The organism is Bacillus sp. ATD (genome assembly GCF_050585765.1).
In the GTDB taxonomy this organism is placed as follows: Bacteria; Bacillota; Bacilli; order Bacillales; family Bacillaceae; genus Bacillus; species Bacillus stercoris.
In genome coordinates this window covers 57672-114675 of the sequence record NZ_JBOBQH010000012.1, presented here as the reverse complement: position 1 = coordinate 114675, position 57004 = coordinate 57672, and the positions used below count along the sequence as shown (strand labels likewise).

General features: G+C 42.2%; 54 protein-coding genes, 10 tRNA genes, 4 pseudogenes and 1 riboswitch (1 of these 69 running past the window's edge). Of the genes and pseudogenes, 53 read left to right on the top strand and 15 right to left on the bottom strand.

What is annotated here, in order from left to right; all coding sequences use genetic code 11:
- The first annotated feature begins 5 nt into the window (after window positions 1-5).
- The 9 genes from ACQXR1_RS20515 (at window position 6) to ACQXR1_RS20475 (ending at window position 1077) form a co-directional block, all read left to right on the top strand.
- A tRNA-Thr gene (locus ACQXR1_RS20515) sits at window positions 6-78 on the top strand.
- 21 nt (window positions 79-99) lie between these two features.
- Window positions 100-184: transfer RNA gene (locus tag ACQXR1_RS20510), tRNA-Tyr, on the top strand.
- Between the two features lie 5 nt (window positions 185-189).
- Window positions 190-263: transfer RNA gene (locus ACQXR1_RS20505), tRNA-Trp, on the top strand.
- Between the two features lie 24 nt (window positions 264-287).
- Window positions 288-363, top strand: a tRNA-His gene (locus ACQXR1_RS20500).
- 9 nt (window positions 364-372) lie between these two features.
- A tRNA-Gln gene (locus ACQXR1_RS20495) sits at window positions 373-444 on the top strand.
- 48 nt (window positions 445-492) lie between these two features.
- A tRNA-Gly gene (locus tag ACQXR1_RS20490) sits at window positions 493-567 on the top strand.
- Between the two features lie 5 nt (window positions 568-572).
- Window positions 573-643 (top strand) — tRNA-Cys (locus tag ACQXR1_RS20485).
- A 7-nt stretch (window positions 644-650) separates the two neighbouring features.
- Window positions 651-739, top strand: a tRNA-Leu gene (locus ACQXR1_RS20480).
- Window positions 740-995: 256 nt separating this feature from the next.
- Window positions 996-1077: transfer RNA gene (locus tag ACQXR1_RS20475), tRNA-Leu, on the top strand.
- Window positions 1078-1155: 78 nt separating this feature from the next.
- Here ACQXR1_RS20475 and spo0M read toward each other — a convergent pair.
- The gene (gene spo0M / locus ACQXR1_RS20470; RefSeq protein WP_430772783.1) at window positions 1156-1932 is read right to left on the bottom strand and encodes a sporulation control protein Spo0M; all 777 of its coding nucleotides are present in this window, start codon (window positions 1930-1932) and stop codon (window positions 1156-1158) included.
- A 139-nt stretch (window positions 1933-2071) separates the two neighbouring features.
- Here spo0M and ACQXR1_RS20465 point away from each other — a divergent pair, with 139 nt between their 5' ends.
- On the top strand, window positions 2072-2275 hold the full coding sequence (locus tag ACQXR1_RS20465; RefSeq protein ID WP_147771670.1) for a hypothetical protein: 204 nt from the start codon (window positions 2072-2074) through the stop codon (window positions 2273-2275).
- An 83-nt stretch (window positions 2276-2358) separates the two neighbouring features.
- Here the strand turns inward: ACQXR1_RS20465 and ACQXR1_RS20460 are convergent.
- Window positions 2359-2628: pseudogene (locus ACQXR1_RS20460) on the bottom strand (spore coat protein).
- 41 nt (window positions 2629-2669) lie between these two features.
- Here ACQXR1_RS20460 and ACQXR1_RS20455 point away from each other — a divergent pair.
- Together ACQXR1_RS20455 and thiC are read left to right on the top strand one after the other, a co-directional pair.
- The gene (locus tag ACQXR1_RS20455; RefSeq protein ID WP_430772782.1) at window positions 2670-3371 is read left to right on the top strand and encodes a Type 1 glutamine amidotransferase-like domain-containing protein; all 702 of its coding nucleotides are present in this window, start codon (window positions 2670-2672) and stop codon (window positions 3369-3371) included.
- 59 nt (window positions 3372-3430) lie between these two features.
- A riboswitch (TPP riboswitch) is annotated at window positions 3431-3538 on the top strand.
- Window positions 3539-3670: 132 nt separating this feature from the next.
- Entirely contained in the window at window positions 3671-5443 is a 1773-nt protein-coding gene (gene thiC, locus ACQXR1_RS20450) for a phosphomethylpyrimidine synthase ThiC (RefSeq protein WP_069839156.1), read from the top strand.
- Between the two features lie 37 nt (window positions 5444-5480).
- Here thiC and ACQXR1_RS20445 read toward each other — a convergent pair whose 3' ends face one another.
- Window positions 5481-6836 carry an FAD-binding oxidoreductase gene (locus tag ACQXR1_RS20445; RefSeq protein ID WP_306289968.1) on the bottom strand — a complete coding sequence of 452 codons (1356 nt, stop codon included), beginning with the start codon at window positions 6834-6836 and terminating at the stop codon, window positions 5481-5483.
- Window positions 6837-7084: 248 nt separating this feature from the next.
- Between ACQXR1_RS20445 and senS the strand changes: the two genes are divergently transcribed.
- The gene (gene senS, locus ACQXR1_RS20440) at window positions 7085-7282 is read left to right on the top strand and encodes a transcriptional regulator SenS (protein WP_003245192.1); all 198 of its coding nucleotides are present in this window, start codon (window positions 7085-7087) and stop codon (window positions 7280-7282) included.
- A 24-nt stretch (window positions 7283-7306) separates the two neighbouring features.
- Here senS and katA read toward each other — a convergent pair whose 3' ends face one another.
- Window positions 7307-8758, bottom strand: a complete 1452-nt coding sequence (gene katA, locus ACQXR1_RS20435; protein WP_430772781.1) for a catalase KatA — start codon at window positions 8756-8758, stop codon at window positions 7307-7309.
- Between the two features lie 404 nt (window positions 8759-9162).
- Here katA and ACQXR1_RS20430 point away from each other — a divergent pair, with 404 nt between their 5' ends.
- The 6 genes from ACQXR1_RS20430 (at window position 9163) to rpsN (ending at window position 13944) form a co-directional block, all read left to right on the top strand.
- Complete coding sequence (locus ACQXR1_RS20430; protein WP_430772780.1) at window positions 9163-9930, top strand: ABC transporter ATP-binding protein; 768 nt, start codon at window positions 9163-9165, stop codon at window positions 9928-9930.
- Between the two features lie 17 nt (window positions 9931-9947).
- On the top strand, window positions 9948-10946 hold the full coding sequence (locus ACQXR1_RS20425; protein WP_430772779.1) for an aliphatic sulfonate ABC transporter substrate-binding protein: 999 nt from the start codon (window positions 9948-9950) through the stop codon (window positions 10944-10946).
- Window positions 10943-11773, top strand: coding sequence for an ABC transporter permease (locus ACQXR1_RS20420; protein ID WP_430772778.1), 831 nt, complete (start codon window positions 10943-10945; stop codon window positions 11771-11773). Before ACQXR1_RS20425 ends, ACQXR1_RS20420 begins: the two co-directional genes overlap by 4 nt.
- A gap of 20 nt (window positions 11774-11793) precedes the next feature.
- Window positions 11794-12924, top strand: a complete 1131-nt coding sequence (gene ssuD / locus ACQXR1_RS20415; RefSeq protein ID WP_430772777.1) for an FMNH2-dependent alkanesulfonate monooxygenase — start codon at window positions 11794-11796, stop codon at window positions 12922-12924.
- Between the two features lie 100 nt (window positions 12925-13024).
- The gene (locus tag ACQXR1_RS20410) at window positions 13025-13561 is read left to right on the top strand and encodes a hypothetical protein (RefSeq protein WP_304592888.1); all 537 of its coding nucleotides are present in this window, start codon (window positions 13025-13027) and stop codon (window positions 13559-13561) included.
- A gap of 113 nt (window positions 13562-13674) precedes the next feature.
- Window positions 13675-13944: a 30S ribosomal protein S14 gene (rpsN, locus tag ACQXR1_RS20405; protein ID WP_014663297.1), complete on the top strand. Its 270-nt coding sequence runs from the start codon at window positions 13675-13677 to the stop codon at window positions 13942-13944.
- A gap of 17 nt (window positions 13945-13961) precedes the next feature.
- Here rpsN and ACQXR1_RS20400 read toward each other — a convergent pair whose 3' ends face one another.
- Both ACQXR1_RS20400 and ACQXR1_RS20395 read right to left on the bottom strand, forming a co-directional pair.
- Window positions 13962-14435, bottom strand: coding sequence for a hypothetical protein (locus ACQXR1_RS20400; RefSeq protein ID WP_304592870.1), 474 nt, complete (start codon window positions 14433-14435; stop codon window positions 13962-13964).
- Window position 14436: 1 nt separating this feature from the next.
- Window positions 14437-14637 (bottom strand): helix-turn-helix transcriptional regulator, encoded by a 201-nt coding sequence (locus ACQXR1_RS20395; protein ID WP_009966860.1) that lies wholly within the window; start codon window positions 14635-14637, stop codon window positions 14437-14439.
- Between the two features lie 193 nt (window positions 14638-14830).
- Here ACQXR1_RS20395 and ACQXR1_RS20390 point away from each other — a divergent pair.
- Window positions 14831-14904, top strand: a tRNA-Gly gene (locus ACQXR1_RS20390).
- Between the two features lie 90 nt (window positions 14905-14994).
- On the opposite strand, the gene ACQXR1_RS20385 is transcribed toward ACQXR1_RS20390, so the two are convergent.
- Complete coding sequence (locus tag ACQXR1_RS20385) at window positions 14995-15618, bottom strand: B3/B4 domain-containing protein (RefSeq protein WP_040083647.1); 624 nt, start codon at window positions 15616-15618, stop codon at window positions 14995-14997.
- An 82-nt stretch (window positions 15619-15700) separates the two neighbouring features.
- Between ACQXR1_RS20385 and queG the strand changes: the two genes are divergently transcribed.
- From queG to ACQXR1_RS20345, 8 genes are all read left to right on the top strand, one after another.
- Window positions 15701-16861 (top strand): tRNA epoxyqueuosine(34) reductase QueG, encoded by a 1161-nt coding sequence (queG, locus tag ACQXR1_RS20380; RefSeq protein ID WP_134975653.1) that lies wholly within the window; start codon window positions 15701-15703, stop codon window positions 16859-16861.
- A gap of 66 nt (window positions 16862-16927) precedes the next feature.
- Window positions 16928-17857 (top strand): amidase domain-containing protein, encoded by a 930-nt coding sequence (locus ACQXR1_RS20375; protein ID WP_430772776.1) that lies wholly within the window; start codon window positions 16928-16930, stop codon window positions 17855-17857.
- Between the two features lie 37 nt (window positions 17858-17894).
- Complete coding sequence (trmL, locus tag ACQXR1_RS20370) at window positions 17895-18377, top strand: tRNA (uridine(34)/cytosine(34)/5-carboxymethylaminomethyluridine(34)-2'-O)-methyltransferase TrmL (protein WP_003233442.1); 483 nt, start codon at window positions 17895-17897, stop codon at window positions 18375-18377.
- A gap of 275 nt (window positions 18378-18652) precedes the next feature.
- On the top strand, window positions 18653-19816 hold the full coding sequence (locus ACQXR1_RS20365) for a radical SAM protein (protein WP_052245544.1): 1164 nt from the start codon (window positions 18653-18655) through the stop codon (window positions 19814-19816).
- A gap of 61 nt (window positions 19817-19877) precedes the next feature.
- On the top strand, window positions 19878-21113 hold the full coding sequence (locus tag ACQXR1_RS20360) for an MFS transporter (protein WP_069839147.1): 1236 nt from the start codon (window positions 19878-19880) through the stop codon (window positions 21111-21113).
- The gene (locus tag ACQXR1_RS20355; protein ID WP_069839146.1) at window positions 21106-22350 is read left to right on the top strand and encodes an ATP-grasp domain-containing protein; all 1245 of its coding nucleotides are present in this window, start codon (window positions 21106-21108) and stop codon (window positions 22348-22350) included. Before ACQXR1_RS20360 ends, ACQXR1_RS20355 begins: the two co-directional genes overlap by 8 nt.
- Before the next feature lie 12 nt (window positions 22351-22362).
- Window positions 22363-24651: a hypothetical protein gene (locus ACQXR1_RS20350; protein ID WP_430772775.1), complete on the top strand. Its 2289-nt coding sequence runs from the start codon at window positions 22363-22365 to the stop codon at window positions 24649-24651.
- A 4-nt stretch (window positions 24652-24655) separates the two neighbouring features.
- Window positions 24656-25588 (top strand): agmatinase family protein, encoded by a 933-nt coding sequence (locus tag ACQXR1_RS20345; RefSeq protein WP_069839144.1) that lies wholly within the window; start codon window positions 24656-24658, stop codon window positions 25586-25588.
- 381 nt (window positions 25589-25969) lie between these two features.
- Here ACQXR1_RS20345 and ACQXR1_RS20340 read toward each other — a convergent pair whose 3' ends face one another.
- Complete coding sequence (locus ACQXR1_RS20340) at window positions 25970-26209, bottom strand: hypothetical protein (RefSeq protein WP_430772774.1); 240 nt, start codon at window positions 26207-26209, stop codon at window positions 25970-25972.
- A gap of 980 nt (window positions 26210-27189) precedes the next feature.
- Between ACQXR1_RS20340 and prkA the strand changes: the two genes are divergently transcribed.
- From prkA to ACQXR1_RS20275, 13 genes and pseudogenes are all read left to right on the top strand, one after another.
- Window positions 27190-29085 carry a serine/threonine protein kinase PrkA gene (gene prkA, locus ACQXR1_RS20335; protein WP_003224051.1) on the top strand — a complete coding sequence of 632 codons (1896 nt, stop codon included), beginning with the start codon at window positions 27190-27192 and terminating at the stop codon, window positions 29083-29085.
- Window positions 29086-29264: 179 nt separating this feature from the next.
- Window positions 29265-30443 carry a sporulation protein YhbH gene (yhbH, locus tag ACQXR1_RS20330; protein WP_069839143.1) on the top strand — a complete coding sequence of 393 codons (1179 nt, stop codon included), beginning with the start codon at window positions 29265-29267 and terminating at the stop codon, window positions 30441-30443.
- 159 nt (window positions 30444-30602) lie between these two features.
- The gene (locus ACQXR1_RS20325) at window positions 30603-31067 is read left to right on the top strand and encodes a MarR family transcriptional regulator (RefSeq protein WP_003233431.1); all 465 of its coding nucleotides are present in this window, start codon (window positions 30603-30605) and stop codon (window positions 31065-31067) included.
- Window positions 31068-31102: 35 nt separating this feature from the next.
- Window positions 31103-31768 carry an HlyD family efflux transporter periplasmic adaptor subunit gene (locus ACQXR1_RS20320; RefSeq protein WP_014476241.1) on the top strand — a complete coding sequence of 222 codons (666 nt, stop codon included), beginning with the start codon at window positions 31103-31105 and terminating at the stop codon, window positions 31766-31768.
- 40 nt (window positions 31769-31808) lie between these two features.
- The gene (locus ACQXR1_RS20315) at window positions 31809-33407 is read left to right on the top strand and encodes an MFS transporter (RefSeq protein WP_069839141.1); all 1599 of its coding nucleotides are present in this window, start codon (window positions 31809-31811) and stop codon (window positions 33405-33407) included.
- Between the two features lie 22 nt (window positions 33408-33429).
- Complete coding sequence (locus ACQXR1_RS20310) at window positions 33430-33960, top strand: NAD(P)H-dependent oxidoreductase (RefSeq protein WP_014663307.1); 531 nt, start codon at window positions 33430-33432, stop codon at window positions 33958-33960.
- Window positions 33961-33972: 12 nt separating this feature from the next.
- Window positions 33973-34347, top strand: coding sequence for a hypothetical protein (locus tag ACQXR1_RS20305; protein WP_014663308.1), 375 nt, complete (start codon window positions 33973-33975; stop codon window positions 34345-34347).
- Window positions 34347-34498: pseudogene (locus ACQXR1_RS20300) on the top strand (hypothetical protein); the annotation flags it as partial. The gene ACQXR1_RS20305 and the pseudogene ACQXR1_RS20300, both read left to right, overlap by 1 nt.
- Before the next feature lie 9 nt (window positions 34499-34507).
- Window positions 34508-35269 carry a hypothetical protein gene (locus ACQXR1_RS20295; RefSeq protein ID WP_430772784.1) on the top strand — a complete coding sequence of 254 codons (762 nt, stop codon included), beginning with the start codon at window positions 34508-34510 and terminating at the stop codon, window positions 35267-35269.
- Window positions 35270-35271: 2 nt separating this feature from the next.
- The gene (locus tag ACQXR1_RS20290) at window positions 35272-35637 is read left to right on the top strand and encodes a GntR family transcriptional regulator (protein ID WP_014663310.1); all 366 of its coding nucleotides are present in this window, start codon (window positions 35272-35274) and stop codon (window positions 35635-35637) included.
- A gap of 1 nt (window position 35638) precedes the next feature.
- Complete coding sequence (locus tag ACQXR1_RS20285) at window positions 35639-36337, top strand: ABC transporter ATP-binding protein (protein ID WP_134975657.1); 699 nt, start codon at window positions 35639-35641, stop codon at window positions 36335-36337.
- A 16-nt stretch (window positions 36338-36353) separates the two neighbouring features.
- The gene (locus tag ACQXR1_RS20280) at window positions 36354-37271 is read left to right on the top strand and encodes an ABC transporter ATP-binding protein (protein WP_151256745.1); all 918 of its coding nucleotides are present in this window, start codon (window positions 36354-36356) and stop codon (window positions 37269-37271) included.
- Window positions 37264-38205, top strand: coding sequence for an ABC transporter permease (locus ACQXR1_RS20275; RefSeq protein WP_014663313.1), 942 nt, complete (start codon window positions 37264-37266; stop codon window positions 38203-38205). The genes ACQXR1_RS20280 and ACQXR1_RS20275 overlap by 8 nt, the downstream gene beginning before the upstream one ends.
- 90 nt (window positions 38206-38295) lie before the next feature.
- Here the strand turns inward: ACQXR1_RS20275 and cspB are convergent, their stop codons facing one another.
- Window positions 38296-38499, bottom strand: a complete 204-nt coding sequence (gene cspB, locus ACQXR1_RS20270; RefSeq protein ID WP_003224086.1) for a cold shock-like protein CspB — start codon at window positions 38497-38499, stop codon at window positions 38296-38298.
- A gap of 436 nt (window positions 38500-38935) precedes the next feature.
- Between cspB and ACQXR1_RS20265 the strand changes: the two genes are divergently transcribed.
- Complete coding sequence (locus ACQXR1_RS20265) at window positions 38936-39766, top strand: MetQ/NlpA family ABC transporter substrate-binding protein (RefSeq protein WP_430772773.1); 831 nt, start codon at window positions 38936-38938, stop codon at window positions 39764-39766.
- A gap of 2 nt (window positions 39767-39768) precedes the next feature.
- Here the strand turns inward: ACQXR1_RS20265 and dgcK are convergent, their stop codons facing one another.
- The gene (gene dgcK / locus ACQXR1_RS20260) at window positions 39769-40848 is read right to left on the bottom strand and encodes a diguanylate cyclase DgcK (RefSeq protein WP_014663316.1); all 1080 of its coding nucleotides are present in this window, start codon (window positions 40846-40848) and stop codon (window positions 39769-39771) included.
- A 171-nt stretch (window positions 40849-41019) separates the two neighbouring features.
- Here dgcK and tcyP point away from each other — a divergent pair, with 171 nt between their 5' ends.
- Together tcyP and ACQXR1_RS20250 are read left to right on the top strand one after the other, a co-directional pair.
- Window positions 41020-42411 (top strand): L-cystine transporter TcyP, encoded by a 1392-nt coding sequence (tcyP, locus tag ACQXR1_RS20255; protein ID WP_040083629.1) that lies wholly within the window; start codon window positions 41020-41022, stop codon window positions 42409-42411.
- Window positions 42412-42504: 93 nt separating this feature from the next.
- Window positions 42505-42656, top strand: a pseudogene (locus ACQXR1_RS20250) (T7SS effector LXG polymorphic toxin); the annotation flags it as partial.
- A gap of 77 nt (window positions 42657-42733) precedes the next feature.
- Here the strand turns inward: ACQXR1_RS20250 and ACQXR1_RS20245 are convergent.
- The 3 genes from ACQXR1_RS20245 to ACQXR1_RS20235 form a co-directional block, all read right to left on the bottom strand.
- The gene (locus ACQXR1_RS20245) at window positions 42734-43303 is read right to left on the bottom strand and encodes a DUF2812 domain-containing protein (RefSeq protein WP_430772772.1); all 570 of its coding nucleotides are present in this window, start codon (window positions 43301-43303) and stop codon (window positions 42734-42736) included.
- A complete protein-coding gene (locus ACQXR1_RS20240) occupies window positions 43290-43607 on the bottom strand; it encodes a PadR family transcriptional regulator (RefSeq protein WP_014663320.1) in 318 nt (105 codons plus the stop codon). The genes ACQXR1_RS20245 and ACQXR1_RS20240 overlap by 14 nt, the downstream gene beginning before the upstream one ends.
- Before the next feature lie 371 nt (window positions 43608-43978).
- Window positions 43979-44425 carry a hypothetical protein gene (locus tag ACQXR1_RS20235; RefSeq protein ID WP_430772771.1) on the bottom strand — a complete coding sequence of 149 codons (447 nt, stop codon included), beginning with the start codon at window positions 44423-44425 and terminating at the stop codon, window positions 43979-43981.
- A 149-nt stretch (window positions 44426-44574) separates the two neighbouring features.
- Between ACQXR1_RS20235 and ACQXR1_RS20230 the strand changes: the two genes are divergently transcribed.
- Both ACQXR1_RS20230 and ACQXR1_RS20225 read left to right on the top strand, forming a co-directional pair.
- On the top strand, window positions 44575-45150 hold the full coding sequence (locus tag ACQXR1_RS20230) for a YhcN/YlaJ family sporulation lipoprotein (protein WP_014663322.1): 576 nt from the start codon (window positions 44575-44577) through the stop codon (window positions 45148-45150).
- A gap of 118 nt (window positions 45151-45268) precedes the next feature.
- Window positions 45269-46233 (top strand): annotated as a pseudogene (locus ACQXR1_RS20225) (hypothetical protein).
- Here the strand turns inward: ACQXR1_RS20225 and ACQXR1_RS20220 are convergent.
- Window positions 46165-46818: a spore coat protein gene (locus ACQXR1_RS20220; RefSeq protein ID WP_136654758.1), complete on the bottom strand. Its 654-nt coding sequence runs from the start codon at window positions 46816-46818 to the stop codon at window positions 46165-46167. The pseudogene ACQXR1_RS20225 and the gene ACQXR1_RS20220 overlap by 69 nt on opposite strands.
- An 82-nt stretch (window positions 46819-46900) precedes the next feature.
- On the opposite strand from ACQXR1_RS20220, the gene ACQXR1_RS20215 reads away from it, so the two are divergent.
- Together ACQXR1_RS20215 and srtA are read left to right on the top strand one after the other, a co-directional pair.
- Entirely contained in the window at window positions 46901-50551 is a 3651-nt protein-coding gene (locus ACQXR1_RS20215) for a 5'-nucleotidase C-terminal domain-containing protein (protein ID WP_326246017.1), read from the top strand.
- The gene (gene srtA / locus ACQXR1_RS20210; protein ID WP_430772770.1) at window positions 50548-51144 is read left to right on the top strand and encodes a sortase SrtA; all 597 of its coding nucleotides are present in this window, start codon (window positions 50548-50550) and stop codon (window positions 51142-51144) included. Before ACQXR1_RS20215 ends, srtA begins: the two co-directional genes overlap by 4 nt.
- Window positions 51145-51174: 30 nt before the next feature.
- On the opposite strand, the gene ACQXR1_RS20205 is transcribed toward srtA, so the two are convergent.
- The gene (locus ACQXR1_RS20205) at window positions 51175-52083 is read right to left on the bottom strand and encodes an RluA family pseudouridine synthase (protein WP_243572043.1); all 909 of its coding nucleotides are present in this window, start codon (window positions 52081-52083) and stop codon (window positions 51175-51177) included.
- A 110-nt stretch (window positions 52084-52193) separates the two neighbouring features.
- Between ACQXR1_RS20205 and ACQXR1_RS20200 the strand changes: the two genes are divergently transcribed.
- The 5 genes from ACQXR1_RS20200 to ACQXR1_RS20180 all read left to right on the top strand — a co-directional run.
- Complete coding sequence (locus tag ACQXR1_RS20200) at window positions 52194-52589, top strand: YhcU family protein (RefSeq protein WP_014663328.1); 396 nt, start codon at window positions 52194-52196, stop codon at window positions 52587-52589.
- Between the two features lie 137 nt (window positions 52590-52726).
- Entirely contained in the window at window positions 52727-53149 is a 423-nt protein-coding gene (locus ACQXR1_RS20195) for a CBS domain-containing protein (protein WP_014663329.1), read from the top strand.
- Between the two features lie 125 nt (window positions 53150-53274).
- Window positions 53275-53937 carry an HAD family hydrolase gene (locus ACQXR1_RS20190; protein WP_014663330.1) on the top strand — a complete coding sequence of 221 codons (663 nt, stop codon included), beginning with the start codon at window positions 53275-53277 and terminating at the stop codon, window positions 53935-53937.
- Window positions 53938-53952: 15 nt separating this feature from the next.
- Window positions 53953-55494 (top strand): bifunctional GNAT family N-acetyltransferase/carbon-nitrogen hydrolase family protein, encoded by a 1542-nt coding sequence (locus tag ACQXR1_RS20185; RefSeq protein ID WP_014663331.1) that lies wholly within the window; start codon window positions 53953-53955, stop codon window positions 55492-55494.
- A gap of 345 nt (window positions 55495-55839) precedes the next feature.
- A protein-coding gene (locus ACQXR1_RS20180; RefSeq protein ID WP_080478192.1) for an aspartate aminotransferase family protein crosses the window boundary here: on the top strand, window positions 55840-57004 show its 5' portion. It continues 188 nt past the right edge of the window; the window shows 1165 of its 1353 coding nt (coding positions 1-1165); its start codon is at window positions 55840-55842; its stop codon lies off the right edge, out of view.

Genomic DNA, 57004 nt, shown 5'->3' with positions numbered 1-57004 from the left:
CCTATGCCGGTGTAGCTCAATTGGTAGAGCAACTGACTTGTAATCAGTAGGTTGGGGGTTCAAGTCCTCTTGCCGGCACTGTTTTTCAAAATTTAATGTGGAGGGGTAGCGAAGTGGCTAAACGCGGCGGACTGTAAATCCGCTCCCTCAGGGTTCGGCAGTTCGAATCTGCCCCCCTCCACCATTTATAGGGGCATAGTTTAACGGTAGAACAGAGGTCTCCAAAACCTCCGGTGTGGGTTCGATTCCTACTGCCCCTGCCAAATTTATGACATCTTGAGATTATGGCGGTTGTGGCGAAGTGGTTAACGCACCAGATTGTGGCTCTGGCACTCGTGGGTTCGATTCCCATCAATCGCCCCATATTATCATTGGGCTATAGCCAAGCGGTAAGGCAACGGACTTTGACTCCGTCATGCGTTGGTTCGAATCCAGCTAGCCCAGTCTCACTTTTCATATCAACTGCATATGATGTATTAAGTCCCTTAAAATGCGGAAGTAGTTCAGTGGTAGAACACCACCTTGCCAAGGTGGGGGTCGCGGGTTCGAATCCCGTCTTCCGCTCCAATTACGGCGGCATAGCCAAGTGGTAAGGCAGAGGTCTGCAAAACCTTTATCCCCGGTTCGAATCCGGGTGTCGCCTTTCTTTTGCCGGGGTGGTGGAATTGGCAGACACACAGGACTTAAAATCCTGCGGTAGGTGACTACCGTGCCGGTTCAAGTCCGGCCCTCGGCACCAATTTTACTTACATGGTAAGTTGAATTGGTGTTTGTGTTTTATCATTATAACTAATCTATAAATGATCTACTTATGTAGATCATTTTTTTATTGCTTTGATTTCTCATAACTGGCTAAGTTATGAGAAATCGATGATAGAGATTCTCTTAACACTTTCTATTTTATATTTCCAAAAAAACTTTTTTGAAATACGTTGACACATTATGAGATCCATGATATATTTATATTCGTCGGTTAGATACGACGTAAAAAACTTGCCGGTGTGGCGGAATTGGCAGACGCGCACGACTCAAAATCGTGTTCCTTCTGGAGTGTCGGTTCGACCCCGACCACCGGTATACTGAAGAACCCGTTTCTTATTTAGAAACGGGTTTTTATTTTTATCGAAGAAAAGGAGCTAAGGCTCCTTTTTTTACTTACTCAGCGTATTGGTCTATGATCTCTTCTAGTACCTCTTCTAGCTCTTCTGTATCTTCAAGCTCTGATTGGCTGAAACGGACACGAACAAGCTGTTCTCCGTCATTATACATCTCTTCCAGCCATCCTCGCAGTCCTCTTGCCCTGCGGTCGACTTCGAAAATGATTTCCAAACCGTCTTCGTCTAAAAGGAAAATGAGCTCTAATTCATCAAGCATCTGACGATAATATCCGGAAGTCGGGACGAACTCGAATTCTTGAACGAACGGAAGGCGACGCTGGAAGTAGGGTGCTTGTTCGCAGTCTGCTTCGTTAAGACGGAAGCCCAGGTTTTCGATAGCTCCCAGAACATTTTCAATCCAAGGGTGCGCTTCAACGAAAATGCGGTCATGATCAGATTTGTCGATACCGCCTTGAATGTCAAGGTCTGTCACCACGGCAACCTCTACTTTTCCTACAGTGATCGGCGTATCTAGAGGCAGAGTGAATGCGAACGGAAATTGATGCTCTTCTCCAGGCTGAATGGCAAATGAACCAGTGACCCGGAAAGAATGAATTGTAGCGTATTTCCGGTGCTCTTCGTCGTCTTTTACAATGACGTACTTGGTGTTAAGCTGTAAGTCAATATAGCGGATGTCCTGAGCGATTTTTCCGCCTTTGACGTGTACAGTTCCCCGGACTTCTTCTCCTGGAAAATATGCATCTTTCTCTAAAATTGTATCGACTTTTGCAGCTCCGATTCCGGCACTTGCCGCAAGTTTCTTAAAAAATGACATGTTTGATCTTCCCCTTTTTCTTTTTTTCAACAGATATACGCAAGAAGGAGGAAAAAAGATTCATTTGATTCATACTTTTTTCCTATTATTCACTAAGCCTAGGGGCAGACTAAGAATAATATTGAAAACAAAGGAGTAGATGGAAGTGAATAAAGAACATTTGGTTGCAGATGAATTACACAGAATGTTTTTGGCTGGTGAGCTGCAAATCACAGTAGAGGAGGATATAAACCATATTTCCGAAAGGCTGAGAAACGGCGATCTCAGTTTAGACCGATTAAGCGGTGAAGACGCGTTTATAAAAGAAACGGTAAACGAGGCTTTAAGAAGAGTGGAGGAATAAAAAAGAGACGGGATCTCATCTTTGAGATCCCGTCTCTTTTTGTGGTCTTTGCTGCAAGATTAAAGTGAATCGATTGAAATTGCTCACCCAAGCCACCCTTTTTCCAACAGAAGATCTGACAGTTCATCATGGAGATGGGCAGCTGTATCTAATTGATCATGCAATGCTCTTCTGATGTGGGGATTTTCGGCTTCTGTTATTGCGACAGTGTAGTTGTTAATGCTGTTTTTTATTGTTGTTAACAAATCAAAAATGTCTTCGGGATAAAGACTCAATGAGCAAGCCACCTCCTTTGGTTTTTATAGCAGCTCCTGATAAGAAAGTATTTTGCTTTGTTTCTTGCTTCTATTCAAAATGCTATAATAAACAACAAATTTTGTTGGGGAGTGTAATGATGAAACAGATTATTGCGATGGGAGGCGGGGGTTTTTCGATGGAGCCGGAAAATTTGTCCCTCGATCAATATATCCTCAATCAATCGGAACGGGAGTCACCTCGTATTTGTTTTTTGCCGACCGCGAGTGAAGATTCCCAAAACTATATTCAGCGGTTTTATCATGCGTTTCAAACAATGGATTGTGTGCCGTCTCATTTATCCTTATTTAAGCCGCCGTCAACAGATTTAACTTCTTTTGTTATGGAAAAGGACGTGATCTATGTTGGCGGGGGAAATACGCGCAATATGCTTGTGCTGTGGAAGGAATGGGGGCTGGACTTTATTCTCAGAGAGGCATGGAAGAACGGAGTGATTTTAGCTGGATTAAGTGCAGGTGCGATATGCTGGTTTGAAGAAGGCGTGACAGATTCGACCGGGCCGCTGACAAGTATGAAAAGTTTAGGTTTTTTGCAAGGGAGCTTTTGTCCCCATTATGACGGGGAAAAGGATCGGAGACCGGCATACCACCAGCTGATAGCTAACGAATTCTTGTGCAATGGCTATGCGGCGGACGATGGAGCGGCTCTCCATTTCATAAATGATCAGCTGTTTCAGACTGTGAGTTCAAGATCGGATGCAAAGGCATATCGGGTGATGAGGGATGAACATAGGATATCTGAAATCCCGTTGCCCGTCACATATTTGGATTCAATTAGCTGAATATTTTCTATATTCCTCTTTTTTTTCGATTGGTTTTATGTTAAGATGAGTCCGAAATCAATAGTTACTGGGGGTGCCCGCTTTCGGGCTGAGAGAGAAGATAAGCTTCTTAACCCTTTGGACCTGATCTGGTTCGTACCAGCGTGGGGAAGTAGAGGAATTGTTTTTATTATTGTCGTGCTGGGCAATAATATGTTTCTTTCTGACTGTAACCGGGTTCATTTTTATGAATCCGGTTTTTTGTGCTGGTTATGGGCTTGATTTTGTCCTTTCAAACGTAGAGAGGGGAAGGATAAGTAATGCAAAACAATTCAGTGCAGCAAGCCAACATTTCTATTATGTCGAGTTTTTCGGGCAGCAAAAAGGTATACGTGGAGGGTTCTTCTTCAGACATCCAAGTGCCGATGAGGGAGATTACATTGAGTCCGACGACGGGATCGTTCGGCGAGGAGGAAAACGCACCTGTGCGTGTCTATGATACAAGCGGACCGTATACGGACCCCGAAGTTACTATTAATATTCAAGAAGGATTAAAGCCGCTCCGCCAAAAGTGGATTACAGAGCGCGGTGATGTGGAAGAATATGAAGGTCGTGCAATAAAACCAGAAGATAATGGTTATAAAAAAGCAAATCCAAACGTAAGCTACCCAGGGCTAAAGCGGAAACCGCTGAGGGCGAAGGCTGGTCATAATGTCACCCAAATGCACTATGCCAAAAAGGGAATCATTACACCTGAGATGGAGTTTATCGCTATTCGAGAGCATGTGTCTCCCGAATTTGTAAGAGACGAGGTGGCAAGTGGCCGGGCAATCATTCCTTCAAACATTAATCACCCTGAAAGTGAGCCAATGATTATCGGCCGGAATTTTCATGTGAAGATTAATGCGAATATCGGGAATTCAGCTGTTACGTCATCCATTGAAGAAGAAGTGGAAAAAATGACGTGGGCCATCCGCTGGGGAGCAGATACAATGATGGATCTCTCTACAGGAAAAGATATTCATACGACGCGTGAATGGATTATTCGCAATTGTCCTGTGCCTGTGGGAACTGTTCCGATTTATCAGGCGCTTGAAAAAGTAAACGGCGTAGCGGAGGATTTAACGTGGGAGATTTATCGTGATACGCTGATCGAGCAGGCAGAACAGGGAGTGGATTATTTTACGATTCACGCGGGTGTTTTGCTTAGGTATGTGCCGCTGACTGCCAAAAGGACAACTGGTATCGTGTCCCGCGGGGGCGCAATTATGGCACAGTGGTGTCTGGCTCACCATCAAGAAAGCTTTTTATACACTCATTTTGAAGAGATCTGTGAAATCATGAAAACATATGATATTGCGTTTTCTCTTGGGGATGGTCTGCGTCCCGGATCAATCGCCGATGCTAATGACGAAGCACAGTTTGCTGAATTAGAGACGCTTGGAGAGCTGACGCAAATCGCGTGGAAGCATGATGTTCAAGTGATGATTGAGGGTCCTGGACATGTTCCGATGCATAAAATCAAAGAGAACGTCGATAAACAAATGGACATTTGTAAAGAAGCTCCTTTTTATACATTAGGGCCGTTGACAACGGATATTGCCCCTGGATATGACCATATTACTTCAGCGATCGGGGCGGCGATGATCGGTTGGTATGGGACAGCAATGCTTTGTTATGTAACACCGAAGGAGCATTTAGGGCTGCCAAACCGTGATGATGTTCGTGAAGGAGTCATTACATATAAGATCGCTGCGCACGCTGCGGACCTTGCAAAAGGGCATCCCGGAGCGCAAATCCGCGATGATGCGTTATCGAAAGCCCGTTTTGAATTCCGCTGGCGGGATCAGTTTAATCTATCACTTGATCCGGAAAGAGCGCTTGAATATCATGATGAAACTCTGCCGGCTGAAGGAGCAAAAACCGCTCACTTCTGTTCCATGTGCGGTCCAAAGTTTTGCAGCATGAGAATTTCTCAGGATATTCGAGATTATGCGAAGAAAAACGATCTCAGTGAAGCAGAAGCCATAAATAGAGGATTAAAAGAAAAAGCAAAAGAATTTGTCGATACGGGAAGCAATTTATATCAATAAAAAAGATGAAGATGGAGAATGCTCCATCTTCATTTTTTTAGAAAAACAGAGAACGTCGAAGCGGAGGAATACTCTGTTCAAAGCGGAAAACATTTTCTGGATCATATTTCGTTTTGACACGGCGGAGTCGTTCAACATTTTCGCCGTAATATGTTCTTGGCCAGTTTCTGATTTCGATATCTGGCCAATTTACGTAGTCCCCCATCGTTTCTCTCGAAAGGGATGTTCTCAGCTCCTCAATCCAGCGGACGTTTTGTCTTTTTTCTTCAGGGGATGTCCAGTTTGTTAGGTATTCCTGGGCAATGATTGCATCACGATAATAAAATGCTGTTTGGTCTGGAGCGATCCGTCCGGCTGCTCCGCCGAGCGACTGCTGCCAGACGCTGGCGTTTTGATTCGGAGCGTGCTCCAAAAAGTGTTTAATCGTTGAAATCGCACGTTCTGATAATGGCTTTTCAATGAAAGAGCCGGAGCGTTTCATTTTTTGAGGCTGATTGCCTCCCGGGCTGTTAAAAAAGGTTACCGCTTCAATGAAGGGCATTGCGATTACCATTCCGCTTGTCGGGCTTCCTGCTTTCAATAAAGGCTTTAACAGTTTTTTTAACTCTGTTTTTGGACCGACAAATTGGCCGAGGGCCTCTATCCGGTTTACTTCTTTAGGCCAAAACTCTATTGATGAGGTAAGCCGGTCATCTGTATAGGGGGCCCAGTGCTGCCACGTGTTAAATACTTCTTTAAAATCATCCCAGCCCCATGTAATTGAAAAAATCGACACTTGAGAGATGGGCACCGCTTGAAATGTCATGGAGGTGACAATGCCGAAATTGCCGCCTCCGCCTCCCTGAGACGCCCAAAATAAGTCTGGATGGTTTGAAGAGCTGACTGTAACCAAATCAGCGCCCTCTTTTTCGTCTGCTATTATCATCTCGAGATTCACGAGGCGGTCACAAGTAAGACCGGCAGCCCTTGTTAAAAGTCCAATACCTCCTCCGAGAGTTAAACCTGTGAGCCCTACATTAGCAATGGTGCCTGCGGGAAGCGTCAGGCCGTATTGCCAGAGAGTCCGATAGACTTCTCCCAATTCAGCGCCTGCTTCAATATAGGCAAGCTTTTTATCCTGATTTACAGTTATTTTTTTCATTTCGCTTAAATCAATAACAAGACCGTTATTTAAAAGGGAGAAATTTTCATAGCTGTGCCTGCCGCCTCTAATACGGAAAGGCACATGGTTTTCACGCGCCCATTTCAGCGCATTGAGTGCATCTTGTTTGTTTTGGCAAAACACAATGATGTCAGGATACCTTTCTAAGCTCAGGTTAATATTGGTCCTTGCTTCGTTATAGTCCGGATCATCCCGTGTGACGATACGTCCGGTCAGTTTTGTCTTTTCCACACTCCCACATCTCTTTCTCACGTATTCTAGTTACTCTAGCTTATGCGTCAGGGTAAAAGAGTGTATAAGGAAAAAGCGTGGATATAATCTAATAAAGCGTCAATATCTTCAAAATATAGTTGACAGGTCAGTATTGTATGAATTAACATGGTCAGTACAAATTTTCAAAACTGTCGCGCTGATCGGAACACCGAAGGCTCTTATCTTTAGATAAGGGCCTTTTTTGTATGAAAAAGGAGGGATTATTGATGGGAGTCAAAAAAGAAAAGGGAAGAAAACGATTCAGGAAGCGAAAAACCTACGGGAATCAGATTTTGCCGCTCGAGCTGCTGATTGAAAAAAACAAACGAGAGATCATAAACAGCGCGGAGCTCATGGAGGAAATTTATATGAAGATTGATGAGAAGCATACGCAATGCGTAACTAAATATAAAAAAACCCGCTGATTCCAGCGGGTTTTTGCATTTCGATTAAGCATCTTTTTTAATCGGCAATCCAAGGCCTTCTGCAACGCGTTTTCCGTATTCAGGGTCCGCTTTATAGAAGTGCTCGATTTGACGAAGCTTGATTTCTTCTTTTTCTACCGGCTTCATAGCATTAACAATATTTTCAACAAGGCGGGCACGTTCATCTTCGCTCATTAAACGATACAGGTCACCGGCTTGTGTATAGTGATCGTTGTGATCGTAGCTTACGCTGTCAGCGATACCTTGTACCGGATATGCTGCTTGCTTATCCTCAGGTGACTCTTTCGGGCCGCCGAAGCTGTTAGGCTCGTAGTATACAGATCCGCCGCCATTATTGTCAAAGCGCATTTGTCCATCACGCTGATAATTGTTCACTTTGTTGCGTGCACGGTTGATTGGCAGCGCTTGATGGTTTGCGCCGACACGGTAGCGGTGTGCATCATGATAAGCAAACAGTCGGCCTTGAAGCATTTTATCCGGTGAAACATCAATACCAGGCACGAGTGTTCCAGGTGAGAATGTCGCTTGTTCTACTTCAGCAAAATAGTTTTCCGGATTTCTGTCTAGAACCATGCGTCCGACCTCGATTAACGGGTAGTCTTTTTGAGACCAAACTTTTGTGACATCAAACGGATCGAAACGGTACGTATTTGCATCTTCTAAAGGCATGATTTGCACATATAGTTTCCATGCAGGGTAATCACCGTTTTCGATTGCGTTGAAAAGGTCTTCTGTATGGTAATCAGGATTTTCACCGGCAATTTTTGCTGCCGTATTGACATCAAGGTTTTTCACGCCTTGTTCTGTTTTAAAGTGATATTTAATCCATACGCCTTCGCCTTCGGCATTTGTCCATTTGAATGTATGGCTTCCGAAGCCGTGCATGTGGCGAAGTGTCGCAGGAATTCCGCGGTCAGACATCAGGATTGTCACTTGGTGCAGCGACTCTGGTGAAAGTGACCAGAAATCCCATACAGCCGTAGGGTTTTTCAGGTGTGTTTTTGGATCTCTTTTTTGTGTATGGATGAAATCAGGGAACTTAATCGCATCGCGGATAAAGAATACCGGCGTATTGTTGCCGACGATGTCGTAGTTTCCTTCTTCAGTATAAAATTTAACAGCAAATCCGCGTGGGTCGCGAACTGTGTCAGCCGAGCCAAGTTCACCGGCAACTGTTGAGAAACGGATGAACAGCGGTGTGCGTTTGCCGACTTCAGAAAGGAAAGCGGCTTTCGTATATTTTGTTACGTCGTTTGTCACTTCAAAATATCCGTGTGCGCCTGCTCCTTTGGCGTGAACAACACGTTCAGGAACACGTTCTCGGTTGAAATGGGCCAATTTTTCGAGTAAATGTACATCTTGAATTAAAGTTGGTCCGCGAGAACCGGCAGTCATTGAGTTTTGGTTATCTCCAACCGGAGCGCCCCAGCTAGTTGTCAGTTTATTTGAACTCATGTTATCACCTCTTGGAATTTATAAGAACATAATATCACCTCTAATTAAAAAGTCAATATTATTTTATAATTATTATAAAATAGTTATCTATATTAAGCGATATCTAGTATTGCAAATGGTGAAAAACCTTGTTATATCAGCTATTTCATAGCATTTAATAATTTTAGAAGAAATCATTTTTTCTTCTCTACTTGCGAAACAAGCAGAGTAAGTGATAAACAAGGATCAAAAACCGCATTTTTAAAAAAGAGTTGACATATCGGAATAATTTGAATTAACATGTTATTCAAACAAAAAACAATTGGGCAGCTGATCGGACCGCCGAAGGCTCTCATCTCTACAAGAACAGAGATGGGGGCCTTTTTGTTTTTTGAAGGCGGGGTTGGCAGAAAGAGGGGATAAAAGTGGCTGTGACCATCAGCATCAAAGAAAAGGCATTTGTTCAAGAGGGCCGCAAAAACACGGTCTTAGAGAACATACAATTATCAATCGCACCAGGTGAATTTTTAACGCTTATCGGACCGAGCGGGTGCGGGAAAAGCACCTTGTTAAAGATTATTGCGGGACTTGATTCTGAATATGACGGGAGTGTTGAAATCAACGGCCGCAGCGTAACAGCTCCGGGGATTCAGCAAGGATTTATTTTTCAGGAGCACCGCCTCTTTCCTTGGCTGACAGTTGAGCAGAATATTGCCGCCGACTTGAATTTGAAGGACCCAAAAGTCAAACAGAAGGTGGATGAACTGATCGAGATTGTCAGATTGAAAGGATCGGAAAAAGCATATCCGCGCGAGCTGTCAGGCGGCATGTCACAAAGAGTTGCCATTGCCCGGGCCCTTCTGCGGGAGCCTGAGGTGCTGCTTTTAGATGAACCGTTTGGTGCACTTGACGCTTTTACAAGAAAACATCTGCAGGACGTGCTGCTGGAGATATGGAGGAGGAAAAAAACAACGATGATTCTCGTGACTCACGATATAGATGAATCTGTTTATTTAGGAAATGAGCTTGCGATCCTTAAGGCCAAACCGGGGAAAATCCATAAGCTGATGCCCATTGACCTGGCGTATCCGCGGAACCGGACGACTCCGGATTTCCAAGCGATCAGGCAGAAAGTGCTGTCGGAATTCGAGAAAACAGAAGATTTGGAGTACGCTGAAGGATCAGGGATATAGAAAGGGCGGAAGCGGAAATGAAAAAAAGGCTCATTGTAATGGTTGCCGTTATTTTTTTGCTCGCAGGCTGCGGAGCAAACGGAGCCAATGGTGATCACAAACAATTGAAGGAAATTCGTATTGGTATTCAGCAAAGCTTAAGCCCGCTTTTGATCGCGAAGGAGAAAGGCTGGTTCGAAGATGCATTTGAAAAAGAAGGCATCAAAGTGAAATGGGTGGAGTTTCAAAGCGGTCCGCCCCAATTTGAAGGCCTTGCGGCAGACAAACTTGATTTTTCTCAAGTCGGCAATTCGCCTGTGATCGCTGGACAGGCGGCAGGCATTGACTTTAAAGAAATCGGTTTGTCACAGGACGGATTGAAAGCAAACGGCATCCTTGTGAATCAAGGCAGCGGCATTCAGGAAGTCAAGGACTTAAAGGGGAAGAAAATTGCAGTCGCTAAAGGCAGCAGCGGGTTTGATTTTTTGTATAAAGCGCTTGATCAAGTCGGGTTGTCAGCTAATGATGTGACAATTATTCAGCTTCAGCCTGATGAAGCGGCTTCGGCGTTTGAAAACGGATCTGTTGATGCCTGGTCCATTTGGGAGCCGTACTTGTCATTAGAAACTATGAAACACGGAGCAAAAATCCTTGTGAATGGAGAAAGCACAGATTTATATTCACCGGGCTTTACTTTAGTAAGAACCAAGTTTTTAGAAGAGCATCCAGACGAAGTGGTCCGTTTTCTGAAGGTGTTTAATAAGGCTGTTGTATGGCAAAAGGAACATTTGGATGAAGCAGCAGAACTGTATGCAGACATTAAAGATCTCGATAAAAAGGTCGTCGAAAATGTGCTGAAGAATACTGAGCCCCTGAATGAGGTCATTAGTGACGATATTGTGAAAGCACAGCAGGAAACAGCAGATTTTCAATTTCGAACGCAGGCGATAGATAAGAAGATTGATGTGAAGGATGTTGTGGATAACACTTTTATCAAAAAAGCATTAAAGGAATATTCCTCAGGAGGTGATCAGTGATGAAAGCAGAGGCTGCGGGCTCGCTGCCCAAAACGAATGCGGAAGCAGTGCGAAAAAAGCCCGGAAGGAGAAAATATGACTGGACGAAGGGGCTTTTACTGCCCGCTGCCATCATTGCCATCTGGCAGATTATCGGCGCGCTGGGGCTTGTGTCCGCTACAGTGCTGCCTACGCCTGTGACGATTGTCCTGACCTTTAAGGAGCTTATTTTGTCCGGTGAGCTGTTCGGCCATCTGCAAATCAGCATTTATCGAGCGGCGCTTGGTTTTTTGCTTGGCGCGGGACTTGGATTGATAATCGGGATTTTGGCCGGATTCTCAAAACGAACGGAGCTGTATCTTGATCCGTCGTTGCAAATGCTTAGAACGGTACCTCATTTGGCCGTCACGCCGCTGTTTATTTTATGGTTCGGATTTGACGAAGTATCTAAAATTTTGCTGATTGCGCTCGGTGCCTTCTTTCCCGTCTATATCAATACGTTTAACGGTATCCGCGGAGTTGATGCGAAGCTGTTTGAAGTCGCTCGGGTCCTTGAATTTAAATGGCATCAGCAGATAACCAAAGTGATATTGCCGGCAGCCCTGCCCAATATATTGCTAGGCATTCGCTTATCGCTCGGCATTGCATGGCTCGGGCTCGTTGTAGCAGAGCTGATGGGCTCAAGCTCGGGAGTCGGCTATATGATTATGGATGCGAGACAATTTTCACAAACGAACAAAGTCTTTGCAGGGATTATCATTTTTGCAGTGGTTGGAAAGCTGACGGATTCCTTCGTCAGGCTGCTTGAACGAAAGCTGTTAAAGTGGAGAAACAGCTACGAAGGATAGAGTATCTAAGGGGGATGAATATGGAAATTCTTTGGTTTATACCGACTCATGGAGACGCGAGATATTTAGGATCTGAAAGTGATGGACGGACTGCGGACCATCTTTACTTTAAACAAATCGCGCAGGCGGCAGACAGGCTGGGATATACAGGGGTTCTTCTGCCGACGGGAAGATCGTGCGAGGATCCGTGGCTTACAGCGTCGGCGCTGGCAGGAGAAACAAAGGACCTGAAGTTTTTAGTCGCGGTAAGACCTGGTTTAATGCAGCCTTCTTTAGCAGCCAGAATGACATCCACCCTAGACCGCATTTCAGACGGACGGCTGCTGATCAACGTTGTGGCAGGTGGCGATCCGTATGAGTTGGCAGGTGATGGCCTGTTTATCAGTCATGATGAGCGTTATGAAGCAACAGACGAATTTTTAACCGTTTGGCGAAAACTTTTGCAGGGAGAAACGGTTTCCTATGAAGGAAAGCATATAAAAGTGGAAAACAGCAATCTGCTTTTCCCGCCGCAGCAAGCGCCGCATCCGCCTATCTATTTCGGTGGATCGTCGCAGGCAGGGATTGAAGCTGCCGCAAAGCATACAGACGTGTACTTGACATGGGGGGAGCCGCCTGAACAAGTAAAAGAAAAGATTGAGAGAGTCAAAAAGCAGGCGGAAAAAGAAGGGAGATCTGTCCGGTTTGGCATTAGGCTGCATGTCATTGCCCGTGAAACTGAACAAGAGGCGTGGGAAGCGGCTGAGCGCTTGATCAGCCGCTTGGATGATGACACCATTGCCAAAGCGCAGGCTGCTTTAAGCCGTTACGACTCTTCAGGCCAGCAGCGGATGGCCGTTCTTCATCAAGGCGATCGGACGAAGCTTGAAATCAGCCCGAATCTGTGGGCGGGGATCGGTCTGGTCAGAGGAGGGGCAGGAACAGCCCTTGTCGGTGATCCGCAGACTATTGCCGACCGGATAGCGGAGTATCAGGCACTCGGCATAGAATCATTTATATTCTCCGGCTATCCGCATCTAGAAGAAGCGTATTATTTTGCAGAACTTGTATTTCCACTTTTGCCGTTTGAAAACGATCGGACGAGAAAGCTTCAGAACAAAAGGGGAGAAGCAGTAGGAAACACTTATTTTGTCAAAGAGAAAAATGCATGAGTTTAATTAAAATACAGCCCCTGAATATGGTATAATTTTCAAAAAGGGGGCTGTTTTTCTGAAAACATTGAGAAGCGCAGCAGTCATTTGCCTGATAGCTATGCTGTCGGCATGCGGACATTCAAAACAGATGGAAATCAAAGCAGCGGACATGTCAGATCTTGAAAAAAACAGAATGGATGTTGCAGCTTCACAGGCATTCACTGCTGAAGCCGTCAATATCGGTGAAGGTATTTCCTCAGCTGACATGTACATCGAACATTACCAAAAGGGAAAGCTTGTTGAGACGGTTGGACCATTTCGTGCAGATTATTCAGAGGAAAAACCCGATATCATACAATTTGTTTATTTTGTGAATGAAGAGGGGGAAGGAAAGGATAAACACACCACCATTCATTTTGGCATTGTGGATAAACAGGGAAATATAGCAGCTGATTCATCGGTGAAACGTGACGATAGCGCAACACAGGAAATGACTCAGAATATTTCATCGCCGGAACCGATTTCTTTCGAGAAGCCTGTTTTGATCGGCAGCAGTATTAGAGGGACTGACGAGACAATGCATACCTCTGAACATAAAAAAGAGCTCATTAAGCATCAAGATGCGTTACTGTATTATGTGAAATTGCATCATTAGAAACGGGCGGCTTCAGGCCGTCTGTTTTACAAAGCGGTATGCTTGATTTTTTAAAGGGAGCATGATACATTTTAAATCGTAATAATTTCGATTTGATAAGGAGGCTATGTGACTTGGCTAAAAAATCAAAAGTGGCAAAAGAGTTAAAACGACAACAGCTTGTTGAACAATACGCTGATATTAGACGCCAGTTGAAGGAAAAAGGAGATTACGAGGCACTCAGCAAGCTGCCAAAAGATTCAGCGCCGGGAAGGCTCCACAATCGCTGCATGGTAACGGGGCGCCCGAGAGGATATATGAGAAAGTTTAAAATGTCTAGAATCGCTTTTAGGGAGCTGGCCCATAAAGGCCAGATTCCAGGTGTGAAAAAAGCAAGCTGGTAAGAAAAAACTCCGGCCGATTACAGTGCGCCGGAGTTTTTTTCGTTTTTCTTGAAAGAGATGACGTAGGAAAGGTGCTGGATGATCATGATGACAAACACAATAATAATAGGGAAAAACGGCATGCGCGATTGAAAAAGCGGATAAAAAATGAGAAGCACCGCAGCGGCAGGCAGCGAGAAGTAGACAGCGATATATGAAGCGCGGCATGCTTTTGCCGTCATCATCTGCTCTCTTTCATCCTGCTCTTCAAATTCATCAGGCAGAAGAAGCTGCTTTCTGGCAGGGCGGCTTTTTTTCTGTAAGTACAAATAAACCGCAGTCGCCGCAATAAACAGAACAAAGGGGGTGAGGTCTAATTCAAACACCGTCCCGCCGCTCTTTGTGCGGAAAAAAGATGCTATGCCTTCCGAGGCTTCAAAGTATGAAATCAGCGTCCAGCATGCAAGGCCAAATAACACCAGTTGAAAAGCTGCTTTTGTTTTCATGCTCATCTTAGTTTTCCTCCTCTAACCAAAAGACATCCTCCATTTTCATGGAGAAGGCTTTGCAGATTTTCAATGCTAACAGCAGTGAGGGAACATAATCGCCTTTTTCAATGGCTGCCACAGTCTGTCTTGTGACGCCGACCGTTTCTCCGAGTTTTTCCTGAGAATAGCCGAAGCGTGCCCTCAGCTCTTTTACTTTATTTTTCATCATGACGTCTGTCCCCTTCACTTTCTTGTTTCATTATATTGTATAGTATACTTAACATTATGTAAACGGTACTTAACAACTTTACAAAAAGATAACTTTTTTTCGACAAAATTTTTATATTCCCTTGACGAAAAATAAATAAACCTGTAATATAAGAACAGTCAAAGCGGTACTGTTACTGACATTCACAAATGCGGGTGTAGTTTAGTGGTAAAACCTCAGCCTTCCAAGCTGATGTCGTGAGTTCGATTCTCATCACCCGCTCCATACATACGTTATTAACGCAGTGTTTCGTTTCTCAGATAAACGAAGTATTGCGTTTTTTTATGTAAAAAAGAACACGTTATTCGTGTTCTTTTACGTAAGCCAATGTACTGTATGGGTGCCGCCGTGAATTTGTTCAAACATTTTCGTTAATGATGATAAGAGTTTAACAGCGCTGCTTTTCTCAATGGATGGCGGAAAAAAAATGATTTGCAGCATATTTTTGGTCTCGTTTGAAACGGGATGTTGATTGAAGCTGTTTTTAAAATCGCCAAAAATGCCGTTTTCATCAGAGAAAAGCAGGATGTTTTCTTTTTCTCCCAATGAGATCCGGACAGACTCATGAAGCTTTCCGGCATCATAAATCATAATGGGCAGAGAATATTTTAATGCGAAAAAATCGATTGTGTCATGGGCCGAGTCCTTACTTTCCATGAATTGTTCTTTGGATATGGGGATCAGCATGTCCTCCATTGGGGTTGTTTCTCCCTCAAATGAAGGGTTAAGCTGTTTAAAGAGTTCCCGCCATTCCTTGACGAAGGGTTCATCAGGTATACCGCCGTCTGCATAGTCGAAAAACAGGGACTCCTGGAATAGGCGGAGTCTGCCTTTCAGCATTTGCGGTGAGGAGCCGACTTCGATATTCTCATAAATGACAGCTGCTGCATGTAAGCCAGCCGCACGTTCAGTAATAACAGAATCAAGTTTGATATTCACTAGCATTCACTCCAGTTACGTGATATCAACCTATTATAAACGCTGTATCGTTTTATCACAAAGAAAGGAGGCTGTGCAAAACATGAACGTTTATCAGCTCAAAGAAGAATTAATTGAATACGCGAAAAGCATTGGCGTGGACAAGATTGGTTTTACGACCGCTGATACTTTTGACAGTTTAAAAGACCGTTTGATTCTTCAAGAATCACTCGGCTATCTCTCCGGCTTTGAAGAGCCGGATATTGAGAAAAGGGTGACGCCGAAGCTTCTGTTGCCGAAAGCGAAATCAATAGTGGCGATTGCTCTCGCATATCCTTCCAGAATGAAGGATGCGCCAAGAAGCACGAGAACTGAGCGCAGGGGCATTTTTTGCAGAGCCTCCTGGGGCAAAGACTATCATGATGTGCTGAGGGAAAAGCTCGATCTGCTGGAGGAATTTCTAAAAAGCAAGCATGAGGATATCAGAACGAAGTCAATGGTTGATACAGGTGAATTGTCTGATCGCGCCGTTGCGGAACGTGCCGGCATCGGATTCAGCGCGAAAAACTGTATGATCACAACGCCAGAGTATGGCTCTTATGTGTATTTGGCGGAAATGATCACAAATATCCCTTTCGAGCCTGATGTGCCGATTGAAGATATGTGCGGCTCCTGCACGAAATGTTTGGACGCCTGTCCGACGGGAGCACTGGTGAATCCGGGACAGCTTAATGCGCAGCGCTGCATCTCTTTTCTGACCCAGACAAAAGGATTTTTGCCTGATGAATTCCGGACAAAGATCGGAAACCGCCTGTATGGGTGCGATACGTGTCAAACGGTATGTCCTCTCAATAAAGGGAAGGACTTTCATCTTCATCCGGAAATGGAGCCTGATCCTGAGATTGCCAAACCGTTATTGAAGCCGCTCTTGACCATCAGCAATCGGGAATTTAAGGAGAAATTCGGACATGTCTCAGGTTCTTGGCGCGGGAAAAAACCGATTCAGCGAAACGCCATTCTCGCCCTTGCGCATTTTAAGGATACCTCCGCACTACCCGAGTTGACGGATCTGATGCATAAGGACCCGCGTCCTGTCATCAGGGGGACAGCCGCATGGGCAATCGGTAAAATCGGAGACACCGTATACATGGAAGAGCTTGAAAAAGCGCTGGAAAAAGAGAAGGATGAAGAGGCAAAGCTGGAAATTGAAAAAGGAATTGAGTTGCTAAAAGCTTCAGGCATGACTAAACAAGGCCTGTCCTGACATACGTATAGAGCAGAAGGAAAAAACACTTGAGATCATCCAAGTGTTTTTTCTCTATAAAAAAGTATGGCGGGTGGGGTGAGCTTGAAGCACATTTTAGAACAATTAGCGGAGGAGCGGCTGGGCTTTCTGGTTAACGGGCATGATATGAGACAGGAGTCTCAAGTCGGAGATCTTAAAGTCATGGAGCGTAAGAAAAAGCTTCTGGAAAAACGTAAAGTTGACATCATAAAAGCGAAAGCAAAGGCCGTGATTAATCATGTGCGGGTTGAGGATGACGGAACGACCTGCCTTTCGTATACCATCCATTACGAATACGTGTGTAAGGAACAGGACGACAGCTTGTATATAGAAGAGCACATAGAGGAGCGAAGGGCTTTCCTTTATGATCACATTTTGATTAGTGATCAGGAAATTGCGAAAAAGCCGGCTGGATTTCATGAAGGGACCAGCATTATTGACTATTCTGAAGAGGAAAGAGAAGCGTTTGGCAGGGCTTTTCAATACGATCGTCTCGGCGCTGTGCGATATGCCGAGAAATTTTGGAACAAGCGCAATCCTGCTTATAAAAATTTCAGCGATAACTGTACCAATTTTATTTCTCAGTGTCTTCATGCGGGAGGCGCGCCAATGCGCGGCCATCCGAACAGAGGATCAGGCTGGTGGATGAAACAAAGCTCATGGAGCTACAGCTGGACGGTGGCTCATTCGATGAAAATGTATTTGTCGAATTCAAAAGCTGGACTGCGTGCGGTGCGGGTGAAATCAGCGGAAGAGCTGATGCCGGGCGATGTGATTTGCTATGACTTCGAAGGAGACGGCCGGTTTAATCATACAACGATTGTCGTGGCAAAGGACAAAGGCAATATGCCGCTTGTTAACGCCCAGACCTATGACAGCCGGATGAGGTATTGGTCATATGAGGATTCAACGGCATACACGCCGTCGATACGATATGCTTTTTTTCATATCGTTGATGATACGACAAAAGAGTAATTAATGTTATAATGATGGGCGGATAAGAAAAACAGAGGTGAACATTGTGGCATTACATGTCGTTTTATATCAACCAGAAATTCCCGCTAACACAGGGAATATTGCGCGTACTTGTGCAGCAACCAATACTACGCTCCACCTGATTCGTCCGCTCGGCTTTTCAACGGATGATAAAATGCTGAAGCGTGCCGGACTCGATTATTGGGAGTTTGTTAATGTTGTGTATCATGATTCGTTAGAGGAATTGTTTGAAGCATATGAAAAAGGCCAATTTTTCTTTATTACGAAATTTGGCCAGCAGCCTCATACATCATTTGATTACACTGATCTTGACGAGGATTATTTCTTTGTGTTCGGAAGAGAAACAAGCGGTTTGCCAAAGGATTTAATTCAAAATAATATGGACCGCTGCCTGCGTCTTCCAATGACAGAGCATGTCAGATCGTTAAACCTGTCCAACACTGCCGCGATTCTCGTTTATGAAGCGCTGCGCCAGCAAAATTACCGTGACTTGAAGTAGTAGTAAATCCGCTCATGATGATGGGCGGATTTTTTTTGGCTGCAAGAAATGCTTAAGAAACAGCTAATTATCAATTCTATTGTGACTACTGTTTAACTGTTTCATTATATTTTCACAGGAGAGATGTCAAGATAACCCCAAAAAGTGTTTTCTAGAAACGTTCGGATAAGTCAAAATATTGTCACATTAATTCCGTTGAAAAAATTGTAATAAATGTATAATATATTTAAATGTATAATATATTTATGTGATTTATTTTTAAGGGGGTAGTGGAAATGCTTGAGGAAGTGTTAACTACAGACCTGCACCTTAGAGAAGCTAAAAAGAAAATTGAATCTTTATGGGCAAACGGGATTGATTTTTCTAAACAAGAGGTAGAGGAAGCGAAAAAAAACAACCGTTTATTACTTTTGGACATGGATTTTACAAGTGAATGCCAATTGCATTGTTACTACTGTGACAGAACACCAGACCGTTTTCAGCAGGAGGGGCGCACAAAATTAACAACTGAAGATCGAAAAAATCTGATTCTGCAAGCAAAAGCTCTTGGAGCACGGACTGTCGAATTCCCTGGATCTGGTGAGCCAATGATAGATGAAGGATTCTGGGAGGTAATGGAATTTGTGTATGAGAACGGTATGACGCCGGTTATCTTTACTAGCGGATGGCATCTTGATGATGCCTCTATAGACAGATTATATAACTTAGGTGCAACTATTTTTCTAAAATACAACTCGACAAGCCATGAAGTTAACGACAAAATTGTGAAAGTTAAAGGATATGGAGCATATGTAGAAACAATACTAAATAAACTTGTAAAAAAAGGATTTACCGAAAGTATACCTACAAGACTTGCTATAGATATTGTAATTGCGCCTCAAAACGAAGATATAGATGATTTAAGCCATATTTATCGATGGTGCAGAAGAAATAATGTTCATCATTATATTTCTACTTTAATACCAGAAGGGCTAGCAGATCGAAAATCCAAGCTTTATGAAAAAAACAGAGCAAAAAAATTTATTGAACATTTTTATCAGATTGATAGGGAGGAGTTTGGGTTAGATTATACTCCTTCGCTGCCAATGGCAGGCGGATATAAATGCAGACAAGTGAATGTGGGATTGTTTGTGAATTTGTATGGAGAAGTTTACGATTGTAATGGCTTAGGTCGTTTTTTAGGACACATAAGAGTGAATACACTTGAAGAAATTTGGAATGCGAAATATGCAAAGCATGTTCGAGAGGAAGAGCAAGAGGGGCACTGTGAAGTTCGCAGCAGGGTTTGGGATGAAACTGAGCTGAAAGGTTTTGACCGTAAATTAGAAGAATATAAAGAGTGGGAAATAAAAAACAATGCTGTGGATGAAGTGCTCTTAAAGGGGCTATATCATAGGGAAAATAAAAACGAACTTGTGAACAGTTCACAAGATAAGTAAATTATAGTGGGAGAAGTTTCTTACAGCTTCTCTCTCCATAGTATATTTTGGTGGTGAAGCTGTGAAATCTAACCGAGCTGCTTGGATTTTAATATGCAGTCAAAGTATATCTATAGCAGGAGACAGTTTACTACTAATTGTTTTGCCTTTATTAGTTTTTGATTTGACTGGATCTGCTTTTGAAGTAAGCGTGGTGTTTATTCTAACGGAATTGCCAAACTTCTTTGGTTTTTTCTCAGGGGTGTTACGTCGATATTTCAGTCCTAAACAATTGGTTATACTTTATGATGCAGGTCGTTTTTTTATCTTGCTATTTCTTACCTTCATGGAGATATATGGATATAATTCCACGTATCTTATCTATTGTATGTTTTTCTTAATCAATATCTTTTCTGCGTTTTTTAGGCCTACAAGAATAGAGTTAATCACTCAATTAGTTGACAAAAGTCAATTGAAGAAATTTAATTCACTTGATCAGACCTTTGAAGCCACAGCGATGGCGATTGGGTTAGGTTTAGGGGGATATGCGTACCACTACCTTTCTCTTGAGTGGATCTTTTTTTGCAACGCTTTGACTTTCTTTGTATCAGGTTTTGTAATGTTAATGATCAAATCAATAAAGTCTACTAAGGATGTATCAGAAAATAATAGTAAGTTCACTCTGTCGTATTTTTGGAAGATGAGTATTCAAGTATCCAAGCAAAAACAAACTTCCTTTTTAGTATTTGGAGAAGCATTAGCAGGAGGCGCTGTTGGGATATTTATTGCTATATTTGTAGTTTATGCTAAGCAATATCTCCAAGTCGATAGTATTACAATCGGTCATATGGAGATGATTCAGTCTATATTTGCAATATGTACAGGCATGTTAATTGCATTGAACTTTATACGTATTTCTGAACGATCATTAGGAGTATGTGGTTATCTAGGAATGGGAATATGTATGATAGTCATCGGAATAACAACTTCCATTCCTTTAGTGTATCTCTTAATGGCAATATTAGGTTTATTCAACATGATGTATAGCATTGCGGTGCGAACTCTATTGCAAACAAGTGTTCAAAAAGAGGAAGTGATTCATGTGTTTGCTCTAGAATCAATCTTATCAAGATCTGCTTCTATTGTTGGAGCATTGGTCGCTGGAAGCTTAATTAGTCTTTTCTCAATTACTGCAAACTGGGTTATTTTCTATTCGGGTCTAATTCTACTAATTGTCTCTTTATGGGGGTATAGGAACTTATTCTCAAAACAAAATGTATATCATATTGATGGGAACAGAGGTGAAAAAAATGTCTAAACATATCTTATTTATTGAAGCCAGTACGACCGGAGCAGGGGCAAAAGCAAATGATTACGCAAAAAGCCAAGGGTATACAGTAAGTTTGGCTGTTAGAAATCCCAATCAATATTCAGATGATATTTTGAACACAGCTGATAATATTATTGTCTGCAATACTAATAATTATGAAGAACTGATAAACAATGTTCTTTCCCTGAATCAAGAAAAGCAAATTGATGGAATTACCACTACTGCAGATTTCTATGTTCCTCAAGCAGCTCTTGCAGCTGAGACTTTAAAATTGCCCGGAATATCGTTTCAAGCAGCATTAAATGTTCGAAATAAATATAAAATGAGAAAAAAATTAAGTGAATGTTATCCCCACCTGAACCCTGCTTTTCAATTGGTTAAAACAAAACATGAGGCATTGAAAATAGCTAATGAATGGGGATATCCCATTATAGCCAAACCCCAGGATTTAAATGATTCTTTACATGTAAAACTAATTGGCTCAGAAAAAGAACTGCTAAATTATATGGAACATTCGACTTCTTGGATGGTGAATGAATCGGGACAGCCAATTGCGGCAGGAGTATTGTTAGAGGGATACATTACTGGAGGGGAGTACAGTGTCGAAACAATGCAGCATAAAGGAGGGGAGATTCAGTTAATAGGTATTACTAAAAATGTACTTGAAGGAGTGGAAAGAGGGCACTTTGCAGAAGTTGCTGCTTCTTTTCCATCAGATGATGAAGAAACGAAGCCTCTTTTGGATGAAGTGAAAAAAGCTCTGCAATGTCTTGAAATTGACTGTGGAGTTATCCATACGGAGTGTCGCATTGAAAATGGTAATGTGAAAATAATAGAGATAAATCCGAGGCTGATAGGTGATAAAGTAGGGAGTCATGTTATTGAATTGGCTTATGGTATCAGTCCTTTAAAATATGTTGTGGAGATAGCCCTTGGCAGTAATGTTGAATGGCGTCCAAACTTTAAAAAAGCAGGGGCTCTTTATGGATTGTGGGTGAAAGAGAGAGGGGTTTTTGGCGGCATTGAAAATCCTGAAGAAATTCTAAGAAGGAAAGGAGTCGCATTTCTTGAAATAACGGGTGAAATTGGAAGTGTTTATTCGCCTCCAACATCGAATGGAGATATCGTAGGCCATATTATCACACAAGCGAATTCTCCTGAAGAAGCATTAAAGCAGGCTTATGACGCTGCGCAGGTTGCCAAACTAATTGTTAATCACGAATAGGGGACAATACTGATGCGCCATTTTATTTTGATTACTAACGAAATCGAATACTATGCACTTTACCTTAAATCTCTTATCGAACAAAATGAATCAGAATTTTTTCCTGTGCTCACAACTCACCCTGATACAATGGGCTCCTTATTAACGATGCACGGATTCTCTTGGGATATTTATAGAGGTAAAGTTGGTCATGCATACATGGATCTATCCTTAGAACTTTATCAATATATCAAAACGAAGAAGTTCAAAGAGCTTGAATCACTTATATATAAGCTATTCAAACAATTAAAGAAATACCAACTGCCAAAGTCATATGTAGTGGGAGTAGGGAGCGGATCAGTTTTAGCTGGATTAAGGGCCCTGGCTTACGGAAGACAGTTTTTTGCTGTAGATTGTATTCATGATATATCTAATACTTCATTCCCTGAAGGTGCAGAGAGTTTTTATATTGTTTCAGAAGAAGTGGATGATAATGATATTGCTGTGTTACATGATAATTTTGAAAAGTTTCAAGGGAAAAAAAGTATTTTTCTTGATTTAGAAACAGTAAGTTTTGGTTTTTTACATGCAAGAAACTTAGAGATCATGACATTCTTGGATGCTAAACAAAGATATTATCATGCTGAAGCTGAGATATCTCCTCAAGCTCTGTTATGTGACGCTTTTTTAAATGAGCCGCTGACTGTTCCGAAGGATCTTATTGTACCGCCATATAAAGAGTTATCAAAAGAGTTTGTGGAACGCCGTAATCAAGTAGGGATACTAGCGATTACTTCCCATGGAATGAGTGATCTGGTTCATCTTAATAATGACTATATATGTGGCAAAAGTTATTTTTTAAATCATGAGCATCACTTGATAAAAGGACCACTTCCTTCCTGTATGGAAGAAGACGAAGCTTGTTTTTTTAAAAGAGACGGAATCGCATTATCGGCGTACTCCATAAAGGCTCGTCATATATTTATGAATTCGTGCGGCTCACTTAGATTTAAAAATGGTGATTTTGACTCAATTTTTAATATAGCGTATTCGATTTTGGAGGGAAAAGCCGAAAGCTTTATCGGGGCAGTAAGATGGAAAGATGGGCACGGAGTAGAGAATCTCTTGTACTTGCGGTTAATAAAAGCAGGATTTTCGCTTGGAGAAATAATCTACCTGTTGAATAAATCTTTATTTTTCAACCAATATGAACCATCCGAAGGGGTTTTTCAATTAATTGGAGATCCTGAAACACGGCCTTATTCAAAACCAGATATTTCACCAATCGAAGAACTAAATTTTGGAAGTAATATGGTGGAGATAAGATCAGGCTTTGGTGTTTTTCAATCTACTTCAGAGGAAGTTATTGAGGCTTATAAAAAGTCTTTGCTTATTGTTAAGGTGAGTGTAAAGAACTTTTTTGTTTCTGTTGTTCTTTCAGATAACTCCAAGATTCTTTATATTTTTATTTATGGATATGAAGAACAGAAAGTTGAAGCCAAGGTTCAAATTATTAATTTCAATGATATTTTTGAATTTATCTCGAGAGCTTATAGGCGAATTGAACAAAATTTATCTCCTTCTCTAGGCCTTGCTAAACTATATCCGAATAAAGTATTGCAAGGACGAAAAAAAAATTTAGATAATCGGCTATTAAATATTTCACGCCTATTTAAAGTTTCGTTTACGGATAACTCTAGTATTCACAAACTATACAAGTCTTGTCATAAGTTTTTAAAAGAAGTTGATCAAATAGACTTTGAAATAGCCGAAGAAATGAAGAACGCACTTGTAAATCATTCTTTTAGATTTTCAGAACATTATCAAAAAAGTTTTCTTCTCCGCCCTGCAGAAACAACCGGTATGTGTTATATATGCGGAGAAGTGTTAGTTGATCGATATTTAGAACATATCATAAAACCATCACTTTATCGGATTGAACGAATATGTACAAACTGTGGCGGAATAGAAGACAAGCCCAGTTCTTCATTAACTTTGCACATTTTATTGAAAGATAAGGTATGCAAAAAAAGTATTGTGAAAGTGAAAATCAAGATTGTCAATGACTCTGAATATGGATACAAGGGATATACATTATTGGCTGTACGTAGAAGTGCAAAATATAATTTCAAAATAGATCATTCTATTCAAAAAATTGATATAAAAGCACGTCAGCATATAGAAAGAGAATTTACAATGGAAATTGGAGACGTTTCTATTCATCAATACAACCTGCAGGCGGCGTTCATCTCAAATACTGATATATTTTTAGCAGCCCGATCATTTTGGATTCAACATCAGACACTAAATAGGAGTGAATAATAAAATGGAGATTCATAAAACTCGTGTTGTCAACGATCAGACTGTAAAATGGATTTCAGATCATTGGAATTTAGAGAATAAGAAAGGCAATGCTGAGTTTCAATTTTTGAGTATTCCTTTTGATTACGCTGTCAGCCATAGACCAGGTACGAGAATTGGGCCTCAGATGATTATGGATACTTTAAATAGTTACAGTTTATATTGTTCAGATAAACGAGTGTCAATTGAAAATACAAGATTTGTCGATTTAGGTTTTGTAGATATTGTTCATGACATTAAACAATCTTATCAGAATATTGAGCGGGCTGTAAGTGGCATATCAGAAATTGTGACACCGATTTTTTTGGGTGGTGATCATTCGATTACAGATCCGATTATTAGAGGAATGAAAACCAGACTGATAGATCAGAGATTTGGTGTCATTATGTTTGACACTCATTTTGATTTTCGGGAACCGGTTATAGGGAAAGAACATTCAGGACATTGGCTCAAAACCCTTGAAAATTCAATAGATTATGAATCATTAGTGTTGATCGGAATTGGAGCCCCTATTTATTCAGATTATTATATGCGTGAATTAGAAGAAAGAGGTGCTTTGATTAAAACCGTATACGATTTGCGGAGAGAAGGAAGAAGAGCGGTAATAGAGCAGGCTGTCAATCATGTTCTCAAGAAATCTGACGCGATTTATTTTACGATTGATATAGATGTTTTTGATCAAGCTTACGCTCCTGGATGCAGTGTACCTAATCCTAATGGTCTCTTTCCTTATGAGGTCATAGATAGTGTATTTGAGATTTGTTCATCTGTACCAACAGTAGGTATGGATATTGTGGAAGTAAGTCCTTGGCTTGAGGGATCTCAACAATTCACCTCACATATAGCTGCAAACATCATTATAAACTATATAGCTGGGTGTGTGAAAAAAAGTTTTTAAAAAGTTAATTGGTGTCTAATTTCGTATGCACAAAATTCTTAAACTCAGTTGTTTTGGTTAATAGGGATAAACTAGTTACAATTATGAGTGTTATACTGCTGCAGAATTTAATTTCTATGAAGCTTGTTAACTGAGATGCCATAACAGATAAAATGCTTTTAGGGAATTTTCGAAAATTGTATGATGATTATCACAGAGAAGCAGGATAGCGAAAACATTAGATGCAACAACAACTTCTAAACTCAGGAGTGGGGTGGTGTTTAATATAAGCGTTAAAAGTGAAGGAGATGGACGGCTAAAGATCGTCCGCTGTGAGATTTAGGTGAAATTTAGTACTAACTACTTGTCATCAGGCCGCTATATCAATACAAAAAATTGTTATCAGGATGCACTTCCAGCTTGTAGAAAAAATATTTTTCTACAAGCTTTTTTGTTATATAAATTTTGATACATCAATTCACCATCTTCATATTGCGGCATGCTGCTTTGGGGAGAATTTGCTTGTTCACATTCAGTTATCCCCTCAACCCGCAATATCGAAGCCGTTGCAGTTGTTTTGAATCCGCAAAGTTTTTGTGCTTTTTTATTATTATATGGGGATTTTCCTAAATCGGCAGACAAGTGATTTTGTCTGACCTTTTCTTTACGGTCTTCCCATACATGTTGAGTAATGATGTTCTCGTTTTTTTTGAGTCTATGCAGTTCTTAAGCGGGCGGGCATGAGGAACATATTTGGGGATTGATTTATTATGAACGATAGCCCTTTGCGATCAGTTGTTTTTAGTGCGTAAGTGTTAGCTAGTTTGACAAATGTATTGTCTTTTTTCACTGTTCATCTAAGGGCTATGACGCCAAAAATATAGCTTTATAGATATCCACTTTCTGGATCAGTTGTACTGTGGTGGATCTCTTTTTCTTGAGTCTTTATGCTCGATGGCAGTGGCTTTAGGCGAGTGAATCGGTAAATAGGGGGCGCGTTCCTGCCACTATGGCATGATCGAAGGCCTGAAAAGCGGTCAAGTGGGGGGCTACTTTTGTTTTTACTGTAGCCAGTTTTAACTTATTCAAATGACAAAAGGAGTTTAAGTGCTAAATAATTTGTCGAAGCAGATGATTCTCTTCGACAAGTGGGGCGAGGGGAACAAATTTGGCTGCGTTTTGATAAGTATTGCTTGTATGGGTCATGAGAAATACAGTCCTTTTGCAGTCTATCTTTATTTTAATACAGAATGGATTATAAGGTAAAGGCTGTCTAGGCTTTCTGGACAGCCTGAGGATGCTCTTATGAGGAGCACCCTTTTTTATTCTTTTCCAGGCTTGCTATCGTATCCTGCAGTAAAAATTGATACTAAAAAAGTGACAATGACCCCCATCATGATGATTGTTTTCACCGTCTCTCCCCCTCTTCAATTTTTCCGTGCTGTCCGAGTCTGGATGATTCTGTATTTTTCTTTATTATGAACGGTCGCAGTCGGCCTTGTCAACGATGTATAAGTATCTTTATTTTTAAGAAACCAAAGCATGTATCACGAGTTGGCGGCATAGATTGTAACAAAGTACCTTATTTGCATAGTGTATCAAACATGATAGAGGAGGTCCTTATGGATATATTAAAGAAAATTGAACAGTACAGAGAGGAAGAGCAGCGGCTGAAATGGGAAGGAACTTTCGCCGATTATTTGGAGATTATTAAAGAAAATCCGATGGTCGCGCAATCTGCTCATTCTCGAGTTTTTAATATGATAAAAGACAGCGGGATAGAGGAGATTGACGGACGCAAGAAGTACAGTTTTTTTGACCGTGAGCTGTTTGGGCTTGAAGAATCTCTGGAGCGTCTTGTGGAAGAGTATTTTCATCCGGCTGCCAAACGTCTAGATGTCAGAAAGCGGATTCTATTGTTGATGGGACCTGTGAGCGGCGGTAAATCCACGTTGGTCACGATGCTTAAAAAAGGTCTCGAAGCGTACACGCTGACAGATAATGGCGCTGTATATGCGATTAAAGGCTGCCCGATGCACGAGGACCCTCTACATTTAATCCCCCACCATTTACGTGATGACTTTTACAGAGAATACGGTATTAGAATAGAGGGAAGTCTTTCTCCTTTAAATGTCATGAGGCTGGAGGAAGAGTACGGAGGAAGAATTGAGGATGTGAAGGTGGAGCGCATCTTCTTTTCAGAAGATAAGCGTACGGGAATTGGAACATTCAGTCCATCTGACCCAAAATCTCAGGATATTGCTGATTTGACCGGGAGTATTGATTTCTCGACAATCGCCGAGTACGGTTCGGAATCAGATCCGCGCGCTTACCGGTTTGACGGAGAGCTGAATAAAGCGAACCGCGGGATGATGGAGTTTCAGGAGATGCTGAAATGTGATGAGAAATTTCTCTGGCATTTGCTTTCATTGACACAGGAAGGGAATTTTAAAGCGGGGCGGTTTGCGTTAATTTCTGCTGATGAGCTGATCGTGGCGCACACGAATGAAACGGAGTATCGCTCATTCATTTCTAATAAGAAGAATGAAGCCCTGCACTCGAGAATCATCGTGATGCCGGTTCCTTATAATTTAAAAGTGTCTGAGGAAGAGAGAATTTATGAAAAAATGATCGCAGAGAGCGATGTGTCGGATGTTCATATTGCCCCTCATACTTTGAAGGTCGCCGCGATGTTCTCAATCCTTACCCGGTTAAAAGAGCCAAAGCGATCGGATATTGATCTGGTCAAGAAAATGAGACTGTATGATGGAGAAAGTGTGGAAGGATATAATTCCGTCGACGTTGAGGATATGAAAAAAGAATATAATGATGAAGGAATGAGCGGCATTGATCCGCGGTACGTGATCAACCGGATTTCTTCAACGATTATCAGAAAAAATATGGAGTCAATTAATTCTCTCGATGTCCTTCGTTCCTTAAAAGAAGGTCTTGATCAGCATCCATCAATTTCAAGCGAGGACAGGGAGCGGTATTTGAATTTTATTTCTGCCGCCAGAAAGGAATATGACGACATTGCGAAAAAGGAAGTCCAAAAAGCGTTTGTGTATTCGTATGAAGAATCAGCAAAAACACTTATGGACAATTACCTCGATAACGTAGAGGCCTATTGCAATAAAAATAAGCTTCGTGATCCTTTGACAGGAGAAGAAATGAACCCTGACGAAAAGCTGATGAGATCCATCGAGGAGCAGATCGGCATTTCGGAAAACGCCAAAAAAGCGTTCCGCGAAGAAATTTTAATCCGCATCTCGGCCTATGCGAGAAAAGGCAAGCGGTTTGATTACAATTCCCATGAAAGACTGCGTGAAGCAATTCAGAAAAAGCTGTTTGCTGATCTGAAGGATGTCGTTAAAATTACGACTTCAACAAAAACGCCGGATGAGCAGCAGCTGAAAAAGGTAAATGAAGTCGTGGCCCGTTTAATTGATGAGCACGGCTACAACTCGACGAGCGCCAATGAGCTGCTGAAATATGTCGGCAGCCTGCTGAACCGATAAGCAACGTGACCCGTCCGAATAGGGCGGGTTATTTTGTCCCATTTTCTAAATAGTTTGTCAATTAAACGTGCTTTTGTGCATATGATGAATATAAATCTTTTCAAAAGACTTGTTTCATAATCTGGCACAAGCCGGAATACGTATGTATCACGACCACAAATGGTTAAGGAGGGGAATTCATGTCCCAAAATGACAGCGGCCATTTTTTGATTTCTGAGGAAAACTGGTCCCTCCATCGCAAAGGCTTCGATGACCAGCAGCGTCACCAGAAAAAGGTGCAGGAAGCGATCAAAAACAATCTTCCGGACCTCGTAACTGAGGAAAGCATTATTATGTCTAATGGAAAAGATGTAGTGAAAATCCCAATCCGTTCACTTGATGAGTATAAAATCCGTTACAACTATGATAAGAATAAACATGTAGGGCAAGGAGACGGCGACAGCCAGGTTGGTGATGTTGTGGCCCGGGATGGATCAGACAAAAAACAAGGACCAGGAAAAGGGCAGGGTGCCGGTGATCAGGCAGGCGAGGATTATTATGAAGCGGAAGTTTCATTAATGGATTTAGAAGAAGCGCTTTTTAAAGAATTAGAGCTTCCGAATCTCCAGCAAAAAGAGCGGGACAATATCATTCATACAGATATTGAGTTTAATGATATTCGTAAAACAGGGTTAACCGGTAACATTGATAAGAAAAGAACAATGATGTCAGCCTTTAAACGAAACGCAATGTCAGGAAAGCCGTCGTTCTATCCAATTTATCCGGAGGACCTAAAGTATAAGACGTGGAATGACATCACAAAGCCTGAATCAAAAGCTGTCGTTTTAGCAATGATGGATACAAGCGGCAGTATGGGGGTTTGGGAAAAATACATGGCCAGAAGCTTCTTTTTCTGGATGACCCGTTTTTTGCGGACGAAATACGAGACTGTGGAAATTGAATTTATTGCCCATCATACAGAAGCAAGAGTTGTCTCGGAGGAGGATTTTTTCTCAAAGGGAGAAAGCGGCGGAACCATTTGTTCTTCCGTATATCGGAAGTCGCTTGAGCTTATTGATGAAAAGTACAATCCCGCTCGCTATAACATTTACCCGTTTCATTTTTCTGACGGTGACAACCTGACATCTGATAACGCGCGCTGTGTGAAATTGGTTAATGATATTATGAAGAAGGCCAATCTATTCTGCTACGGCGAGGTCAATCAGTACAACAGGCATTCAACGTTAATGTCTGCATATAAAAATGTGAAAGATGAGAAATTTAAGTACTATATTTTAAAACAGAAATCTGATGTTTTTCAGGCGCTGAAGAGCTTTTTCAGAAATGAAGAGTCTGGTGTAAGCCATCAATTTTCGTAATGAAAAGCCCATTTCAGGGCTTTTTTTTATTTAATAAAAGTAAGAAAACGCTTGCGAAAAAAATACGGGAGAAAAAGAAATTTTTCCTTTGACAAATCTTCTTTCATTTATTAATATTTTATCTTGTGAACTATTATTGAGGAATGAGGTGAAAAGGAGTTGACTGAATCAGAACGTGCTTTGCTCACTTTTGAACAGCTCTTCGATACGTCTCGGGCGATTTATAAAAAACAGAAGAAGATATTGGAGATTGTGCTTGAGCCTTTTGATATTACAGTCCTTCAATATTTGCTGATGTTTAAAATTCATCAAAGCGGAAGCACCCCGCTAAGCAAGCTGGCAATGTCGCTTGATCTTAAGCCTGCTTCTGTGACGCGGATGACAGATATTCTGTATAAGCGCCAATTGATGAATCGATATGACAGTCCGGATGACCGCCGTATCGTCATGATTCAGTTAACCGAAGAGGGGGAAGAACTGATAGAAAAAGCCGCTGTGCAATATGCAAAAATGGGTGCGGGCTTGTACCAAAAGCTTGATACCTCCCAGCTGCAGTATTTGCGCAAACTTGCCGGAAGCTTAACGAAGCTTGCTGAAGGCTGTTCAGAAAAAAGCGGTAATTAAAAACTTCTCACATATTTTCACCAGCTTTCCGCAAAATGATAGAGGATGAAACGAAAGGAGAAAACAAAATGAACAGAGGACGTTTAATTCTGACCAACATTATCGGTTTGATTGTTGTTCTTGCAATTATAGCTGGAGGTGCTTACTACTATTATCAAAGCACTAACTACGTAAAAACAGATGAAGCAAAAGTAGCCGGCGATATGGCTGCTATTACTGCTCCAGCAGCAGGTAAAGTATCTGACTGGGATCTGGACGAAGGAAAAACAGTGAAAAAAGGCGACACAGTTGCAAAAATCAAAGGTGAACAAACTGTTGACGTAAAATCCATTATGGATGGAACAATTGTGAAAAACGAAGTGAAAAACGGACAAACCGTACAAGCTGGTACAACAATTGCACAAACGATTGACATGGACAACCTATACATCACAGCAAATATTAAAGAAACAGATATTGCGGATATTGAAGTAGGAAATAGTGTAGACGTAGTAGTTGACGGAGACCCTGATACAACATTTGACGGTACTGTAGAAGAAATTGGATATGCGACTAACTCAACTTTTGATATGCTTCCTTCTACAAATTCAAGCGGAAACTACACAAAAGTAACACAAAAAATTCCAGTGAAAATTTCAATCAAAAACCCATCTGATAAGGTGCTTCCTGGTATGAATGCATCTGTTAAAATTTCTGAGTAAAACAGATCAGTCATCAAACCATGAAAGGAGGTTGTCTTAGATGGCTACAGGCAAAGAAAAAAATGCAAAAAGCCCTATGTCATTGCTGATTGTGCTAATGGCGGGTTTATTTTTGGCAATTCTCAACCAAACATTGCTTAACGTTGCAATGCCGCATTTAATGACTGAATTTGGCGTAAGTGCAACGACGATTCAATGGCTGACAACAGGTTACATGCTTGTTAACGGCGTATTGATTCCGTTATCTGCCTTCCTGATTACACGGTTTGGCCAACGGAGTCTCTTTCTCGTCGCGATGTTCTGTTTTACGCTCGGTACGTTAGTCTGCGGTATTGCACCTAACTTCTCTACAATGCTGATCGGCCGTTTGATTCAGGCCGTGGGCGGAGGTATCTTGCAGCCGCTCGTTATGACAACCATTCTGTTAATTTTCCCGCCTGAAAGCAGGGGGAAAGGAATGGGGATTTTCGGGCTTGCGATGATGTTTGCTCCAGCGGTCGGCCCGACTCTGTCCGGGTGGATTATTGAGCATTATACATGGCGCATTATGTTTTACGGACTTGTGCCAGTCGGCGCAATTGTTATCATTGTGGCATTCTTCATCTTTAAAAATATGGTGGAGCCGCAAAAAATCAAACTCGATACTCTGGGAGCCATTCTCTCGATTGTCGGATTCGCCTCCTTATTATACGGAGTCAGTGAAGCCGGATCTGACGGCTGGACCGACCCGATTGTACTGTCTACAGTTATTATCGGCGTCATTGCAATTGTTGCTTTTGTTGTTCAGCAATTGCGCCATGATGATCCGATGCTTGATTTCAGAGTGTTTAAATATGACATTTTCTCACTCTCAAGTGTCATTAATATCATTATTACAGTGGCACTTTACACAGGTATGTTTCTTTTACCGATCTATCTGCAAAACCTGGTCGGCTTTACGGCACTTCAATCCGGTCTGCTTCTGCTTCCGGGTGCGATTGTCATGTTGATTATGTCACCGATCTCAGGTATTTTGTTCGATAAATTCGGACCGAGACCGCTTGCGATTATCGGGCTTCTCGTGACAGTGGTAACAACTTATCAATACACGCAATTGACAATTGATACACCATATACGCACATCATGCTGATCTATTCAATCCGTGCATTTGGTATGTCTCTCTTAATGATGCCAGTCATGACAGCCGGGATGAACCAGCTTCCTGCCCGTCTGAACAGCCACGGAACGGCGATGAGCAACACGCTTCGCCAAATCAGCGGATCAATCGGTACAAGTTTAATTACGACGATTTATACAAACCGGACGACATTCCATTATTCACAAATTGCAGATAAAACGAGCACGGCGGACCCGAACTTCCTCCATGCGTTCCAAAATGCAGTTTCGAATTTAATGGTGAATATGAATGTGTCTTATGATACAGCGAAAACGTATGTGTACTCACATATTTATAAACACGCGTCACTCGATTCCAATGTCATGGGGATAAATGATGCCTTTATGTGGGCAACCTTATTCTGTGTAGCAGGTTTGATTTTAAGTATCTTCCTGCGTGACGTCAGAAAAGATAAATTGCGTAAGAAGAAAAAAGAGGAGCTTTCATTACTTCCTGCTCCTAAAGAAGCTAAGGAATCTTAATCTGTACAGGGAGGTTTCCTGAATGAAAATTTATGTAGTGTATGATAGTGAAGGCGAACATACTAAAGTGCTTGCAGAAGCGATTGCTGACGGCGCGAGAGAAAACGACGCGGCTGAAGTGTTCATCGACCATGTAGATCAGGCGGATATCCGCAAGCTTAAAGATATGGATGCGATTATTTGGGGATGCCCAGGGCATTTCGGAACAATCAGCTCCGGTCTTAAAGCATGGATCGACAGACTTGGCTACTTGTGGGCTGAAGGCGAGCTGATCAACAAAGTCGGTGCTGTTTTCTGCACAACGGCAACGACACACGGCGGCTTGGAAATGACAATGCACAATTTAATCACGCCGATGTTCCACCAAGGCATGATCGTTGTCGGACTGCCTGGCAACGTGCCTGAAAACGCACTTTATGGCTCTTATTACGGAGCAGGCGTCACTTGTCCGGTTGACAGTGATGAGTTAATGTCAGAGGAAGGTATTCAGCTTGGACGCGCGTTGGGAAGACGTGTCAGCCAAGTCACAGGAAACCTAACAGCAGGACAGTAAGGAGAGGTTGAAATGGCCATTATTATAGCAATTATTGCTGCTGTCATTGTCATTGCGGCCCTTATTACATTTAATGTCCGCAGCGCCTCACCTGGACCTGAGAAGCAAGAAGCAACTGATAGAATCGCACCTCCAGAAGAGGAAAAAAACGAAGCGCAATACCCTGCTGAAGCAAGGGCTGCCGAGCATACGCCATCTGTTGTCGAAAATGATTCTCCAAAAGAGAAACGTAACACAATGGGTGATGATATTTACAGGCAGGCGCTGCAAAAGTTTAAGCATTCTGACGAAGATCAGGCAGAAGAAGAGGTCACTGAGGAAAGTGACAAAATGCAGGACCGCAGCTATCGTGATGCGCTGCTCTCTATGAAAAACAAGAAAAAATAATGAAAAAGGCAAATCCGTTTACTCATGGCGGGTTTGCCTTTTTTGCTGTTTACATCAATTATGTTTTTTATCAAATAAATCCATGGAATATGTTGTATTTCATTTTGATCTAGTGTACTATGTTACTCATACACCGAGGATTCTTCCGGGAGGTAAAGACATGGATTCTTTTTTAGGTTTATTAAAGAAAGATATCAACCTTTCAAGAATGTGGCTGCTAGTATGGATATGCGGAATCATTTTCTTATTGGGAACAGGCCATATTATAGCTTCTCGCACGAAAGAACCTCTAGTCGTTTTTGGTTTTTTTGTTGCAGTTGCTTTTTTTCTGCTTTTCTTATCTCCTGTTTTTGTGTTTTATCACCTTCGCAAGGAAGGGAAATCACAGCTTTGGCTGTACAATCCAAATGGCGGCTTATGGCTGTTTTCTTCTAAATTGGCAGCATCTTTGCTCTATCAATTTGTGATTCAGTTGGCATTAACAGCCTATGGGATATGGATGTATCATATGCTCTCTGTAAAAAATCTGCTGGAGCATCAAGTTGATATAACGAGTACAGTGGCTTTGCTGAATATGTATGGGCTTATTTCTTCGTTGGATATGTCAGTAACAGTCATCGTGTTTTGGACTGTTTTTCACGCTCTCAGGAATTGGCGCGGAATGCGATGGGCTGCGATGGTTCTGTTGGTCGCAGTGTGGTTATTCTACGATGAATACATCATAAGCCCTTTGGTTGAATCTCAAAAGCATTTCTGGCCGGTAACAGTCTATTGCAATTTTGATTTCCACTTCCATAACGTTTGGAAATTGGAATTAAAACCTATCCATCTGTCTGTGCTAGGGTTTCCTATTACCTTAGTCATCACGTTCTTGCTGCTCATCATGGCTTCAAAACTGCTTGATCGTAAAGTAGAGGTGTAAATATGGATAATCAATTTCAATCCTCGAAACCGATTTATCTGCAGATCGCTGATCAGATCTTTTATAGGCTGGTCAGGAAGGAGCTGCTCCCAGGAGACAAGCTTCCTTCAGTAAGAGAAATGGCGATTCAAACTAAGGTAAATCCCAATACAATTCAAAGAACTTACAGTGAAATGGAAAGGCTGGGTATTGTGGAGACAAGAAGAGGTCAAGGGACGTTTATTGCGGAAAAAGCTGAAATCGTAGACGAGTTGAAAGAAAGGCTGACACGAGAAGTCCTGGAAGGCTTTGTCAAGCAAATGAAAGAGCTGGGGCTCACGAAAGAGGAAATGGTAGAGGGGATTAAAACATTCACAGAGGGAGGTTAAAATGGAAATCAAGCTAGAACACGTATCAAAAAAATATGGCCGCCATACGGCCGTCGATGATGTCTCATTTACCCTATCATCTGGACGGATTTATGGTCTGATCGGACCGAACGGCAGCGGCAAGTCAACGACCCTGAAAATGATGGCTGGCCTTTTGTTTCCGACTTCAGGGTTTGTAAAAGTAGATGGAAAACAAGCTACGAGAGATATGGTGCGTCAAACGGCTTATCTTACTGAGCTTGATATGTTTTATCCGGATTTCACTGTCAAAGATATGGTGAATTTTTATCAGTCGCAGTTTCCTGATTTTCAAACAGAACAAGCTTATAGACTATTGAATGAGATGCAGCTGGATCCGGAAAAAAAGATCAAAAAGCTATCAAAAGGAAATCGGGGCAGGCTGAAAATCGTTCTTGCTTTAGCGAGACAGGCAGACGTCATCTTGCTTGATGAACCTTTTTCGGGGCTTGATCCGATGGTGAGGGACTCCATCGTAAACAGCCTTGTGTCGTACATTGATTTTGAGCAGCAGATCGTCGTGATCGCGACACATGAAATTGATGAAATTGAGACGTTGTTAGACGAAGTCATTATACTCGCAAATGGAGAAAAAGTGGCGCAGCGCGAAGTAGAAGATATTCGTGAACAGGAAGGCATGTCTGTTTTGCAATGGTTTAAATCAAAAATGGAAGTTTGCTAGAAAGAGGAGGAATATGATGAAAACAGTGTTGGAATTGAGAAATGTGACAAAAAACATCAGAGGCCGAACGATCATTGATGATCTCAGTTTTACGATTCGTGAAGGTGAAGTATTCGGTTTTTTGGGACCAAACGGAGCTGGGAAAACGACAACCATCCGGATGATGGTAGGCTTAATGAAGCTGTCGAAAGGTGATGTCCTCATTTGCGGTCAATCCATTACGAAAGAATATGCCAAGGCGATTAAGCATATTGGAGCGATCGTAGAAAATCCAGAGCTGTATAAATTTTTGAGCGGATATAAAAATCTCCAGCAATACGCAAGGATGGTCAAGGGTGTCACGAAGGAAAAAATTGATGAAGTTGTTGACCTGGTTGGTTTAACAGACAGAATCCACGACAAGGTGAAAACATATTCTCTAGGAATGAGACAGCGTCTTGGCTTGGCACAATGCCTTCTGCATGATCCGAAAGTGCTGATCTTGGATGAACCGACAAATGGCCTTGATCCGGCGGGAATCAGGGAAATCAGAGATCATTTAAAGAAGCTGACCCGAGAAAGAGGAATGGCTGTCATCGTTTCAAGCCACCTGCTGTCAGAGATGGAACTGATGTGTGATCGCATTGCGATTCTGCAAAAAGGAAAGCTGATCGATATTCAAAATGTAAAAGATGAAAACATTGATGAGAACGATACATATTTCTTCCAGGTTGAGCAGCCGAATGAGGCAGCTTCCGTGCTAAAACAGTACGATTTAGTGAGTAAGACAAATGGTGTAGAACTCAAACTGGCTAAAGACGAAGTCCCTGCGGTTATTGAATTGCTGGTGATGCAGCAAATCCGCATTTACGAGGTCAAGATTATAACAAAATCATTAGAGGACCGTTTCTTAGAAATGACAGGTGAAACAAAAGAGGAGGTTCAGCATGCTTAATTTGATTTATAATGAGTGGATCAAAATTTTCAGCCGTGCCGGAACATGGGTGATGATCGGAATTCTGGGGCTAACAATGGTTGGATTTGCATTTTTGGCGAATCATTTTTCTGCCGGTGAAGCAAATTCTCATTGGAAACAAGAACTTCAAGCACAAAACGCCGAATTAAAGAAAGAAATCAAAGACGATCCTTCACTGAAAGATGGATATAAAGAAATAATCACACTCAACAACTATCGCATTGAACATAACATCCCAAATGACACGGGCTATACGGTATGGTCTTATGTAACGGATTCAGCAGGTTTTACCATCCTTACCGGACTGTTTACCATTATTATCGCAGCCGGAATTGTCGCGAACGAATTTAATTGGGGAACCATTAAGCTGTTAATGATCCGCCCGCTCAGCCGTTTTCAAATTTTGATGTCAAAATATATTACAGTTCTCCTGTTTGGGTTCCTATTGCTGTTGATTTTATTTATCGGTTCTACTTTATTAGGGTTGATTTTCTTCGGGACGGGTGGTGAAACCGCCGCGAATATTCATTTAATCTATAAGGATGGCCATGTCATTGAGCAAAACATGATGAGTCATTTGGCTACAACGTATCTTTCTGAATCCGTCTCAGCCTTAATGGTGGCGACGATGGCGTTTATGCTGTCTGCAGTATTCAGAAACAGCTCTCTTGCAGTAGGGTTTTCCATCTTTTTATTGGTTGCCGGTACGACAGCCACTGCATTTATTGCAGCGAAATTTGACTGGGCAAAGTATATATTGTTTGCTAATGTCGATTTAACTCAGTATGTGGATGGCACACCGTTAATAGAAGGGATGACTATGACGTTTTCTATCGTCATGCTTGCGATTTACTTTATCATTTTCCTGCTGCTTGCTTTTGGAATCTTCATGAAACGGGATATTGCAAACTAATGAAAAAGCTGTTTTGCTTATGCAAAACAGCTTTTTTGTCAAAATAAAAACTGCAGGTGCGAACCTGCAGTTTTTCATATCAATTTATGCTTACGCTTCTTTAGTAACGTTAGCAGCTTGTGGTCCGCGGTTTCCTTCAACGATTTCAAAAGAAACAGCTTGGCCTTCTTCTAAAGTTTTGAAGCCTTCGCCTTGAATAGCAGAGAAATGAACGAATACATCGTCTTGACCTTCTACTTCGATGAATCCGAAACCTTTTTCAGAGTTGAACCATTTTACTTTACCTTCTAACATGAAATTTCCTCCTAAAGCGATCATAACGCTTAAATTCACTATTCTTGCTCTTAACAAACTTTCAAGACGAAAACTCTTACAAAACTTTCTTCTTAAAGATAGTTCGAACAAAAATAATTACCTTTACTCTACCAGTAATCTTCAGAAAAAACAACTGCTTATTGAAACTTTTTTGGGAAAATACCATATTTATTTTTCAATTTGATATTTATTTACGGAAATTCATCTGCTTTCTCGATATGTGATCATACGTTTGCCTTCGTATGCCTTCATTTTGGGAAGATAATGTCATAGGAATTGACAACCTGATTGGATATGAGTAAGGTAAAAGTTAATCAATATTACAAATGACAACGTTTATCAACTAAGAGAGCGTATGATTTTTTTGTCTGATATTGCTTGCATGCTCTAATACATAGATAGGAGTATGGTCACAATGAAAAAGTGGCTTATATGCAGTTTCGTCCTTGTTCTTTTCGTTTCATTTACTGCATGCTCACCGTCTGCAGAACATGAATCGATAAAAATCGGGATTGCTGAGTCTGACGAGGCAATATGGAACTATATTGCCCAAAAGGCTGAAGAGGCAGGGCTGGATATTCAGCTGATCCCTTTTTCTGATTATGCAGAGTCTGATATCGCACTTGCTAACAAAGAAATTGATGCCAACGCCTTTCAAACCATTTCATATTTTCAATCGTTCACTCAAAAACATAAACTTAAGCTTGCACCGCTCGGTACGACATACATAACGCCTATGGGCATTTATTCAAAACAATATGACAGGATCCAAGATATACCGAGGGGAGCTGTTGTTTCTGTTCCCGATAAAGCGTTCGATTTTGGCAGGGCGCTTACTGTGCTTCAGGAGGCGGGATTGCTAACGTTGAAAAACGGATTTAACGGAACAGGTTCAGTTGATATGATTAAAGATAATCCGAGACATCTGAAATTGAAAGCTGTCCGGCAACAGGATGCAGTGAGCGGTGGGGACGTGTTTGTCATGAAACCATCTGAAGCAAAAAAAGCGGGCCTGAACCCGAAAAAGCATACCATAAAGAGCGGCGGTCTCATGTCTGGGGAAGAGATGAATTTGATTGTTGTCAGAGCGGAGGATCAAGATCGGGAAGCGCTGCAAACCATTCTTGAGCTTTATCAAGCTGATGATACAGCGGCATTTATAGAAAAAGAATATCAGGGAGATCTTGTCCCGGCTTTTCTGCCTTTGAAACGTCTTTCAGATTGGAAGAATGAATTCGAACATTGAATTCATTCTTTTTTTTCTGAAAAACACACTTTGTTCCGTCCCGTCTCTTTCGCTTTGTAAAGCATTTGATCGGCAAGAATGGGCAAGGATCTTGGCCGTTCCGTATTATTGGGGTAATGAGCGGCCCCCAGTGATATCGTAACTGAAAGCTTTTCGCCGTTTTTTAATATAATCGGTTCATGACTGACAGCGCTCCTGATCCGTTCCGCGATTTGGGCTGCTTTATCTAGAGAACAGTTCGGCAGAAGCACGGCAAATTCTTCACCACCGATCCGAGCGGCTGGATCACTATTTCGGATGCTCTGCTTCAGACGTAAGCCCAGCTCTTTGAGCACCTGATCTCCTTCATGATGGCCATATTGGTCATTGATGGTTTTAAAATGATCGATATCCATATAAATCAGTGCAAATTGAAAATGCGGGGTATCGGCCGCCTGTCGATACAGAGCTTTTGTGATTTCTTCAAACTTTCTACGGTTATACACGCCTGTTAAAAAGTCAAAGTGCGCTTGAAACTTATATTGTTTATAAAGAAGATGTGCATTTGTTTCATGATCAATAATATATAAACTGAGCATACCGCCCGCTATTGAGATGATCCAAAAATATAAATGAAGTTCATATGAATGTAAGTCTATAAGAAAATAAAAGGCAAAGGAGATCAAGCTATTTGTGATTATTATAAGATAGAAAGCATGTTTTAGTTGAACTTTTTTTCTTCTAGAAACAATGAGTGACGGGATGGCAGCGATACAAATGATAATAACCGAGTAAAGTGCAGATGTGTTCATTGTGATCAGCATGCGGCCAGCAGCGATCATAGCCAGGGCCGTTGCCGTTGAAACCCAGCCTCCATAAAGAGCGGCAATCATAATAGGGATATTTCGAAGATCAATAATTGAATGCTGATAGGTAAATCCAAACACCATCAGAATAACCCCGAGCAAACCGCAGGCCAGTCCTTTAACAGCTTGAAAGGATATGCTGTCTTTTTTATGTACTAACCTTTCTTTAAACAGGTGGGTGAAGAGATAATTAAATGTGATTAAAATCGTCAAGTTTACAAACAGTTCTTTCAGCAAATATTATCACCCTTATATAAGGTACTAAAGATGGAAGGGAAAGAAAAGAAAAAAAAGGCATTATATAAGGTTTTTTTGCTTGAATTGATAAGTTAAAATAATTCGCACTTGACCCATCGGAATTAGTGTAATATAGTAAATGAGAAAATTTGAAGGGAGAGTTTACCTGCTTTGGAGACTTTACTAGTTGTATTACATGTATTTATTTTATTTTTACTTATCTTAGGGCTCTTTGTTATGCAGAAAAAACATGTTTCCTTCTCTAAACGTGTATTTACTGCGCTGGGACTGGGGATTGTATTTGGATTTGCGCTTCAGCTGATTTACGGCCCGACTTCAAATATAGTTATTCAAACAGCCGACTGGTTTAATATTGCCGGGGGCGGATATGTCAAATTGCTTCAAATGGTTGTCATGCCTCTTGTCTTTATTTCGATTCTCGGTGCATTTACAAAGCTGAAACTGACAAAAAATCTCGGGAAAATCAGCGGTTTGATTATCGGGATTTTAGTAGCAACAACAGCTGTTGCAGCAGCTGTCGGTATCGTGTCCGCACTTTCATTTGATTTGCAGGCGATTCAGGTTGACCAAGGAAGTACAGAGCTTTCACGGGGGCAGGAGCTTCAGCAGAAATCAGAGGATATGACAGCGAAAACGCTGCCGCAGCAGATTGTTGAACTGCTGCCTGGAAACCCGTTTTTAGATTTTACGGGAGCTAGACCGACTTCAACGATCGCTGTCGTTATTTTTGCCGCTTTCCTTGGAGTGGCATTCCTCGGCGTAAAAAACAAACAGCCGGAACAGGCAGAAACATTTAAAAAACTGGTTGATGCCGTTTATGCCATTGTCATGCGTGTTGTCACGCTCATTTTGAGACTGACGCCTTATGGGGTGCTGGCTATCATGACAAAAACGATTGCAACGAGTGATCTTGACAGCATTCTAAAACTGGGCATGTTCGTGATTGCTTCATATGCCGCGTTAATCACTATGTTTATCATTCATTTGCTGCTGCTGACGTTCAGCGGCTTGAATCCTGTGATTTATTTGAAAAAAGCGCTGCCTGTACTTGTATTTGCATTTACGTCAAGGTCAAGCGCAGGTGCTTTGCCACTGAATATTAAAACACAGAGAAGCATGGGTGTGCCCGAAGGGATTGCAAACTTTGCCGGTTCGTTCGGCCTTTCGATCGGCCAAAATGGATGTGCGGGCATTTATCCTGCAATGCTGGCGATGATGATTGCCCCGACTGTCGGCCAAAATCCATTCGACCCGGTGTTTATTATCACTGTTATCGCAGTCGTTGCCATCAGCTCCTTCGGTGTTGCCGGAGTCGGCGGCGGAGCGACTTTCGCAGCGCTTCTTGTATTATCATCATTAAACATGCCAGTAGCGCTCGCCGGTTTATTAATCTCCATTGAACCGTTAATTGATATGGGGCGTACTGCTTTGAATGTCAGCGGAAGCATGACATCCGGCCTTATTACAAGTAAGGTCACGAAGGAAATTGATCGAGGGACATTTCATGATCAATCCAGAGTGATTGAAGCTGAAGAAGCGTAACATATGAAAAACGTGTAATCGTCAGGGATTACACATTAATAAGACCCATGAACCTTGTAATATAAAGGTTTCATGGGTTTCTTTTTTTGTTTTTTTGGGGAAGATCAAGCCGGCATTACTGATCAATGGATTGATCTAATTGAAATGAAAATTGTTTTTTTAACGAGTATTCATGGTATCTTGAAGACGCTAATTTATCGGAGGCACACATAAAAGATTCCTTCTTAGAAGATGAGTTGGCTAATAATCTAATTCGCCTGTGGTAGATGCATTCCCCAATTCCTTCATTGAATTAAAAAAGTTCATAATGAACCTCTTCGCATTATTTTTCTATTAACATTGAATACTTTCGATACACTTTATAGAAACTGGCAGCAAAGAAAACAACCATAAGGGCGGGAAGCGACCTCAAAAGAACAAATGGGGTTTCAAATAAAAATGCTTTCCAAAACCATTCACCTTTCATACTCCAAAGACCTTCAGTTAAATATAAACCTGAATCCTTATAGATCATATAAGAAAAAAACAAACACATGAAACCTAAACCAGAAGAATAATTCATCAATCTTTTATAATAATTACTCTTTGATTGGCGATCCGAGAAGATTTCATTTTGACCATCATTTTCTTTTTGCCAATATCGAATTCCACTAAGCCAAGGGCCATTTATATAAATCCAACCGAAGTCTTCATATATCCCTTTGTAATCCTTGAACTTTTTCTTTGGTAAAATATCTTGGTAATCCAGTCGGATGACATATCTCTTGTCAGTTTTTTCAAAAGTGTATATTCCTAATCCACTAATATTTGTACACCGATAGCCTTTTTGTAATTGCTCGTTCAGCCATTGTTCCTCTTTTTCAATATCAAAAAACATCTTAAATTTCTTCATTCGATTCACTTCCTTCGTACAGGGATAAAATATGCAATAACCTGTTTTGTTCCATTTTTAAAATGGCGCTTCCTTCTTCAGTTATCATGTAAACTTTTCTCCGGCCTGACTCTCCAACAGGTTCAATCCAACCATGCTTATTCAAGTTTTCAATCGCACCGTATAATGTACCCGCTGCTAAAATAACAGTACCGTTACTTATCTTTTCTATCTTCTGCATTACGGCATAGCCATGGAGCGGCTCACGCAGAGCTAATAAAATATAATGCATGGTTTCAGACAACGGTAATAATTTGTGTTTCATATCCGCACCCTCTATTCAGTTAGACTATATAGTTCAACTTAATAATAATGTAATACAGTTCAACTGAATAGTCAACAGCATTTTCCAACGCTCGAGTAAATTCTAAATGTTGAGTGTTGAAGCAAGAAACAAAATGAATAGTGTTCTGTCCTTTTCAGCCTTTTGATGAGGGAGCTAATAATGAATCGATAAAGATTGCTTCGGATAGAGCGGCAGCATAAAAAAAAATCCTTCAAACGTTCTAATTGAACGAAAGAAGGATTTTTTTAGCTCGCCAATTGTACTCCAAAATAGGCGAAAAAATATAGAAAACAAGAAGTTTAAAAGAAAAAAACACCTAGAGGCCAATGTTGAGCCAGGTTACACGTTTTTTAACGGCCAGGTTCTAAGTCCTCCAGTATTTCCATCATCGTGTTGTCGTCCATGACATTCATTGCGCTTTGCTCAAAATGAATGGGTTCAGCATAATGGGGTTGTCTTTTTTTCGGGGCTGTTTCAGTTTGCCTCGATTGTGTCTGTGTATGCTGATGCTGTGTTTGCTGTTGTCCGGCATTCTGGTGCTGACGGCCGTTTTGCCGCTGGCTTTGATGTTGTGAACGGTCCTGGTTATCACCGCTACCGCCGCCTAATGCTTGTTTGACCATGTTTCCTACATTAGAAGCATCAAATGTGTTATTTCCTGAATGTCGTCTGTTCATTTGTCCTGTGATAAACCCGCTGATTCTTTGGCGGATCTGAGGTGATAATGCAGCAATAAGCATAGTTGATCCGATGATCAATGCTGCGGGGCTGATTCCTCTTCGCTGGTTGAACAACATGATCCCTCCTTTGCAATGTATTCATATTTTCCCCCTCATTAGACAAATTAACCGTTATATTTCCCGGGAAAGCATTTCCTTCAGATTTTCATGCATAATTAAAGCCAGTTAGAAAAACCTATAAGTAAAGTGATAAAGGAGGAATTCACATGCTTGGAAAAAAACAAGTCCTTGCGTCTGTGCTTCTTATCCCTTTGCTTATGACTGGCTGCAGTATGGCCGACCAAGGTGAGGGCAGACGTGACAATAATGATGTAAGAAATGTAAATTATCGAAATCCGGCCAATGACGATATGCGCAATGTGAACAACCGGGATAACGTTGACAACAATGTTACTGATAATGTCAATAACAATAACAATCGTGTAAATGACGATAATAACAACGACCGGAAACTCGAGGTTGCTGATGAAGCAGCTGATAAAGTAACAGATCTAAAAGAAGTAAAGCATGCCGATGTCATTGTTGCTGGAAATCAAGCTTACGTTGCAGTCGTTTTAACCAATGGAAATAAAGGTGCAGTAGAAAACAATCTGAAGAAAAAAATAGCCAAAAAGGTAAGATCTACTGATAAAAACATTGATAATGTTTACGTTTCAGCTAACCCTGATTTTGTAGAGCGTATGCAAGGATATGGAAAGCGTATTCAAAATGGTGATCCAATCGCCGGGTTATTTGATGAATTTACACAAACTGTACAGCGCGTATTCCCTAACGCTGAATAAATGAAAAAGCCGCACAAATTGTGCGGCTTTTTCTATGCGTTGATGACACACTGTGAACTCAGGCTGCATAGAGTAAAAATAAAAGGTACAAGACGGACCGGCTCAGGGAGGGAGACGTTTGCGGGGTGGCATAGGAAAGCGTGCGGCATCCGCTCTATTCCTGTGCGGAGTCCTTGTGATGCTGGCTGTAAGCTCAGCCATCGTATCAAGCACGATGTATATTCTGTCTTTGCCAGGGCAGGCATCTGGAATCACAAAAGAACAAGTGACGAAGCACATGAAGAAAGAGTCATTTAAACAGGCCGATATTTATTACACTTCTAAGGAAAAGTCCTTACTGCCATTGACGAAAGAAACGCTTGAATATGCGGTCAGTATTAATCAATTTATGATTGGATATTCGAATCAAAAGCCTATTGATATTATTTTTTTTTCTAATGAAAAACAGATGGAGGATTACTCCGGTTTATTGGATGTCGTTGGTTTTTATTCTGAGCGGGAGCAGCTGATCGGATTGTTGCCTGAAGAGAAAAAGAAACTTTTAGAAGGGGACGAGGTAGCGGTTTATTTGTACCAGAGATTGTTGATTCATGAATACACACATCATGCGTTTCACCAGAAACTGAAGGAGCTTGAGGCGGACCCCGATGAGTTTCCGTTATGGTTTCATGAAGGGTTAAGCGAGTGGATTGCGAACTATGAATTGCTTATCGATCCGATCACGTTTTCTGTTGTCCCTTTTGACCGTTTGCAGTCAGACCGAGACTGGCAGGAAGCCAGAGCCGAATATGAAACTGATGTCTATTTGCAAAGCTTTTATATGCTCGATGAGCTGACGGGTAAATACGGGAAAGACATTATATCAGAACTGATAAAGGAAACGGCAAAAAAAGGGGACTTTAAAAAAGGGTTTAAATCAGCAACGAAGGAAAGTCTTGATCAATTTGAAAAAGACTTTAAGAAAAAATTTGAAAAAAGTGAGGCATTGGATAGTATCTATCCAATGCCTTTGTATTAATGAAGCCCTTGCTGGCCCATACCGCCTTGTGTCGGAGGCATTTGTCCTTGTGCAGGGGCGAATGAATTTCTCAGCTGTTCCATGTCCTGCGCATCAAGCTGAGGAACTTGGTAATAGCCGTGTTTGTTTTGATATAGGAAAATTTCAAATGCCATTTCAACATACTCCTGAATTTGCGCAGACAGTACGCGTCTTACGGCCGGATTTGTCATTTCCAGAGAAGCCATCGTCAGCATAGAAGCTTGTGCTTTAACCGCGCAAAGCATTTGTCGGCTGATGATGCTGTCATCAATATCATTCATGGATTGAACAGGCTTTTTAGGCTGTGACGGCTGCATGCCATAAACAGTCTGGTTGTCTTCCTTCATCATATAAGTTGCTGTTTTTTGTGAAGGTTCGCTTCCTGTTTTGAAACATTCTGCAGTTATATTGTATTGAGAAGAAATGAATTGATATTGACGATCAAGGATATTTAATAATTCTTGATCCTTACAGAATTGTCTCAGCATCATAAACTGATCAAGCACAGTAAGTGTTCCGGACAGCACCTCGTGCATATCAAACATTTCATGTCCGCCGTGGTTTTTATGCGGTTTTCCAGGAATGCCTTTGTTCATTTGGGATTGCTGCTGCTGATTTAACTGATCCAAACCGAATTCCTCCTTGTTTTTCAGATCAGCTGTATTTTGTGCCAGTCCGCCGCGTATTATGCAGAAGCCTGAAAGGAATTATATGCTGTCTGTCGAAATGGTAAGCAGACAAAGTCATTGTCATTATGTGTATATTAAGGGAGGAAATATGATGAGGCGTATGATGCATATGGTATTGATCATGGCATTGATATTCTTAAATGTCATGTACACGTGCGAAGCGGTAACTGCAGCTGAACCGCAGCAGGCTATATCAGTTGAGAAGGCAAAACAGCAAAAAGAAGGACAGGCGCTTGTCGAAGGATATGCAGTCGGCCAGGCTGTTTCCCCGCAGCATTACAAGCTGACAAGCCCATTTTCAAATGATTATAATGTCGCGCTGGCAGACCGCAAAAATGAGATATCGCCCGATCATATCCTTCCTGTGCAAATCCCTTCAGCTTTCAGAAACCAGTTCGGGCTGCAAACCAATCCGCTTCTTCTTGGAAAAAAGATAACGGTTCAAGGCAAGCTTGAAAATTACTTTAACACGACGGGACTTAAAAACGTTCAGTCGATGAACCTAACCGGTGACACGAAAACTCCGCCGGCTGAACACACAATGACCATAAATGAAGCGCGGGGAAGGCTGAATGAAGAAGTAACGATAAAAGGGATCGTCACAGCTGATCAAAACGCAATCGGAGGCGGAAAGCTGTCGACCTTTTTGCAAGATGAAACCGGAGGCATTAACATGTATTCGCCTTCCCCTGAACAATTTCCTGAATTAAAAGAGGGCATGGATATCACGGTGACAGGTAGAATCACGACTTACCAGGGACTGAAAGAAATCGTTCCAATCTTATCAGGCATCAAAATCAATCAGTCAAACCAGCCTCTCCCCGCCCCTAAACAATTAACAATCAATGAACTCATTAATGGCAGCCTGGGTGATCAGTATGAAGGCCGCCTTGTGACACTAACTGCATTTGTCTCCTCAATTCCAAGTTCTCCTTCAGGCGGCGGTTACAATGTAACGATGATTGATAACGATCATCATGCAATGACGCTCCGGGTTATGAATGAAACAGGGGTGATAGACGAACTTAATGAGGGCAAGTGGTATGAATTTACTGGGGTGTTAAGCAGATACCAATCCTTTCAGCTGCTTCCGCGAAAATCGTCTGACCTGAAGCTGCTTGAAGAGCAGCCCGCACCTCCGTCTGCTGAGGGAGAATATGAAGGGATTGTTGACCGGGTTGTTGACGGCGATACCATTCATCTCAAATCTCCGGTTCTTGGAACGACAAAAATTCGGTTTGTAAATGTAGATACACCTGAAACATATCACACACCAAAAAATGACGCAGACGAAAATCAATTAAGATTTGGCAAAAAGGCATCTGACTATCTAAAAACGGTTCTGTCCCCAGGGGATAAAATCACTGTTAAGGTCGGGAGTGAAGCCAAGGACAGCTATGGCAGGCTGCTCGGACAAGTCATAACTGAATCAGGTTCAAACGTGAACTTAGAGCTTGTGAAAAAAGGCTATGCGCCGACATATTTTATTTGGCCGGTTGACAATGAAGAGGATTATCAGCAGTTTCAGTCCGCAGTAGCTGCTGCGAAAAAAGAACAAAAAGGAATTTGGAATGAAAACGATCCGCTCATGGAAATGCCGTTTGAATTCAGAGCCAGAGAGCAAGGGAAAGGCCTGACAAGATATGTAGGGGATTCGTCGAATCAAACATATGTGCAGCCGGCTGACTGGAAGAGGGTCGCGGTGGAAAACAGAATTTTCTTTGCATCAGCAAAGGAAGCGGAGAACGCAGGATATAAAATGAGGCAAACGGCACCTGAAAAAAATGTGCCGCTAAGAATTCTCAGCATGAATGATTTGCATGGCAAGATCGATCAGCAATATGAGCTTGATCTTGATGGGAACGGAACTGCAGACGGCACATTTGGACGCATGGACTATGCCGCCGCATATTTAAAAGAAAAAAAGGCTGAAAAGAAAAACACGCTAATGGTGCACGCGGGAGATATGATCGGAGGCAGCTCTCCAGTTTCATCTCTTCTTCAGGATGAGCCCACTGTAGAATTAATGGAGGACATCGGATTTGATGTCGGAACTGTGGGAAACCACGAATTCGATGAAGGCACCGATGAACTGCTGAGAATTTTAAATGGCGGTGATCACCCGAAAGGCACAAGCGGATATGATGGACAGAACTTTCCCCTTGTATGTGCCAATTGTAAAGTGAAATCAACTGGAGAGCCCTTTTTGCCGGCTTACGACATCATAAATGTGGAGGGCGTACCCGTGGCTTTTATCGGAGTTGTCACACAGTCGGCAGCTGGTATGGTTATGCCTGAAGGAATAAAAAATATCGAGTTTACAGATGAAGCGACAGCGGTGAATGAGGCGGCCAAAGAGCTGAAGAAAAAAGGCGTAAAGGCCATCGCAGTTCTCGCACATATGTCAGCTGAACAAAACGGCAACGCCATTACCGGAGAGTCTGCTGATCTTGCAAACAAAACAGATTCTGAAATTGACGTGATTTTTGCCGCGCATAATCATAAGGTTGTTAACGGCGAAGTGAATGGAAAACTGATTGTTCAAGCGTATGAATATGGAAAAGCGATAGGTGTCGTTGATGTAGAGATCGATAAAACGACAAAAGACATTGTCAAAAAGTCAGCGGAAATCGTATATGTGGATCAAAGTAAAATCGAACCGGATGCCAGCGCTTCAGCCATTTTAAAGAAATACGAAACTATTGCTGAACCGATTATCAGCGAAGTAGTCGGCGAAGCAGCTGTTGATATGGAAGGAGGGTATTCAAATGACGGTGATACACCACTTGGAAACCTGATTGCGGATGGAATGAGAACTGCCATGAAAACGGATTTCGCTCTTATGAATGGCGGAGGCATACGTGAAACGCTGAAAAAGGGCCCGATTACGTGGGGAGACCTTTACAATATTCAGCCGTTTGGAAATGTGTTAACGAAGCTTGAGATTAAAGGAAAAGATTTAAGAGAGATTATCAATGCGCAAATCTCGCCGGTTTTTGGGCCTGACTACAGCATCAGCGGGTTTACGTACACGTGGGATAAAAAAACTGGAAAAGCAGTCGATATGAAAATGGCAGATGGCACCGAGATCCAGCCTGATGCCACATATACATTAACCGTCAACAACTTTATGGCGACGGCGACAGGCACCAAATATCAGCCGATCGGATTGCTTGGGAAAAATCCGGTGACAGGGCCAGAGGATTTGGAAGCGACAGTTGAGTACGTGAAGAGTTTTGATGAGCCTATTGCGTATACAAAAGAGGGAAGGATTAAGCTCGCTGCAGCCAGTGATATTGAAGACCCTGTAACAGAAGACCCGGTTACGGAAGAGCCTGGAGATGACCCGGGGATGGAGCATCCAATGAAAGAGGTTCCAGAGCCTGATGTGGATTTGCCTGATATAAAAGAGACTCCGGGCACAGCACCGGTTCATCAGCTGCCGCCTTCAGCCATTTTGAGATTCGTTGAAATACCTATCAACAACACAAAAAACGCTGCCAATAGCATCAGCACATTGCCTTTACGAAACGAGGGCGGGGAAAGCGGGTCAGAGCATCCGCTTCCGGATACATCAGCAAACTACTATAACTTTATGGTGATCGGTGCGGCGGTGACATTATCCGGAACTTATTTATATGTCAGAAGAAAAAGGAGCGCCTCCAGAACGTGAAAAAAGTTATTCCACTACTTATCATTGCGGCCGGCCTAGTGATCGCAGGCTATGGAGGCTTTAAATTGATCGATACGAATATGAGAACGGAACAGACATTAAAAGAAGCAAAACTGGCGGCGGAAAATCCGCAGGAACCTTCGGGAATGAAAAATAGCGCAGATCAGGCAAAGAACAAAGCATCATTTAAGCCAGAAACCGGCCAAGCGAGCGGCATTTTGGAAATACCGAAAATCAATGCAGAGCTTCCGATTGTGGAGGGCACTGATGCTGATGATTTAGAAAAAGGTGTCGGGCATTATAAGGATAGCTATTATCCTGATGAAAACGGACAAATTGTGCTGTCAGGGCATCGAGATACCGTGTTTCGCCGGACGGGAGAGCTGGAAAAGGGAGATCGGCTCCGCATTCTGCTGTCTTATGGAGAATTCACATATGAAATTGTAAAAACAAAAATTGTTGATAAGGATGACACATCTATTATCACGCTCCAGCATGAAAAGGAAGAGCTGATTCTGACGACCTGTTATCCGTTTTCATACGTGGGAAATGCCCCGAAGCGCTATATTATATATGGAAAGCGAGTCATTTAAAAAGCCGCAGGAAATGCCTGCGGCTTTTCTTTATGAAAAATATGTAGAGCACAGGATTTCTATATCAGCCGGGAAAGGCGCTTCGGCAACAATCAGCTCGCCGGTTATCGGGTGAACGGCCTGTACCTTTTTGGCATGCAGCGCCTGCCTGTTTAACAGCTTGTTCCCGCCTCCGTAAAGCGAGTCTCCTATCAGTGGATGGCCGATGCTCGCCATATGAACACGAATTTGGTGTGTTCTTCCTGTTTCAAGCTCTAATTCAACGAGCGACAGACGCTCTTTCACATTGCTGGCCATTACCTTGAAATGAGTAACGGCTGCTTGCCCGCTGAGTGAAACCCGGCGCCTTGTCGGGTGTGATCGGTCTCTGCCGATTGGTGAATCAATTGTTCCTTTTTTCGTCCGTAGCTTTCCTTCAGCGATGGCGGTATACGTACGCTTCAGCATCTTTTTCTCTAGCTGCTGGTCTAAGATGGCGTGTGCCAGACGATGCTTGGCAAAAACGATAGCGCCAGATGTATCCTGATCCAGACGGTGGACGTGGCGCACCTTACATGTTTCGCCATTTATCTGATAATGATACGCGATCAAATTAGCCAGTGTGCCTGTTTGCCCATCCTCATTCGGGTGCGTCGCTATGCCAGCTGGTTTATTGACGATGAGCATGTGATTGTCCTCAAATAAAATATCAAGCTCGCCATACTCCGGAATGACCGAAGATTCTTCACTTTCCTGAAGATCAATGAACACGCGGTCTCCCTTTTTTACAATCATATTGTTTAAGACGGATTCGTGGTTGACCTTTATCTGATGATGCGTCATCCAGTCTTGTATCACAGGTTTAGAAGCTTTGAGCCCTGTTTTGAGTATGGAAAACAGCCATTGGCCGTCCTGTTTTTCATTGATGAGGACCTCAAGCCCTCTGCCTTTTTGTTTCATGTCAAATGGCTCCTTTTCGAAGCGGAAGGCTGCTGTTTCTCATAGGAAACACTTACCTTAGCTTTCGCGTTTTTTTCTGTGCTATTCTTGAGTAAGACTTAGGATATTCGATGGCAAGAAAGGTGATTGACGTGAGAATTGTGAACGCAGCAACTGCAGAACAGGAGAGCTTTATCAAGGAGCTGTCTATGGAGCTGATCCATGATGTATTTCCTCTTTATTTCTCCGAGCTGGACATTCAGCGCTTTAAAAAGAAAGGCGTTCTATCTTTAAATAACCATTATTACCAAGGAACATTAAAAGAAGCATTTCAAATTATGGCTTGTCTGCAAATGATACATATTATCCTGACAAAGCCTTCGCCGCACTCTGATGTGAGTGATCAGGCGATTTTTGAAAAAAACAGCAAGATGCTGAATGATTTTGGGATTTATTTTCCGTTTGCTTTTTCTGACTTTCAAAAGAAGGCAAACAAAGCCTTTTTCGGTCACAGAAGGCTGATATAATCAGGTGGCAAGAGCTTTTCTATTTTCAGAAAAGCTCTTTTTTGTATCAGAGAAATCATATCATAAAACCTTTCCTCTAACTCCCTTTTTAAACGGCTCGTGTCTGAACATACTAATGATTGAAAGGGGTGCTGACAATGAGTTCAGTTAAAGATACAATGACAACGCAGGTGGCAACCGTTTCTCCGAATCAAACGATTCAGGAAGCGGCTTCTCTAATGAAACAGCATAACGTCGGGGCGATTCCCGTTGCAGAGCAAGGTGTTTTAAAAGGAATGCTGACTGACCGTGACATTGCATTAAGAACTACAGCTCAGGGCCGTGATGGCCAGACACCCGTTTCAGAAGTGATGTCAACAGAACTCGTATCAGGAAACCCTAATATGAGTCTGGAAGACGCGTCGCAGCTGATGGCCCAGCACCAAATCCGCCGCCTTCCTATTGTAGATCAAAACAATCTAGTCGGGATCGTTGCGCTTGGAGACCTGGCAGTCAATCAGATGTCGAACGAGTCTGCGGGAGCAGCGCTGACAAACATTTCTCACCAAAACATTCATTAAATAGAAAGAGCTTGCAGTGTGCAGGCTCTTTCTTCACATAAACCTTACTTTTTGAAAGCAGACTTGTTTCGGGGTATAGTAAATGTATACATATGTCTCAATTCGGACTAAAGGAGTTGTACCGAGTGATTAAAGCGTTAATTTTTGATTTTGACGGACTTATTCTAGATACAGAAACACACGAATATGAGGTCCTTCAGGAAATATTTGAAGAGCACGGCTCAGTGCTGCCGCTATCTGTCTGGGGAAAGGTCATCGGAACTGCAGCGGGATTTCGGCCTTTTGAATATTTAGAAGAGCAGATCGGGAAAAAGCTGAATCATGAAGAGCTCACAAAATTGAGAAGAGAGCGGTTTGCCAAACGCATGGAAACAGAAAAAGCGAGACCTGGTGTCGAAGCGTATTTGAATGCGGCAAAGGATTTAGGCTTAAAAGTAGGCCTTGCTTCCAGCTCTGATTATAAATGGGTATCGGGCCATTTGAAGCAAATCGGCCTGTTTGATGATTTTGAGGTTATTCAAACGGCGGATGATGTGGAAGAGGTAAAGCCGAATCCTGAGCTCTATTTATTGGCGGCAAAGAATCTCGGGGTATCGCCAGCGGAATGTCTCGCGTTTGAGGATTCTGTCAATGGTTCGATTGCTGCGAAACGCGCAGGAATGAAGTGTGTCATTGTCCCGAATAAAGTAACGGGCACCTTGATGTTTGAAGACTATGATCACAGGCTTGAATCAATGGCGGAAATGGAGCTCGCCCTATTGCTTGATCATCTGAACTCACAAAACTAGAAAGGAGCGAGTAGGTTGTCTGAGAAATTAGATTTGACCCGGTTTGAAAAGAAAATGGTTATCCGCAATATCGAAGAGAAAGACATCGACAAGATTATCGATCTTCAAAAGGACTGCTTTCCGGGGATGGAGCCTTGGAAGCGAGAGCATTTAATCAGCCATTTGGAGCATTTTCCAGACGGGCAGTTTTGTGCAGAATTCGAAGGTGAAATTATCGGTTCTTGCTCAAGTCTCCTGATTAACTTTGATGAATATGATGACCGCCATACGTGGCAGGACATTACCGATGACGGTTATATCACCAACCATAATCCGGACGGCTTGAATATGTACGGAATTGAGGTCATGGTGCATCCGAAATACAGACGGATGAAGATCGGCCATCGTTTATACGAGGCGAGAAAGGATTTAGCGAGACGCTTAAACCTAAAAAGCATCATCATAGGCGGACGGATTCCGAACTATCACAAATATGCAGAGGAAATGACGGCCAGAGAGTATGTTGAACAGGTGACACGCCACCAAATTTACGATCCGGTCCTTTCTTTTCAGCTGATGAACGGCTTTACCCTTATGCGAATTAACCCGAATTATCTCCCGGATGATACAGCTTCGATCAAGTATGCGACGCTGATGGAATGGAATAATGTCGATTATCTTCCGCAGCAGACAAAGCGCTATTATAAGTCAGCGTTCCCTGTGAGAATTTGTGTAATCCAATATGAAATGAAGAAAATTTATTCCTTTGAGGAATTTGCGAATCAAGTAGAATACTATGTCGATGTTGCTTCTGACGCGAGATCTGATTTTGCGGTGTTCCCGGAAATTTTTACAACCCAGCTCATGTCTTTCCTTGAAGAAAGGTCGCCGAGCTTGGCGGTACAGAGAATTACCGAGTATACAGAAGATTACATCAGCCTTTTTACTGATTTGGCTGTGAAGTATAACGTCAACATTATCGGCGGGTCTCATTTCGTCGAAGAGGAAGGCAAAATTTATAATATCGCTTACCTGTTCAGACGGGACGGAACGATCGAGAAGCAATATAAACTCCATATTACACCGAATGAACGCAAATGGTGGGGAATCAGCGCCGGAGACCAGGTTCGTGTATTTGATACAGACTGCGGAAAAATTGCGATCCAGATCTGTTATGACATTGAATTTCCTGAGCTTGCCCGGATTGCGGCTGACAAAGGCGCCAAAATCATCTTTACGCCATTTTGTACAGAAGACCGTCAAGGCTATTTGCGTGTCAGATACTGTTCGCAGGCTAGGGCGGTTGAAAATCAAATTTATACCGTTATCTCGGGAACGGTTGGAAACCTGCCGCAAACGGAAAACATGGATATCCAATACGCCCAGTCAGGCATCTTTGCCCCGTCTGATTTTGAATTCGCCCGAGACGGCATTGTCGGCGAAACAAACCCGAATATTGAAATGGTTGTCATCGGTGATGTTGATCTGGAAATTCTCAGAAGACAACGCCAAAACGGCACAGTGCGCCAGCTAAAAGACAGGCGGCGTGATATTTATCATATTCACTATAAGAAATAATCCGGAAACCCGCCTGAATTGGCGGGTTTTTTTAAAACAAAAGCGGATTGATACGTTTACTTTAAATTATATATTGTCTTATAAAGTTTCTGTATTTTCGTCAGAAAACGGCTAGGCTTCACATTGCTATTGCAAGGGCTGTCCAAGTCGTTTCGTGTGCGACCTTTATCAATACAATGCTGCATCCTCTGTCTTCATGAGGAAAGAGGACGTTTTATGATTGACACGGTTTATTGACTCTGGCCCCGTCTGGCTTTATATTGAAGGCAGGGAAATCATCACCAAGACATCACATAAAGAGAAGGTCTGTTTCAATGAATTGGCATTTTAGGGTACGCTAATGAAATGGAGATGATGGGGATGGAAAACATTCAGCAAAATCAGGGATTAAAGCAAAAAGATGAGCAATTTGTGTGGCATGCCATGAAGGGAGCGCATCAAGCGGAAAGCCTGATCGCCCAGAAGGCCGAAGGGGCCTGGGTGACCGACATAGACGGACGACGCTATTTGGATGCGATGTCCGGTTTGTGGTGCGTCAATATTGGTTACGGCAGAAAGGAGCTTGCGGAGGCTGCCTATGAGCAATTAAAGGAGCTGCCTTATTACCCGTTAACGCAAAGTCACGCACCCGCAATTGAACTGGCGGAAAAGCTGAATGAATGGCTTGGCGGCGATTATGTGATCTTTTTTTCCAACAGCGGATCGGAAGCTAACGAAACTGCTTTTAAAATTGCCCGCCAGTACCATCTGCAAAATGGCGACCACAGCCGTTATAAATTCATCTCAAGATATCGGGCATACCATGGCAATACATTGGGAGCGCTCTCAGCTACCGGACAGGCGCAGCGGAAATATAAATACGAGCCTTTAAGCCAAGGGTTCCTGCATGCAGCTCCGCCAGATATATACCGGAATCCTGATGATGCTGATACGCTTGAAAGCGCAAATGAAATCGACCGCATCATGACATGGGAATTAAGCGAAACGATTGCCGGGGTCATTATGGAGCCCATCATTACAGGCGGAGGCATCCTAATGCCGCCGGACGGATATATGAAGAAGGTGGAGGACATTTGCCGGCGCCACGGAGCTCTTTTGATTTGCGATGAAGTGATCTGCGGATTTGGACGGACAGGCGAGCCGTTCGGGTTTATGCACTACGGCGTGAAGCCTGATATCATTACGATGGCGAAGGGAATCACAAGCGCGTACCTGCCATTGTCAGCTACTGCTGTGAAACGGGACATTTTTGAAGCGTATCAGGGAGAAGCTCCTTATGACCGTTTCCGCCACGTGAACACGTTCGGCGGAAGCCCGGCTGCCTGTGCCTTGGCATTGAAAAACCTGCAAATTATGGAGGACGAACAGCTGATTCAGCGCTCACGCGATCTTGGAGCAAAGCTTTTAGGTGAGCTTCAAGCTCTGAGAGAACACCCGGCAGTCGGAGACGTCAGAGGAAAAGGGCTGCTGATCGGAATCGAACTCGTCAAAGATAAATTAACCAAAGAGC

Excerpts from the sequence above, each read along its gene's own strand:
- ACQXR1_RS20310 (WP_014663307.1), top strand. The coding sequence starts at position 33,430 with ATGAAAATTTATGTAGTGTATGATAGTGAAGGCGAACATACTAAAGTG.
- ACQXR1_RS20425 (WP_430772779.1), top strand. The coding sequence starts at position 9,948 with ATGAAAAAAAGGCTCATTGTAATGGTTGCCGTTATTTTTTTGCTCGCA.
- ACQXR1_RS20395 (WP_009966860.1), bottom strand. The coding sequence starts at position 14,637 with ATGAAAAATAAAGTAAAAGAGCTGAGGGCACGCTTCGGCTATTCTCAG.
- ACQXR1_RS20235 (WP_430772771.1), bottom strand. The coding sequence starts at position 44,425 with ATGTTGTTCAACCAGCGAAGAGGAATCAGCCCCGCAGCATTGATCATC.
- yhbH (WP_069839143.1), top strand. The coding sequence starts at position 29,265 with ATGTCCCAAAATGACAGCGGCCATTTTTTGATTTCTGAGGAAAACTGG.
- ACQXR1_RS20195 (WP_014663329.1), top strand. The coding sequence starts at position 52,727 with ATGAGTTCAGTTAAAGATACAATGACAACGCAGGTGGCAACCGTTTCT.
- ACQXR1_RS20375 (WP_430772776.1), top strand. The coding sequence starts at position 16,928 with ATGGCGGGTGGGGTGAGCTTGAAGCACATTTTAGAACAATTAGCGGAG.
- ACQXR1_RS20465 (WP_147771670.1), top strand. The coding sequence starts at position 2,072 with ATGGAAGTGAATAAAGAACATTTGGTTGCAGATGAATTACACAGAATG.
- ACQXR1_RS20290 (WP_014663310.1), top strand. The coding sequence starts at position 35,272 with ATGGATAATCAATTTCAATCCTCGAAACCGATTTATCTGCAGATCGCT.
- ACQXR1_RS20240 (WP_014663320.1), bottom strand. The coding sequence starts at position 43,607 with ATGAAACACAAATTATTACCGTTGTCTGAAACCATGCATTATATTTTA.
- ACQXR1_RS20275 (WP_014663313.1), top strand. The coding sequence starts at position 37,264 with ATGCTTAATTTGATTTATAATGAGTGGATCAAAATTTTCAGCCGTGCC.
- ACQXR1_RS20305 (WP_014663308.1), top strand. The coding sequence starts at position 33,973 with ATGGCCATTATTATAGCAATTATTGCTGCTGTCATTGTCATTGCGGCC.
- ACQXR1_RS20265 (WP_430772773.1), top strand. The coding sequence starts at position 38,936 with ATGAAAAAGTGGCTTATATGCAGTTTCGTCCTTGTTCTTTTCGTTTCA.
- ACQXR1_RS20245 (WP_430772772.1), bottom strand. The coding sequence starts at position 43,303 with ATGAAGAAATTTAAGATGTTTTTTGATATTGAAAAAGAGGAACAATGG.
- ACQXR1_RS20230 (WP_014663322.1), top strand. The coding sequence starts at position 44,575 with ATGCTTGGAAAAAAACAAGTCCTTGCGTCTGTGCTTCTTATCCCTTTG.
- ACQXR1_RS20285 (WP_134975657.1), top strand. The coding sequence starts at position 35,639 with ATGGAAATCAAGCTAGAACACGTATCAAAAAAATATGGCCGCCATACG.
- katA (WP_430772781.1), bottom strand. The coding sequence starts at position 8,758 with ATGAGTTCAAATAAACTGACAACTAGCTGGGGCGCTCCGGTTGGAGAT.
- prkA (WP_003224051.1), top strand. The coding sequence starts at position 27,190 with ATGGATATATTAAAGAAAATTGAACAGTACAGAGAGGAAGAGCAGCGG.
- senS (WP_003245192.1), top strand. The coding sequence starts at position 7,085 with ATGGGAGTCAAAAAAGAAAAGGGAAGAAAACGATTCAGGAAGCGAAAA.
- ACQXR1_RS20200 (WP_014663328.1), top strand. The coding sequence starts at position 52,194 with ATGGCAAGAAAGGTGATTGACGTGAGAATTGTGAACGCAGCAACTGCA.
- ssuD (WP_430772777.1), top strand. The coding sequence starts at position 11,794 with ATGGAAATTCTTTGGTTTATACCGACTCATGGAGACGCGAGATATTTA.
- cspB (WP_003224086.1), bottom strand. The coding sequence starts at position 38,499 with ATGTTAGAAGGTAAAGTAAAATGGTTCAACTCTGAAAAAGGTTTCGGA.
- ACQXR1_RS20295 (WP_430772784.1), top strand. The coding sequence starts at position 34,508 with ATGGATTCTTTTTTAGGTTTATTAAAGAAAGATATCAACCTTTCAAGA.
- ACQXR1_RS20315 (WP_069839141.1), top strand. The coding sequence starts at position 31,809 with ATGGCTACAGGCAAAGAAAAAAATGCAAAAAGCCCTATGTCATTGCTG.
- queG (WP_134975653.1), top strand. The coding sequence starts at position 15,701 with ATGAACGTTTATCAGCTCAAAGAAGAATTAATTGAATACGCGAAAAGC.
- spo0M (WP_430772783.1), bottom strand. The coding sequence starts at position 1,932 with ATGTCATTTTTTAAGAAACTTGCGGCAAGTGCCGGAATCGGAGCTGCA.
- thiC (WP_069839156.1), top strand. The coding sequence starts at position 3,671 with ATGCAAAACAATTCAGTGCAGCAAGCCAACATTTCTATTATGTCGAGT.
- ACQXR1_RS20350 (WP_430772775.1), top strand. The coding sequence starts at position 22,363 with ATGCGCCATTTTATTTTGATTACTAACGAAATCGAATACTATGCACTT.
- ACQXR1_RS20215 (WP_326246017.1), top strand. The coding sequence starts at position 46,901 with ATGCTGTCTGTCGAAATGGTAAGCAGACAAAGTCATTGTCATTATGTG.
- ACQXR1_RS20400 (WP_304592870.1), bottom strand. The coding sequence starts at position 14,435 with ATGAGCATGAAAACAAAAGCAGCTTTTCAACTGGTGTTATTTGGCCTT.
- ACQXR1_RS20365 (WP_052245544.1), top strand. The coding sequence starts at position 18,653 with ATGCTTGAGGAAGTGTTAACTACAGACCTGCACCTTAGAGAAGCTAAA.
- ACQXR1_RS20345 (WP_069839144.1), top strand. The coding sequence starts at position 24,656 with ATGGAGATTCATAAAACTCGTGTTGTCAACGATCAGACTGTAAAATGG.
- ACQXR1_RS20320 (WP_014476241.1), top strand. The coding sequence starts at position 31,103 with ATGATAGAGGATGAAACGAAAGGAGAAAACAAAATGAACAGAGGACGT.
- ACQXR1_RS20455 (WP_430772782.1), top strand. The coding sequence starts at position 2,670 with ATGAAACAGATTATTGCGATGGGAGGCGGGGGTTTTTCGATGGAGCCG.
- ACQXR1_RS20355 (WP_069839146.1), top strand. The coding sequence starts at position 21,106 with ATGTCTAAACATATCTTATTTATTGAAGCCAGTACGACCGGAGCAGGG.
- ACQXR1_RS20280 (WP_151256745.1), top strand. The coding sequence starts at position 36,354 with ATGAAAACAGTGTTGGAATTGAGAAATGTGACAAAAAACATCAGAGGC.
- ACQXR1_RS20410 (WP_304592888.1), top strand. The coding sequence starts at position 13,025 with ATGCTGTCGGCATGCGGACATTCAAAACAGATGGAAATCAAAGCAGCG.
- ACQXR1_RS20205 (WP_243572043.1), bottom strand. The coding sequence starts at position 52,083 with ATGAAACAAAAAGGCAGAGGGCTTGAGGTCCTCATCAATGAAAAACAG.